This window comes from Butyrivibrio sp. FCS006, assembly GCF_000424525.1.
In the GTDB taxonomy this organism is placed as follows: domain Bacteria; phylum Bacillota; class Clostridia; order Lachnospirales; family Lachnospiraceae; genus Butyrivibrio.
Genome location: NZ_KE384204.1, coordinates 115,343 through 173,013, shown reverse-complemented (window position 1 = coordinate 173,013; position 57,671 = coordinate 115,343). Strand labels below are relative to the sequence as shown.

General features: G+C 44.5%; 58 protein-coding genes and 1 tRNA gene (1 of these 59 cut by a window edge). 6 read left to right on the top strand and 53 right to left on the bottom strand.

Going from position 1 to position 57,671, the window contains the following annotated elements; all coding sequences use genetic code 11:
• The 16 genes from G633_RS18270 to G633_RS0112015 all read right to left on the bottom strand — a co-directional run.
• Positions 1-75: the beginning of a glycosyltransferase gene (locus tag G633_RS18270; RefSeq protein WP_242838865.1), read on the bottom strand. It extends 1,077 nt beyond the left edge of the window; only the first 75 of its 1,152 coding nucleotides appear in the window; the start codon lies at positions 73-75; its stop codon lies beyond the left edge, outside the window.
• A gap of 489 nt (positions 76-564) precedes the next feature.
• A complete protein-coding gene (locus G633_RS0112090) occupies positions 565-1,263 on the bottom strand; it encodes an RloB family protein (RefSeq protein WP_026520066.1) in 699 nt (232 codons plus the stop codon).
• Positions 1,263-2,483, bottom strand: coding sequence for an AAA family ATPase (locus G633_RS0112085; RefSeq protein WP_026520065.1), 1,221 nt, complete (start codon positions 2,481-2,483; stop codon positions 1,263-1,265). The genes G633_RS0112090 and G633_RS0112085 overlap by 1 nt, the downstream gene beginning before the upstream one ends.
• A gap of 200 nt (positions 2,484-2,683) precedes the next feature.
• Positions 2,684-2,914 carry a recombinase family protein gene (locus tag G633_RS0112080; RefSeq protein WP_330363358.1) on the bottom strand — a complete coding sequence of 77 codons (231 nt, stop codon included), beginning with the start codon at positions 2,912-2,914 and terminating at the stop codon, positions 2,684-2,686.
• Between the two features lie 108 nt (positions 2,915-3,022).
• A complete protein-coding gene (locus G633_RS18265; protein ID WP_035771355.1) occupies positions 3,023-3,964 on the bottom strand; it encodes a hypothetical protein in 942 nt (313 codons plus the stop codon).
• Between the two features lie 341 nt (positions 3,965-4,305).
• Positions 4,306-4,590 carry a hypothetical protein gene (locus tag G633_RS0112070; protein ID WP_026520063.1) on the bottom strand — a complete coding sequence of 95 codons (285 nt, stop codon included), beginning with the start codon at positions 4,588-4,590 and terminating at the stop codon, positions 4,306-4,308.
• Positions 4,591-4,875: 285 nt separating this feature from the next.
• Complete coding sequence (locus G633_RS0112065; protein WP_026520062.1) at positions 4,876-5,886, bottom strand: type II TA system antitoxin MqsA family protein; 1,011 nt, start codon at positions 5,884-5,886, stop codon at positions 4,876-4,878.
• 23 nt (positions 5,887-5,909) lie between these two features.
• Positions 5,910-6,275, bottom strand: coding sequence for a type II toxin-antitoxin system MqsR family toxin (locus G633_RS18260; protein WP_051200173.1), 366 nt, complete (start codon positions 6,273-6,275; stop codon positions 5,910-5,912).
• A 252-nt stretch (positions 6,276-6,527) separates the two neighbouring features.
• Positions 6,528-6,767: a hypothetical protein gene (locus G633_RS0112050; protein ID WP_026520061.1), complete on the bottom strand. Its 240-nt coding sequence runs from the start codon at positions 6,765-6,767 to the stop codon at positions 6,528-6,530.
• Complete coding sequence (locus G633_RS18255) at positions 6,764-7,738, bottom strand: serine/threonine protein kinase (RefSeq protein ID WP_051200171.1); 975 nt, start codon at positions 7,736-7,738, stop codon at positions 6,764-6,766. The genes G633_RS0112050 and G633_RS18255 overlap by 4 nt, the downstream gene beginning before the upstream one ends.
• A gap of 13 nt (positions 7,739-7,751) precedes the next feature.
• A complete protein-coding gene (locus G633_RS18250; protein ID WP_051200169.1) occupies positions 7,752-8,534 on the bottom strand; it encodes a PP2C family protein-serine/threonine phosphatase in 783 nt (260 codons plus the stop codon).
• Between the two features lie 115 nt (positions 8,535-8,649).
• On the bottom strand, positions 8,650-9,933 hold the full coding sequence (locus G633_RS18245) for a S41 family peptidase (protein ID WP_242838864.1): 1,284 nt from the start codon (positions 9,931-9,933) through the stop codon (positions 8,650-8,652).
• A gap of 17 nt (positions 9,934-9,950) precedes the next feature.
• Complete coding sequence (locus tag G633_RS0112030) at positions 9,951-11,174, bottom strand: murein hydrolase activator EnvC family protein (protein WP_035771352.1); 1,224 nt, start codon at positions 11,172-11,174, stop codon at positions 9,951-9,953.
• A gap of 25 nt (positions 11,175-11,199) precedes the next feature.
• Positions 11,200-12,096, bottom strand: a complete 897-nt coding sequence (gene ftsX, locus G633_RS0112025; protein WP_026520059.1) for a permease-like cell division protein FtsX — start codon at positions 12,094-12,096, stop codon at positions 11,200-11,202.
• Positions 12,086-12,772 (bottom strand): cell division ATP-binding protein FtsE, encoded by a 687-nt coding sequence (gene ftsE, locus G633_RS0112020; RefSeq protein WP_026520058.1) that lies wholly within the window; start codon positions 12,770-12,772, stop codon positions 12,086-12,088. Before ftsE ends, ftsX begins: the two co-directional genes overlap by 11 nt.
• Before the next feature lie 100 nt (positions 12,773-12,872).
• Positions 12,873-13,955, bottom strand: coding sequence for a PucR family transcriptional regulator (locus tag G633_RS0112015; protein WP_026520057.1), 1,083 nt, complete (start codon positions 13,953-13,955; stop codon positions 12,873-12,875).
• Between the two features lie 270 nt (positions 13,956-14,225).
• On the opposite strand from G633_RS0112015, the gene G633_RS0112010 reads away from it, so the two are divergent.
• Positions 14,226-14,414, top strand: coding sequence for a YjfB family protein (locus G633_RS0112010; protein WP_022768052.1), 189 nt, complete (start codon positions 14,226-14,228; stop codon positions 14,412-14,414).
• Between the two features lie 66 nt (positions 14,415-14,480).
• Here G633_RS0112010 and G633_RS18240 read toward each other — a convergent pair whose 3' ends face one another.
• The 13 genes from G633_RS18240 to mtaB all read right to left on the bottom strand — a co-directional run bounded on the left by G633_RS18240 (position 14,481) and on the right by mtaB (position 26,028).
• Positions 14,481-15,404: a CPBP family intramembrane glutamic endopeptidase gene (locus tag G633_RS18240; RefSeq protein WP_051200165.1), complete on the bottom strand. Its 924-nt coding sequence runs from the start codon at positions 15,402-15,404 to the stop codon at positions 14,481-14,483.
• Positions 15,405-15,412: 8 nt separating this feature from the next.
• Entirely contained in the window at positions 15,413-16,243 is an 831-nt protein-coding gene (locus G633_RS0112000; RefSeq protein WP_035771349.1) for a CvfB family protein, read from the bottom strand.
• A gap of 39 nt (positions 16,244-16,282) precedes the next feature.
• Positions 16,283-17,011 carry an acyl-[acyl-carrier-protein] thioesterase gene (locus tag G633_RS0111995; protein ID WP_022768049.1) on the bottom strand — a complete coding sequence of 243 codons (729 nt, stop codon included), beginning with the start codon at positions 17,009-17,011 and terminating at the stop codon, positions 16,283-16,285.
• 72 nt (positions 17,012-17,083) lie between these two features.
• Positions 17,084-17,156 (bottom strand) — tRNA-Gln (locus G633_RS0111990).
• A gap of 156 nt (positions 17,157-17,312) precedes the next feature.
• Positions 17,313-19,424 (bottom strand): glutamine synthetase III family protein, encoded by a 2,112-nt coding sequence (locus G633_RS0111985; RefSeq protein ID WP_022768048.1) that lies wholly within the window; start codon positions 19,422-19,424, stop codon positions 17,313-17,315.
• Positions 19,425-19,492: 68 nt separating this feature from the next.
• A complete protein-coding gene (locus G633_RS0111980; RefSeq protein ID WP_026520055.1) occupies positions 19,493-20,737 on the bottom strand; it encodes a peptidase U32 family protein in 1,245 nt (414 codons plus the stop codon).
• A 13-nt stretch (positions 20,738-20,750) separates the two neighbouring features.
• Positions 20,751-21,395, bottom strand: a complete 645-nt coding sequence (locus tag G633_RS0111975) for an O-methyltransferase (protein ID WP_026520054.1) — start codon at positions 21,393-21,395, stop codon at positions 20,751-20,753.
• Positions 21,385-21,813, bottom strand: a complete 429-nt coding sequence (locus G633_RS18235; RefSeq protein WP_051200163.1) for an endolytic transglycosylase MltG — start codon at positions 21,811-21,813, stop codon at positions 21,385-21,387. The genes G633_RS0111975 and G633_RS18235 overlap by 11 nt, the downstream gene beginning before the upstream one ends.
• A gap of 18 nt (positions 21,814-21,831) precedes the next feature.
• Entirely contained in the window at positions 21,832-23,511 is a 1,680-nt protein-coding gene (locus tag G633_RS0111965; protein ID WP_022768044.1) for a ribonuclease J, read from the bottom strand.
• 59 nt (positions 23,512-23,570) lie between these two features.
• Entirely contained in the window at positions 23,571-23,834 is a 264-nt protein-coding gene (locus G633_RS0111960) for a DUF1292 domain-containing protein (RefSeq protein WP_022768043.1), read from the bottom strand.
• Positions 23,835-23,840: 6 nt separating this feature from the next.
• Positions 23,841-24,266, bottom strand: coding sequence for a Holliday junction resolvase RuvX (ruvX, locus tag G633_RS0111955; protein ID WP_026520053.1), 426 nt, complete (start codon positions 24,264-24,266; stop codon positions 23,841-23,843).
• Positions 24,266-24,541 carry an IreB family regulatory phosphoprotein gene (locus G633_RS0111950; protein ID WP_022768041.1) on the bottom strand — a complete coding sequence of 92 codons (276 nt, stop codon included), beginning with the start codon at positions 24,539-24,541 and terminating at the stop codon, positions 24,266-24,268. The genes ruvX and G633_RS0111950 overlap by 1 nt, the downstream gene beginning before the upstream one ends.
• A 137-nt stretch (positions 24,542-24,678) precedes the next feature.
• Positions 24,679-26,028, bottom strand: a complete 1,350-nt coding sequence (gene mtaB / locus G633_RS0111945; protein ID WP_035771346.1) for a tRNA (N(6)-L-threonylcarbamoyladenosine(37)-C(2))-methylthiotransferase MtaB — start codon at positions 26,026-26,028, stop codon at positions 24,679-24,681.
• A gap of 74 nt (positions 26,029-26,102) precedes the next feature.
• On the opposite strand from mtaB, the gene G633_RS0111940 reads away from it, so the two are divergent.
• Positions 26,103-26,333: an HPr family phosphocarrier protein gene (locus G633_RS0111940; RefSeq protein ID WP_022766493.1), complete on the top strand. Its 231-nt coding sequence runs from the start codon at positions 26,103-26,105 to the stop codon at positions 26,331-26,333.
• A gap of 82 nt (positions 26,334-26,415) precedes the next feature.
• On the opposite strand, the gene thiI is transcribed toward G633_RS0111940, so the two are convergent.
• The 18 genes from thiI to G633_RS0111850 form a co-directional block, all read right to left on the bottom strand.
• Positions 26,416-27,618, bottom strand: a complete 1,203-nt coding sequence (gene thiI, locus G633_RS0111935) for a tRNA uracil 4-sulfurtransferase ThiI (protein WP_026520051.1) — start codon at positions 27,616-27,618, stop codon at positions 26,416-26,418.
• Between the two features lie 10 nt (positions 27,619-27,628).
• Positions 27,629-28,786: a cysteine desulfurase family protein gene (locus tag G633_RS0111930; RefSeq protein WP_026520050.1), complete on the bottom strand. Its 1,158-nt coding sequence runs from the start codon at positions 28,784-28,786 to the stop codon at positions 27,629-27,631.
• Positions 28,787-28,794: 8 nt separating this feature from the next.
• Positions 28,795-29,553 (bottom strand): RsmE family RNA methyltransferase, encoded by a 759-nt coding sequence (locus G633_RS0111925; RefSeq protein ID WP_026520049.1) that lies wholly within the window; start codon positions 29,551-29,553, stop codon positions 28,795-28,797.
• The gene (prmA, locus tag G633_RS0111920; RefSeq protein WP_026520048.1) at positions 29,553-30,590 is read right to left on the bottom strand and encodes a 50S ribosomal protein L11 methyltransferase; all 1,038 of its coding nucleotides are present in this window, start codon (positions 30,588-30,590) and stop codon (positions 29,553-29,555) included. Before prmA ends, G633_RS0111925 begins: the two co-directional genes overlap by 1 nt.
• Before the next feature lie 73 nt (positions 30,591-30,663).
• Positions 30,664-31,845, bottom strand: coding sequence for a molecular chaperone DnaJ (gene dnaJ, locus G633_RS0111915; RefSeq protein WP_026520047.1), 1,182 nt, complete (start codon positions 31,843-31,845; stop codon positions 30,664-30,666).
• Positions 31,846-31,850: 5 nt separating this feature from the next.
• A complete protein-coding gene (gene dnaK, locus G633_RS0111910; RefSeq protein ID WP_022768034.1) occupies positions 31,851-33,737 on the bottom strand; it encodes a molecular chaperone DnaK in 1,887 nt (628 codons plus the stop codon).
• Between the two features lie 45 nt (positions 33,738-33,782).
• Complete coding sequence (gene grpE, locus G633_RS0111905; protein WP_026520046.1) at positions 33,783-34,427, bottom strand: nucleotide exchange factor GrpE; 645 nt, start codon at positions 34,425-34,427, stop codon at positions 33,783-33,785.
• Between the two features lie 30 nt (positions 34,428-34,457).
• Complete coding sequence (gene hrcA / locus G633_RS0111900) at positions 34,458-35,522, bottom strand: heat-inducible transcriptional repressor HrcA (protein ID WP_026520045.1); 1,065 nt, start codon at positions 35,520-35,522, stop codon at positions 34,458-34,460.
• 180 nt (positions 35,523-35,702) lie between these two features.
• The gene (locus G633_RS19970; RefSeq protein ID WP_026520044.1) at positions 35,703-36,254 is read right to left on the bottom strand and encodes a DUF6465 family protein; all 552 of its coding nucleotides are present in this window, start codon (positions 36,252-36,254) and stop codon (positions 35,703-35,705) included.
• 128 nt (positions 36,255-36,382) lie between these two features.
• Complete coding sequence (locus tag G633_RS0111890) at positions 36,383-37,030, bottom strand: phosphatase PAP2 family protein (RefSeq protein ID WP_026520043.1); 648 nt, start codon at positions 37,028-37,030, stop codon at positions 36,383-36,385.
• 21 nt (positions 37,031-37,051) lie between these two features.
• Positions 37,052-38,242 carry a pyridoxal phosphate-dependent aminotransferase gene (locus G633_RS0111885; RefSeq protein WP_026520042.1) on the bottom strand — a complete coding sequence of 397 codons (1,191 nt, stop codon included), beginning with the start codon at positions 38,240-38,242 and terminating at the stop codon, positions 37,052-37,054.
• Between the two features lie 126 nt (positions 38,243-38,368).
• A complete protein-coding gene (locus G633_RS0111880; RefSeq protein ID WP_026520041.1) occupies positions 38,369-39,214 on the bottom strand; it encodes a hypothetical protein in 846 nt (281 codons plus the stop codon).
• 166 nt (positions 39,215-39,380) lie between these two features.
• On the bottom strand, positions 39,381-39,551 hold the full coding sequence (locus G633_RS19965) for a hypothetical protein (protein WP_155834953.1): 171 nt from the start codon (positions 39,549-39,551) through the stop codon (positions 39,381-39,383).
• 284 nt (positions 39,552-39,835) lie between these two features.
• A complete protein-coding gene (gene mfd, locus G633_RS0111870; RefSeq protein ID WP_026520040.1) occupies positions 39,836-43,393 on the bottom strand; it encodes a transcription-repair coupling factor in 3,558 nt (1,185 codons plus the stop codon).
• On the bottom strand, positions 43,390-44,019 hold the full coding sequence (gene pth / locus G633_RS0111865; RefSeq protein ID WP_304412525.1) for an aminoacyl-tRNA hydrolase: 630 nt from the start codon (positions 44,017-44,019) through the stop codon (positions 43,390-43,392). Before pth ends, mfd begins: the two co-directional genes overlap by 4 nt.
• An 83-nt stretch (positions 44,020-44,102) precedes the next feature.
• A complete protein-coding gene (gene spoVG / locus G633_RS0111860) occupies positions 44,103-44,396 on the bottom strand; it encodes a septation regulator SpoVG (protein WP_022768026.1) in 294 nt (97 codons plus the stop codon).
• Positions 44,397-44,438: 42 nt separating this feature from the next.
• Positions 44,439-45,557 carry a glucose-1-phosphate adenylyltransferase subunit GlgD gene (glgD, locus tag G633_RS0111855; protein WP_026520038.1) on the bottom strand — a complete coding sequence of 373 codons (1,119 nt, stop codon included), beginning with the start codon at positions 45,555-45,557 and terminating at the stop codon, positions 44,439-44,441.
• A 2-nt stretch (positions 45,558-45,559) separates the two neighbouring features.
• The gene (locus G633_RS0111850) at positions 45,560-46,828 is read right to left on the bottom strand and encodes a glucose-1-phosphate adenylyltransferase (RefSeq protein ID WP_022768024.1); all 1,269 of its coding nucleotides are present in this window, start codon (positions 46,826-46,828) and stop codon (positions 45,560-45,562) included.
• A 212-nt stretch (positions 46,829-47,040) separates the two neighbouring features.
• Between G633_RS0111850 and murC the strand changes: the two genes are divergently transcribed.
• The 4 genes from murC (at position 47,041) to G633_RS0111830 (ending at position 52,470) form a co-directional block, all read left to right on the top strand.
• Positions 47,041-48,435: a UDP-N-acetylmuramate--L-alanine ligase gene (gene murC / locus G633_RS0111845; RefSeq protein WP_026520037.1), complete on the top strand. Its 1,395-nt coding sequence runs from the start codon at positions 47,041-47,043 to the stop codon at positions 48,433-48,435.
• A gap of 369 nt (positions 48,436-48,804) precedes the next feature.
• Positions 48,805-49,821 carry a DnaD domain protein gene (locus tag G633_RS0111840; RefSeq protein ID WP_242838863.1) on the top strand — a complete coding sequence of 339 codons (1,017 nt, stop codon included), beginning with the start codon at positions 48,805-48,807 and terminating at the stop codon, positions 49,819-49,821.
• Positions 49,822-50,272: 451 nt separating this feature from the next.
• Complete coding sequence (locus G633_RS0111835) at positions 50,273-51,256, top strand: ATP-binding protein (protein WP_026520035.1); 984 nt, start codon at positions 50,273-50,275, stop codon at positions 51,254-51,256.
• Positions 51,256-52,470 carry a ribose-phosphate pyrophosphokinase gene (locus G633_RS0111830; RefSeq protein ID WP_026520034.1) on the top strand — a complete coding sequence of 405 codons (1,215 nt, stop codon included), beginning with the start codon at positions 51,256-51,258 and terminating at the stop codon, positions 52,468-52,470. Before G633_RS0111835 ends, G633_RS0111830 begins: the two co-directional genes overlap by 1 nt.
• A 25-nt stretch (positions 52,471-52,495) precedes the next feature.
• Here G633_RS0111830 and G633_RS0111825 read toward each other — a convergent pair whose 3' ends face one another.
• The 6 genes from G633_RS0111825 to galE all read right to left on the bottom strand — a co-directional run bounded on the left by G633_RS0111825 (position 52,496) and on the right by galE (position 57,553).
• On the bottom strand, positions 52,496-53,149 hold the full coding sequence (locus G633_RS0111825) for an HAD family hydrolase (protein ID WP_026520033.1): 654 nt from the start codon (positions 53,147-53,149) through the stop codon (positions 52,496-52,498).
• Between the two features lie 3 nt (positions 53,150-53,152).
• Positions 53,153-53,782 (bottom strand): lactate utilization protein, encoded by a 630-nt coding sequence (locus G633_RS0111820; RefSeq protein WP_022768018.1) that lies wholly within the window; start codon positions 53,780-53,782, stop codon positions 53,153-53,155.
• 23 nt (positions 53,783-53,805) lie between these two features.
• Positions 53,806-54,297, bottom strand: a complete 492-nt coding sequence (locus G633_RS0111815) for a hypothetical protein (RefSeq protein WP_022768017.1) — start codon at positions 54,295-54,297, stop codon at positions 53,806-53,808.
• Between the two features lie 135 nt (positions 54,298-54,432).
• Positions 54,433-56,097, bottom strand: a complete 1,665-nt coding sequence (locus G633_RS19770) for a S1C family serine protease (RefSeq protein ID WP_081664772.1) — start codon at positions 56,095-56,097, stop codon at positions 54,433-54,435.
• 82 nt (positions 56,098-56,179) lie between these two features.
• On the bottom strand, positions 56,180-56,449 hold the full coding sequence (locus G633_RS0111805) for a hypothetical protein (RefSeq protein ID WP_022768015.1): 270 nt from the start codon (positions 56,447-56,449) through the stop codon (positions 56,180-56,182).
• An 87-nt stretch (positions 56,450-56,536) separates the two neighbouring features.
• On the bottom strand, positions 56,537-57,553 hold the full coding sequence (gene galE / locus G633_RS0111800; RefSeq protein WP_026520032.1) for a UDP-glucose 4-epimerase GalE: 1,017 nt from the start codon (positions 57,551-57,553) through the stop codon (positions 56,537-56,539).
• Between the last annotated feature and the right edge of the window lie 118 nt (positions 57,554-57,671).

Here is a 57,671-nt window from a genome sequence, read left to right as displayed (position 1 = left end):
TGTATAATGCGATATTCCGCCCTTATATGGGTAGACCGGACCTATCAATACTATTTTCCCAGATTTCTCTTCCAACAACGCCTCCCATGTCCGCAAAAAGTGTACTTTTTCGAAATGATGAATTGTAGTATGCAGCCTAACCTTAAAGCACACTGATAATACTTATTGTATAACAGTTTGTTGTACCATATCAATAATTTGCATCAATTTAGCAATTATTTGTAGGCTATGTATTCTTTAGTTCCTCAGCTTTTTGTGCAAACTTCAAGCTCTTTTCCATCTCATCACTACCTTCATATATTGTTAATTACAGCCGTTTTACATAAATCACGTTAACAAAACAAGGCACAAAAACTAATTCCTTAGTCTCCGTGCCCCTTAATTACATATTATAATGGTATTAATAGATTTTAACCAGCCGACTCACTATTCCTTTTCAGTCTTTCTTTTTTAGATCAGCTTCTTCTCTTTTCTTGTTTCCAGTAGGGGCATATCTAGGACGACGATGTCTGCCTTTAGCTCTTTTGTTATATAATTCCACTGCTCTATCATCTCTTCATATTGTTACAGAAAAAACTGTTTAACCTCTTCTGGAAGATACTTCACCAACTCTTCCACAAGATCATATACTTTTGTTCCAGGAGCAATCATCGATGGTGTCATTCCTTGGTGTTCGCGGATGATTCGCTTTGCATATCTGATTGCAAGCCTTGGATTACCATGTTCTAACAAAATATCAAATATGTTTTCCATGTTCTTTGCATATTTGCCAAGATTTAGTTCCGAGAACTTACTATTCAAAAACTCAATATACTCCGTTCTATGATTGTTTGAAGTATAGTACGAAAAATGTAACAAGAACCAAAATTCAATGCATTCATTGCTCCAAGCTGCGTGATACTGTACATCTTGATTCTGAGAATTTAGTACCTCTGCTCTCTCAAGAACACCATTAAATCTTTCAGCCGGAAAGCTGTCTTTATCATAAACGCACCATATCTGCCCTTTGGTTATTCCATTTTTCCTAACATAATCCTCCGCTTGACCTATGACACGCATGGTTTCTGCACCGCATGGCTCAATCTCAATCAACACCATGTCTTTGTATATAGGGTTGGATTCAATATACCTTTTAAAGCCGTTAAAATACTGCGGTTCTGTTTGTTGCCCTTCGCAGAAAATATAATATCGAAATTCTTTCTGCTCCAGATACTCTGTCCGCCTCTTCTTTTTCCAGGCCTCCATTCCTGCTTTCTTTGGCATTAAATCACGCTCCAATCTATAATTTTCTTTAGATATGGATCAGCGCCATATTTCCCCTCAAGATACTGTTTATCAAATTTAGCATCTTTTCTAACTGATGTTCCATCAGGATTCTTAAACTCAACAAGTGAATACAGCTTTGAATTCTGCTCATTTCCCTTTGCAACAAACCATATTTCATCTCTTCTGAACACTTCACTGTTCATGGTCGATAAATCATGTGAAGTAAAGATAAGCTGAGCCCCATGCTTGTTTACTTCGAAATTGTTGTATAGCATTATTATATGTTTCAGCAAAACAGGGTGTATTTTGGCATCAAGTTCATCAATAACAAGCGTAGTTCCCTTTGTCAGACTATCAGCAATAAATGGCAATAGTCCAAATAGCTTTTTTGTACCACTAGATTCCTCTTCAAGATTTATTTCATAAACATTGCCAGTCACATTATGCTTTGTATATACCTGAATATCACCATTTTCACGTTTCTCAACTTTAAAGTCTTCAATATCTAAATCCATCTCACGTATCATGTTAAGAATCAGTTCTTTAATGTCTGCAGAATTAGCTATTGCAAGTCTCAACTCCTGCATAGGGCTTCCATAATTCAAGAAACGAATTCCATTCTCAAACCAACTTATACAGTCATCCACTACTTCGTTCTTCCTATAAGTAATACCAAGATACGATAAAAGAGGTAATGTATCTGATATGTCCTGGCTTACTTTTAATCTGGCAAATCCATCTCCCATGGATATTTTCCCATCTTCTCTTTCGAAAATCTCAGTAGTTCGGTTTGTTTCTACTTTACGCATAGAAAGACTTTCGTATACTATCGTTTCTCCCAATACATGAATAATATACCGATACTCTGCTTTCTCTGTCAGAAAAAACACTTCAAATTCAGTAGGGCTATTCTTGCTTTCTTCATTAAATGCAAATGGTACTATCTCGTAATTCCTAACACGTAGTCTATTTTGTGCATCAGCCTCAGTAGCATACAGTGGTCGAAGTACTTTTAATTCCAATGAGTGTAATGCCTGTAATACATTAGATTTTCCTCCACCATTCGGGCCATATATAGCCGCGACAGGCAAAATACTTTCATTATTGCTCGCCTTTATCACACGATCAGCGTGCTCAGTTATAGCTGTCGCCTGCATATCAAAAGTCATTTCATCCTTTATACTTTTATAATTTTTTACAGAAAACTGGCTTAACATAACAAACCCTCCAATCTAAGAATAGTATATTCCTAGATTGGAGGGTTTGTAAATATAATATGAGATTTTTTCTCATATATTGCATCACAACCCTTGTTTTGGTTCATTTTGGTGCGCTTTGACTTGACGCTTTTGCTAGATTTCTAGATTCATAGATAAAATCAGAAAAAAGCTCTTTTCATGTATCCAGTAAAGGCATGTCAAGAACGACGATGTATGCGGAGGCAGTCTATACTCAGGATGAAGATTGCATCACCTCCCTGGAGACTCTGTAACATTTTACGGTACTGTGGTCGGTTGAAATCCTTGCCCGACTGTTTGTCCAGGTAGATATTGTTCTCTTCGATGCCTTCTTTTCTGAGAGCGACCATCTGTCTCGCCTCGTTCTGCTCCCTGTGACTGACACGTGCATAGCCAACTAATCTTGCCATAATGATAAGCTCCTTTCCTTTTGAAAACATGTTGTTTCATAAGGGATATCGGAAGGGAGACGGGCAAAAAGAAAACCACCTGTCGATGGGACAGGTGGGGTGAGAGTGTTATTTGTTCTTGGAGTATTCCTCGAAGAGTTTGTTCAGGAATTCAGGGTCATTGGTTGCTCTTTCTACGTCTTTGGCTCGTCCGTTTTTGAACAGCCACGAGAAGAGATCGGTGGTATTCTTGATGCCGGAATTGAGACCAGAGTCATACCCGGAGTTATAGCTTTCTTCTTTTTCATACTGGATGTGCCTTTCAGATGAGTATTCAATTATAGCCACTTCGGTAACCTCCTCTCTGTACTCAATAAAGAAGCTCTTTAGGATGTCTTCTTTGATGCACTCGTCAATAGCAGTATTGATCGCAGCTGCTAAGATTCCTTTCATCACTTCGCTGTTATCAGCTAAAAGCTTTACAGGGGTTGAGTGAGTTTCATCATATTTTGTGATGCTTTTCTCCCTATATTTTCTCACTTTTGAGACAAATTTGGAATACCCGTTTAAGGTCTGGCAGGCCTTCATTAGTTCTTTATTGTGGCCTTCATTTACGTTCAGACAGGTGACCACAAGTTCAATCGAAGGGTCCTCTACAGGGCGCTGGAATAGTTCTGATAATCTGTAGGTAACAGTGTCCTCCAGATCCGACATTCCATTGTAGAACATGTAAAACCTTGGAGCCGGGATACGCACCGGATTTGAGCTATAGGTCTTTTCCTGTGGGATAATATCCTTGTATGTTGCAGCCACGTAGTAAAGGTCTCGCAGGGGTATATTGGGGCACTTGCTGGCTTGGTGCTCAAACAGGTTCAGTTCAAAGTCGATGATGAAAGACAGGTCGTTCTTCATTTTTAGATAGGTTTCGCCCTCGAGCGTAGTGATCTCCAGATCATCCGGATTTGTGTAGGATGTCCCGTTGATGGCGTTGTATAGTTCTAGAAGATACAGCTTGTTATTAAACAGCATCTTGAAAACTGTATCCTTATAGTTTCTGCTTTCAATTGGCATATAATCTTGTTTCTCCTTATTGTAATGAATGAATGATCTACTGCTTGCAAGCTTGTAGGAAATAATGGCGACAGGCCATGATATGAGGTCTCAGGAAGTGGTGCCAGCGAAATTGGCACCGAAAGTTCCTGACCAAAAGATATGATATAACAAAAATCTTAAGAAATACCGTCGAAATTTCTTAAGATTTCTTAAGAATTATATGGAGTTTTCGATAAAGTGTGGACGTTTGACCGATATTTCTTTTCCCGTTCGGGGGATGATATTAGCTGCCAAAAAGAACCCACCTGCCGATGATGGGACAGGTGGGTTGAGAATTCAAGTATAGCTATTTCCAAGGATTATGCTCGTTGATCTATTTCCATTCGTCTTACTCCTATTTGTTCATTCAGCTTTTCCTGTTTTGCCATAATTCCATGATACATGTTCTTTAGATATTCTTTGTGCCATGAAGGAAGATTAGAATTATTTAACATGCACAAGACATCAATGCTATGTTCCATAGTTTCTAAGGCTTGCGTCACCATACGTGCTTCATGCTCTTCCTGAAGTCTATTGTCATTTCTTATCTGTGTTCCTGCATTAACAAGATGTTCAATAAAAGCTCCAACACCGCCCAATCCCATATCTATAGGTGAATGATATGAAATGTCTCTTACTTTTATTCCTACTATATTTTTTCTTACGTAATTAAGTTCTCACTTCCTCAATAGTTCTAAAAAAAATTATCTTGGCATGTCCTCAAAACGTTCAACAAAATTGTTCTCTTCATTCATTTCAAATACCACGCTGTGTTTTTGAACACTCTGTACATAACGTGACTATCAATTTCCGGTACTATCAAACGTAATCTACTCTGCTGAGAAGACATTTTTGTATTTAGATAATTTCCAAAAATCCCCTGTTTAAACTCATACCATATCCATAGCATACTTATATGAGATCAATTCCATTTCAGACGTCTCATAGTATCCCTTTTCCTGGTGGGATTGCTCTGAGATTTCCTTCGCTGTCATTGATCCAAATTGATTCAGAACATTCTGCAGTATTTCTTTTTCTTCCGGAAGAAGTGTGCAACTGGGAACAAAGTCTGTCGATGCACTTATCACCTCAGCATTGCTATTGCTATACTGATTGCTTACATCCACAATGGATATTGCCCCTATGCGCTCCATCAGCCCCAAAAGAAAACTATACTCTCTGGGCACAGGCCCAAATTTGTAATGAAGGTAATTCATTCCTGACATAGACTTAGTGTATTCCCTGAAATAATACATATCCGAATACCACAGCAGTTTGAAAAGCTTGGTCTTATATAACCTTCCTTCAAGATTAGTAGCGAAGTACCGGATCATTTCAATATATTTTCCAAAGTCAAACTCTCTGAAACCACTATACTGATTGGGCTGAACATACAGATATTCACTGAAGTTCTCCAGCATATAACTGGTCTTTGATTCAGAAGAATTTAAATCTGACAAAGCTTTTCTGATAGACGAAACCTCTTTTTCAGTCAGTTCTTCCTCTTTAATTTCCAGCATTTCAGCCATGTTCTCAGGTTTCTGAAGCATCCGCATTATATTATTATGAGTATTGTCCTGAATGTTGCCATTTTCATATCTCACTATAGTTGCCTGGGAACAGCCAATAAGCGTTGCCAGTGTACGCTGACTGATATTGTATTTCTTTCGAAGGTCACAGATCTCTTCAGCAGTCATAAGTGCATGATTACGTTTATATTTTGTGAAAGCTCTTTTTAAATTATCCTCATCCAGTTGAAAATCAAAAATATCTGCGCCACAATCACAGCAAACCTTTACGTTTGCCACAATCGTAGTATCTTCTCCTAAAACCGGATATGTTTCTTCTCTCTGCTCAACTTTGAAGTTCTTGTGTTTACAAGCTACTTCTTTTTTACCCATCAAAATCACCTCTTATACCTCTGTTAATAACGAAAAACAAATTCTTTCTCTTTCTCATGGAAAGATATCGCAAGCAAATCATCTATCGGAATATGCTTAATCTTAATATATACATCCATTTCCTGTATTGTCATTCCAAACTCCCATACACAGGCTTTATCCCCTGTATCTCTGTCGTCCGATGGACCACTTAGGTAGTTCTTGTATGTCAATTCATTTATATATGAAATACATCCTGCCGGCGTAATTCCGAGTCTTGCCAAAGTATCCATGTTCTTCTTGCGCTTAGCAAAATGAAACTTATTATGATCCTCCAATATTAGCTTTATACGTACTAATTCCAGCTTGACAGTATTTATGTCGGCAGGAGGTGAAAATTTGTCACCCATGAAATTCCTCCTGTATTTTTGTACATTAATGATATCATATGATAGCAAAAATATCAAACCATTTGCTATCATATGATATCAAATTTTGAGACAAATTTGGAATACCCGTTTAAGGTCTGGCAAGCTTCCATTAGCTCTTTATTGTGGCCTTCATTTACGTTCAGGCAGGTGACCATCCATAACATTTTTGACCATTGATGGGTGGAATTCATTTTTTCATTTGCCCCCTGTTGGCCGTTGGCCGCCGGTTTACTACAGGTTGATGGAATCGTAGGTATACACAAGATCCTGCTCTATCACAAAATCCTCATCGCACACAGATCCCGAATAATCTACGCGCCCCAACAGCTGTGTCGTGCACATGGCAGCTGTTGCTGCTCCTTCCGGGATTATCTCAGGCGTCTCATTTCCTCTTGTCAGAAGGCTTCCCAGCCCCAGTATCACCACCAGAGCCACAAAGACCACCAGAAATGTATAAGCAAAAATCATCATTCATCTTCCTCCCCCGGCAGTTTAAGCCAGTCGATATCATCGCCGTATTTCTCACTCAGTATCTCTCTTATCCGGATACCGGCCCTTCCAAGTCTCTCCTTTACCGCAGGAACTCTCATCTGAGCATCATAAGCTGCGTAGCTCACAAATGTGTCGTAGTGGGTCAGTCCCAAAGAAATGATCATGGCCAGCACTGCTGCCACTGCTACATACCTGAAATTTGCCTTCACCCTGTTTCTTGCTGCGACCCTTGGATATTTCTTCAGTGCCGCCCTGATCTCTTTGGTGCTTCCGAACCTGTCTTCTCTGTCAGGCCTTGTGCACTTATCGATTATCGCCATCAGTTCCGGAGAGCACTTGCCACCCATGATCTGCAAAAGAGTCCGTCCAAAGCAGTAAATATCTGTCCTCGGATCTGTCTGTCCAAGATTTCCGTACTGCTCAGGTGCTGCAAAACCGCCGGTTCCCAAGTTCCTTGTATCCGACTTTGCACCTCCCTCATAGTATCTGGCTGCGCCGAAATCAATGAGTGATATATGTCCGTCGGGTCGCACCATGATATTGGCTGGCTTTAAGTCGCGGTAGACGACAGGTCTTTTGCCGCCATGCAGATATGAGAGGATATCCAATAGCTCAAGCCCCATGGCCACAGCCTCTTTCTCCCCAAGAAAACCCTTGTGCTTAATAAACTTCTCGAGGCTGTTTCCGGGAACATACTCAAGGACAAATGCATCGTCATAAACATCTATGAGTTTCGGAATCGCCGGATGGCTCAGCGCCCTAAGAAGTCCCACTTCTTCCTCTACAGCGCAGGCTATATTCCCGGATCCGTACACATCTTTCTTTATCTGCTTGATGGTTACAGCACTGCCCTTAACTTCATCGATTCCCATGAGCACTACGCTGCTTCCGCCCTCACCGAGTTTTCTTTTTATCCTGTATTTGTCCCTGTATAAAATTCCTGTATCCATCCCATTTACTCCTTTAAAACTCCAGACACATGGCTGCTGCCGAAATGTTATCCTTCTCTTTCCTGCTCCAGGCGAGCTCCGACAGCTTCCTGCACTCCTGCAGCATATCCATATCCGTCACGCACATCTGAGGACACAGCTTTTTATGCATCTCCTCAGGATGCAGCGTTCTCCAGAAGCCGTCGCTGCAGGCCAGGACAGTCGTACTTCCCGAAAAATTTCCGTGACCCACTTCAATCTCCGGAGTCATGGTGGTTCCCACAGACCAGAGAAGCACGTTTCTCTCAGGGTCCGTCTCCATCTCCCCGGCAGTTATAAGGCCCTTGTCCAGCTTGTCCTGCACAAGGCTCTGGTCCTTTGTTATGGCCCTGGCTCTTGCGCTGTCTATCAGATATATCCGGGAGTCGCCTACATTCATGGTCATGTACCTTGTACCTATCTGCAAAAGAGCTGTCATAGTGGTTCCAAGTTTTATCCCCCTGTGCTTGCCGTATCTCTTAAGTTCTCCGCAAACCTTCACGATAAGCCTCTTTAGTGACGTCTCAGCAGTCTTAAACAGCTCATCCTCGCTCATGCCCTGCATAAGAGACAGCTCCTCGTTAAACCACCTCTCAAGAGCCCTTATCACTTTGCAGCTTGCAACTTCGCCTTTAGACAGGCCTCCCATTCCATCGCATACTGCGGCAAAAGAGATCCTTCCGTACCTTCTCGTATTGGCTACCTTGATCATAGCCGCGTCCTGATTTACCTTGCGCACTTTGCCGGCATCGGTAAAAATACATGCCTTTACTTCCATAAAACTTTTTACTCCTGAAAAAATGTTTGAACCAAACAATGATGTGCTATGCACAAATTGAAAAAGACTGTGCCGAAGATGTTCGACACAGTCTCTGATATTACACTTATACAATTTAATTGTCAAGAAGTTTTTCCATGACCTCGATACCCTTTTCGAGCTGATTGTCCGTTTTGTCCTCAGCGTAGGCATCTGCGTCAAATTCAATCTCTACATCCGGCTCTATTCCTATGCCGTGGATGTTGTTGCCGTTAGGAGTGTAGTAATCACTTACTGTAAGCTTAACGGCTGTTCCGTCCTTAAGATCAAATATCCTCTGTACGATTCCCTTACCGAAGGTCGTTGTTCCGACCAAAGTTCCGATCTTGTAATCCTTGATGGCTCCTGAGAGGATCTCGGAAGCGCTGGCTGAGTACTGGTTTACAAGAACAACCACCGGAATATCAATCTCGTGCTCTCCGTCGCACGTATAGTCATCTCTGTTTCCGTCTCTGTCGACAGTATAAACGATAAGGCCCTTGGGAAGGAGCTGTCTTGCGATCTCGCACACGGCCTGAAGACTTCCACCCGGATTACTTCTAAGGTCGATGATAAGGCCCTGCATATCCTTCTCGCGAAGCTCTGCCATTCCCTCAGCGAACTGGTCGGGAGTAATGTCGTCAAACTCAGTGATCTGAAGGTATCCGATGTTCTCTTTTTCCCCGACCATCTTGGTTGTAACTGTGGGGACCTCTACTGCGCTTCTCTCAACATCAACCTCGATCTGCTCTCTCTTAGAGCCTCTTAAGATTGTGAGATGTACCGTTGTTCCCTCCGGTCCCTTGATCAGTGAAACAACTTCATCCAGCTCGAGGCCGCTTGTAGACTCTTTATTCACCTCGGAAATGATATCATCTGTCTGAAGCTCTGCTCTCTCAGCGGGAGTTCCGGGCATTACGCCTGAAATCCTGGGAAGGCCCATATCTTCATCTATGCTTACATAAGCACCGATACCATAGTAAACACCTGCAGTGTCGGACAAAAGATCATTGAGCTCCTCCTCTGTGTAGTAGACAGAGTAGGGATCACCCAGCGAGTCCATAAGTCCTTTATAAATTCCGTCTGCTTCAACCTCATCGCTGACATCGGGCTTGTAGTAATACTCATCGATAACGTCATCGAGAGCCTCAATCTTTTTTGCAATGTCTTCTGTAAGAAGGTCGCCTCCGCCGAGCTTACCTGCTATCTGGGAAGAACCGCCAAAAAATCCCGCAAAAGGATTTGCAAATAAGAAAACATATATTCCTGCCACTATGAACAGGGCAATGAAGCATCCCACCAATATTCCGGCTATGAACCTTCTGGTGAGTTTACCCTTATCCTCAGGTATCTGAGGTATAAAATTATTATTAGTATCCACTTTTACTCCTATCCGGCTTACTTAAGATAATTCCATGGGCTTACGTAATTGCCGTTAAGTCTCACACCAAAATGAAGGTGAGGACCTGTAGATCTTCCGGTTGAACCTACTGCTCCGATCTTGGTTCCCGAGGTGACATCCTGTCCCTTTGAAACATAGAGTGCCGAGCAGTGCATGTAAATGGTATAAAGACCTCCTCCATGGTTGATCATGATGTAGTTACCCATGGATGAGTTGTAATCAGCTGCTACTACCGTTCCGTTGTAGGCTGCAAGTACAGGTGATCCTGACGGAGCAGCCAGATCTATACCGTTATGCATCTTCTCAACTCCGAGAGTCGGATGCATTCTCATGCCGTAGTTATCGGAAATTCTGGTGTAGCTGGGAGCAGGCCAGGTGAACATTCCGCCGTCATACATGTATCTGCTGTAGAGCGACGCCTTGTCTGCCGCAACCTCTCTCTCCAGAGCAGCGATTGCTGCGTTCTCAGCCTTGATCTCGTCCTCGTAGGCCTTGATGGCTGCTTCCTTCTGGGAGATATCCATTTTAACAGCTGAAAGCTCATTGGCCTTGGTGTCCATCAGCGCCTGAAGAGAAGCTTCCTCATCTTCCTTAGCAGCTTTGGCCTCATCAAGGGTAGCCTTTTCTTCCTCAAGAGCCTCTTTGGTAAGCCTTATCAGCTCTGTTGTCTGTATGTATTCATTGAGCTTCTGCCTGTCGTAGGAGGAGAGCATCTCAATGTACTCCGCCTTGTTCAGCATGTCGGCAAAGGTTCCTGACTGTATGAGGAGTTCAAGATAGAGCGTATCTCCGCGTTCGTACATGAACTTGATTCGCTTCTTCATGGCCTCGTACTGGGCCTTCTGAATAGCTTCCGCCTCTATTAGCTCCTGCGTTGTTGTCTCGATCTCCTGCTCTTTTTCTGTTATCTCGTTATTAAGGGAATCAATCTTTTCCTGGATATCAGTAAGCTGTCCGTCCAGCTGAGTGATATAGTTGTTGAGGTTAGACTTACTGGTCTCCAGTTCCTTCTTGACCTTCTCAAGATCCGTCTTGGCATTCTTAAGAGAGTCCCTCTCTTTTTTGGCCTCGCTGATCTGATTCTCCTTGGCCTTGATTGACTCCTCGGTAACCTCAGCATAACTGGTAACAGCAGATGTCATAAAGACAAAGACAGCCATCAAAAGGCACAGGATAACGCCCGATATTCTTTTTGTGCTTCGTTTAAAAAATCTAATCACCTATGGGTCGTCCTTATCCTGATCTTTATACGTGCAAGTGCTTTCTTACTGTGATGAAACTTCCGAAGAAACCGATACCGATACCGATGAGAAGTGATATTGGAATCAGGCTGTTGAACACTGTCTCAACAGGCAGGAAGTTCAGGAGTGAACTTAGCATTGTAAATCTTGATACAACGTAGGTGATAACGTGTGTGTATACGAAATAGATGATGATCAGAGGTATAACGGATCCGATAAGACCGATAAGAATACCCTCAACAACGAAGGGTGCTCTTACAAAGAAGTCTGTGGCACCGATATACTTCATGATGTTGATCTCGTCTTTTCTGACTGCAATACCCATAGTTACCGTGTTGCTGATAAGGAATATTGATACCAGCAAAAGAACTATGATAATACCCGCAGACACATATGCAATAAGGAGATTGAGTCCGCTGAGTGTAGTTGCTGTAACCTCAGACCTGTTGACCTCTCTTACAGATGTGATTGACTCAATATATGTTACAAGAGCCGGCTGCATGGATACGTCGTTAAGATAAATCTGAAGGTTGGCTGAATCTGCAAGAGGATTCTCTGTGAAACCGTCAGCATACTCTCCAAGGTACTCCTCCTTGAAGCCTTCCCACGCCTCATCAGCTGAAACGTACTGAATCTCACGGACCTCTGTCCTCTTCTCCAGATCACTCTTTATCGCAAGGATCTCATCCTCAGTTGTTCCCTCGTTGAAGAACACTGTTACAGAGACTCCTTCCTCCGCTGTCTTAACCACGTTCTGGAAGTTAGTGATTATGGCATAAAACAGACCAAACAGGAAAAGACATGCTGTAATGGTGGCAATTGATGCCAGTGTGTACCATTTATTACGTCCCAGGTTCTTAAAGCCCTGGCCTATTGTGTAAAAGAAACTATTAATCCTCATCGATGTACATACCCTCTTCCTCGTCCTCTATAATGACGCCCTTCTTCATGGTAATAACTCGCTTCTTCATAGCATTTACTATCTCTCTGTTGTGAGTAACTACGATGACGGTTGTACCATTCTCGTTGATCTGTTCCATGAGTTTCATAATTTCCCAGGAATTATTGGGATCCAGGTTACCGGTAGGCTCGTCAGCAAGAAGAATGGCCGGCTTGTTTACAAGGGCCCTTGCAAGAGCAACTCTCTGCTGCTCACCACCTGAAAGCTGATTGATCTTGTTTTTGTATTTTCCTGCCAGATTGACTGTGGCTAGTATTGACGGAACGTTTCGCTTTATGTCCCTTGTGGGAGTCTGAACAATCCTCTGGGCAAAAGCGACGTTTTCATAAACGTTTCTGTCCTTTAAGAGACGGAAATCCTGGAAGACAATTCCAAGGTTTCTTCTGAACTTCGGAATCTTGCTGTGCTTGATCCTCCTTAAATTATAGCCGAGAACTGTGATCTCGCCGTCAGTGGGAACAAGCTCTCTGAGCAGGAGCTTGATAAGAGTAGACTTACCCGATCCGCTGTCGCCCACTATAAAAACAAATTCACCCCTCTTGATGTGAAGGGTGACTCCGTTTAAGGCCGGTGCACCCGTAGAATAAGATTTAGTCACGTTTTCAAGCGTGATAATCTCATCCTCGGGGATCTGCCTGTTTGTCCTTCTTTTTCTGTATCCTCTTTCCATAATTCTCCTCTTTGTTAAAACGTAATATGCCTACCTGACATATCAATTACGTGAACCTCTCCATATACTTCATATATCTTACAACCATTAATGCAATTTTGAAAGCAATGGCGTCATCAAAGACTCTCAGATCAAGGCCGGTGCTCTTCTGGAGCTTGTCCAGTCTGTAAACAAGAGTGTTTCTGTGTATGAAGAGCTGTCTTGAGGTCTCGGATACATTGAGACTGTTCTCAAAGAACTTATCAATGGTGGTGAGGGTTTCCTGATCAAATTCATCAGGGTTCCTTCCTCCGAAGATCTCTTTTATAAACATCTTGCAGAGCGGAATAGGAAGCTGATAGATAAGTCTTCCGATACCCAGTTCGCTGTAGCAGATGACCTTGCGCTCGTCAAAGAAGATCTTGCCTACATCAAGAGCCATCTTGGCTTCCTTGTAGGAACGGCTCACTTCCTTGATCTCTCCAACAACTGTACCATAGGCGATCCTTACGCCTGAAAGTCCCTCTTTTTCAAGTGAGGATAAGATATCCTCAGCTGATCTTGCAATCTCGTAAGGCTTAGCCATCTCGCTGACATCCTTGACTACGATGACATTGTCCTCATCTACCTCTGTAACAAAATCAGTTCCGCTGCCCACACAGGTTCTTGTGAGCTCAAGTATATTGCTGTCTCTTCCGCCGGCGCACTCAACGATCATGGCAACTCTCTTGGCGTCGCTCTGGATGTGAAGCTTCTTGGCTCTGCTGTAGATATCAACCAGAAGAAGGTTGTCAAGGAGCAGGTTCTTGATAAAGTTGTCCTTATCAAAGCGCTCTTTGTAAGCAACCAAAAGGCTCTGGATCTGATATGCGATCATCTTGCCCAGCATATATATATTGTCACCGCTTCCGGTGCATATGAGCAGATACTCAAGCTGCTGCTCGTCATATATCTTGAAATACTGATAGCCCTGTATTTCCTGCGAATCTGCAGGCGACTCAACAAAGTCCCTGGCCACTGCCGAAACGTTGCCGATTTCATTGGTGGTGGATGCAACCTCCTTACCGTCAATATCAAGCACACAAAGGTCTACATGCGCTATGTTCTTGAGTCCGTCGATTGTGTTCTGCAAAATCTGATTGGATATCATGTATCACTCTTTCTTGCACCTTAGTGCAGATTAAATTATTACAATATTTGTAATGAAAAAACATTACTTATCCATTTTAATATAAATGTACAAAAAAATCTATACGAACCGAGGTGTTTTTTGTCTATTTTTTTATTTTTGTAGTCAAAAGTCACAAAAACATCTCTTGTTTTTTGCCATCCGACTTTCTACCTGCCGATAATATTTTTGTTTTTCCAAGCCGATATAACAGATAAGGGAAAGTATATTCATACACAAGGAGGTGGCCTTATGGATATTCCTGCTTTATCGATGGCCCTTGCTCAGAACAATATCAAGAATGATTATGGCGTTGCTATGCTCGCAAAGAGTCTCGACAACCTCGAGGCAAACGGCGCAGCCATGGTTTCGGCCATGAATTCAATGCCCTCGCCATCTCTTGATCCCAATGTCGGTCAAAATATCGACATAAGTATCTGAGGCCATCAAAATCGTGCAGTATTGCACAAGAAAAGACCCGCTGAACGCATCAGTGGGTCTTTTTGATTATATAAAGGTATTTAGAATTTCCAGTCCGATCATATAAACTGCAGCGATGACTATGGCCAAAACAAGCGGAACAGTGATGAGTTTGTAGCCCTGCTTGCGACATTTCGGAATGCTGACAAAGAACTCTTTTCTCTTCTCGATATCAGATATCTTTATCACCACACAGAACGCGATTGCCGTGAAGATGACCGCTGCCACGAAGTAGATTCCAATGGTTAAAAGAATCTGTCCCGTAGCCTCCATATCTGTGAGCATACTCTCTGCATTATCCAGAACATCCGAAGTTGCATACATCAGCACCACCTCAATAGAGTTGAAGGTTGCGTGGGCGATAAACGAGGTCAACACACTTCCCGTAGCCTCCACCAGGAGTGCTAGCATAAGTCCCATGGCTGCGCCATAAGCAAACTGGTTGAAGTTCATGTGCGTCAGTCCAAAAAGGATTGACGAGAGGATCATGGAACCAATGATCCTGCCGGTTCTCTGATAACTCTGAAGGAAAAAGCCTCTAAACACGACCTCTTCTACCAGTGGTCCGAAGATTCCTATCAGCAGAAACATCTCCCACATGGGCATTACGGTGATCTCATCTGATAGTCCCACAATTGTGTTATCAACAAAGAGCATCGAAACCGAATTGATAAAGGTCACCAGCGGAAAAAGAAGCACCACATACAGCATCGTAAGAAGCGCTGAAGATATCTTTATCCTCTTAAAGGGAATCAGCACCCCCAGCCTGTCTCCATGATAAAGGATCGTAGCAATGGCCGGAACCAGTATCATAAGCTCGCTTAAGATGTTACTGGCAATAATGGAGAGCGAACCTCCTGTGGTAAATACCCAAGCTGTAAGTAAAAGTACCAGCGCCAGTGTGGATAGAATCATATAAAGATAAGCTCTGTTGGCTCTTTTATAGTCCATTTAAGTCCTCACTTTTTGACAATTGAATCGGGTTTTATTTCGATCTTGCCTTCCTTGAGAAGTCTTCCGACAGCTCTTTTGAACTCATTCTTACTCATGCCTGCCTTATCTCTGATAAGTTCAGGTGAAGCCTTATCCGTAAAGGGCAGCTTTCCGCCGCACTGCTCTATCATGGAAAAGACCTTCTGGGCATCTGTATCCATCTGAAGATATGCCTTTTCTCTGATGCTCAGATTGAGCTTGCCATCATCCTTAACAGACACAACTCTTGCTGTTACCTGATCGCCAATCTGAATGTTTCCATAGAGCTCTTTCTTGGGGATCAGACCTGAATATATATCGTCAACGGCTACAAAGGCACCGAAGTTGTCACTCATCTCATAAACAGTGCCCTTAACCTTGTCATCCTTGCCATAGGGCGAGTTTGTAAGCAGATACTGGTAAACGTTCATGGTCACACAGAGTCTGTTGCTCTTGTCGATGTACATGGCACAGAGCACCTCTTCGCCGGGTTTAACCTTTCTGGTCTGCTCCTTGAAAGGAAGAAGTACGTCTTTCTCAAGGCCCCAGTCCATGAAGGCTCCGATCCTTGCAACATCCTTGACCTTAAGCATTCTCACATCGCCCAGCATGATCTTTGGCTCATTGGTCGTTGCGATCAGCCTGTCGTCTGAGTCTCTATAGATAAAGACCTCTATCTTGCTGCCGACTTCTGTTCCTTCCGGAACCTGCTTATTTGGTAAAAGAACTTTCTCCTCCGGGTCGGTATCTGCAAGATACACACCGAAGTCCACCTTCTTAACTACCTTTAAAACCTGCTTTTCTCCTAATTTGATCATAAGTCCTCCGTTTCTCTCTACCGAGATTTCGCAATTGCTTCATTGCGCAATAAACTCAACCTTGCAGACACTATGTCCGTCTGCATCCTTTAAATTAATAGTATAAGACATATTGCCATTTTGCAAAGATTTATAAACATCGGGGTACAATATATCCCCAAGTCTTGCCTGTTTCCTGTATTCAGCCCTTATTCTCTTGATATTGATGCTCTCATTATCAAGTCTTCCAAGAGCCATTCTCACGTACTGTCCATTGTTTACGTGATTGTTCGTATCAAGATGGTGCTCCCTTACCACGATCTCATCCGCTGCCACAGGAGTAATATCTCTGGGAATAACAATCTTTCTTGGTAAGTATTCCATATCAAGGCGCTCCTCCACAGGATAAGCCTCAATGATCTCAGGAGTCACCTTGGCAGGAATCCCTTTTTCAAAGTTAAACAGTATCCACTCGGAATTGGCAATAGCAAGCCTCTCACCCTCTCTGGTGTCCATAAAGAAGTTACGAAGGCCAAAATAGCCCTTGATCTCGTAGGGCACAGTTCCTATTGTCACTTCCTCGCAAAGCTTTGGGAGCCTGTTTATCTCAATCTGCCAGGAACTCAAAACCCAAGCCAGTCCATTACTTTTAAGATACTCCATGGAAGCCGGTCCGTCCTGTGTCTGGAACGTAGAACAATCCTGAAAATAGTTGATCAGGGATTCTATTGTCAGTTCCGCATTGGTATCTGTTTCGCTGTATCTGATTCGTGAATTGAAGCTGTACATTGTTTTCCCCCGTGTGTTATTGCAGACGCACAAAAAAGCTCCTCAAAGCTAACGCTTTGAAGAGCTTGATAGCTGGGCTAGTAGGATTCGAACCTACGTAATGACGGAGTCAGAGTCCGTTGCCTTACCGCTTGGCGATAGCCCATCGGACAAGAAGTAATTATACGTGGTCTTTTTATTAATTGCAAGTACTTTTTTGATTTTTTTTAAAAAGTTTTGGTGAGTCAGTGGGGACGTTTCAGTTTGACTCATTTTGCTTCACAAAATGAGTCAAACTGAAACGTCCCCACTGACTCACATATTAGCCCTCGAAGAGCAGATCTGCATATGTAGGGAAAGGCCAATCCTTCTTATCAACAAGCATCTCAAGCTTGTCGGCAGGCTCGCGGAGAGCCTCCATGGAAGGTCTTACCTTATCTTTATAGAAATAAGCAAGCTTTCTCTCATCTGTGATCTTGCCGGCCTTGGCCTCATTGGCCTTAAGCTGGTCAAGGGCCTTCTTCATCTTGTTGAGCTCTGTTGTGATCTCATTAAGCTCATCAGCCATAGCTGAAGCATCAGCGCCTGCTGCCTTTACTTCGTTGACATCCTTGGCAAGACGTCCTGCGTACTTCATAACTGCAGGAATGATCTGCTTGGAAGCCATGTCGATCATTGTGAGAGCTTCGATGTTAATGGTCTTGGCGTAGTTCTCGAATATGATCTCTTTTCTTGATTCAAGCTCAACCTTGGTGTATACACCGAAGTCTTCAAAGAGCTTGATCGCCTTCTTGGTAGTAAGTGTATCTGCTGCCTCGATCGTGGACTTGATGTTTGGAAGTCCGCGTCTCTCAGCCTCTTTTACCCATGCGTCTGAATATCCGTCGCCGTTGAAGATGATCCTCTGGTGCTTGGTCAGGTATTCCTTCATAAGGTCATGAACTGCAACATCAAAGTCCTTGGCCTTCTCAAGAATGTCTGCTGCCTCGCAGAAAGCCTCGGCAACGATGGTGTTAAGCGTTGTATTTGAGCTGGCCATTGAATCTGATGAGCCAACCATTCTGAACTCGAACTTATTACCTGTAAAGGCAAAAGGTGATGTACGGTTTCTGTCTGTTGCATCCTTCTCAAACTGAGGAAGAGTTGAAACACCGGTCTTAAGCTTGCCTCCGCGCTTGCTGGACTTGGCAACGCCGGTCTCGATTAGCTGTCTTACAACGTCCTCGAGCTGCTCTCCGAGGAATACGGAAATGATTGCAGGAGGAGCCTCGTTGGCACCAAGTCTGTGGTCGTTTCCTACATCAGCTGCGCTCTGACGAAGAAGGTCAGCGTGTGTATCAACTGCCTTAAGTATGCATGCAAGCACGAAAAGGAACTGAACGTTCTTGTTAGGTGTATCACCGGGATCAAGAAGGTTCACGCCGTTATCTGTGCAAAGAGACCAGTTGTCGTGCTTACCTGAGCCGTTAACTCCGGCGAAGGGTTTCTCGTGAAGAAGGCATCTCATGTGATGATGCTCTGCAACTCTCTTCATGGTCTCCATAATGATCTGGTTGTGGTCTACTGCGATATTTGCAGTCTCGTAGATAGGAGCAAGCTCGTGCTGTCCGGGAGCAACCTCGTTGTGCTGAGTCTTGTCCGGAACGCCAAGCTTCCAGAGCTCTGTGTTGAGGTCCTTCATGTACTCTCCGACTCTCTCACGGATAACACCGAAGTAGTGATCCTCCATCTCCTGACCCTTTGGAGGCATTGCTCCAAAAAGTGTTCTTCCGGTAAAGATAAGATCCTCTCTCTTCATGGACTTATCCCAGTCAACAAGGAAGTATTCCTGCTCAGGTCCAACGGATACGTTGACTCTCTTGGCTGTAGTGTTGCCAAAGAGTCTTACGATTCGAAGAGCCTGCTTGTTAACTGCTTCCATGGATCTTAAAAGAGGAGTCTTTTTATCAAGAGCTTCTCCTGTATATGAACAAAATGCTGTAGGGATGCAGAGTGTAACACCTGCTCCGGACTCCTTAAGGAAAGCCGGTGATGTGATATCCCAGGTTGTATATCCTCTTGCTTCGAATGTAGCTCTAAGGCCGCCTGATGGGAATGATGATGCATCAGGTTCACCCTTTATAAGCTCTTTTCCTGAAAAAGAAGTGAGCATGTGGCCATCGGCGTCAGCGCTTCCAACAAATGAATCATGTTTCTCAGCTGTAATGCCTGTAAGTGGCTGGAACCAGTGGGTGTAGTGTGTTGCTCCCCTCTCCATTGCCCAGCTCTTCATCTCGTTGGCAACAACATCAGCAGACTCCTTGGAGAGTTCTCCGCCGTTCTCGATGACGTTTATAACTTCCTTGAAGACAGACTTCGGAAGGCGCTCTCTCATCGTCGCGATGGTAAAGACGTTCTGACCAAAGATCTCTTCTACATTAACCACATTGCTCATCCTATGTTCCCCTTTAAACTGAATTTGTATTCAACTATACAATAATTCTTAGAAAACTCAAGTGTTTTTTACTGTTCCTTGGTGGAATCCTCTGCATCCACTCTGAGAATATCGTATTTTGAAGGCGTGACAGAAAGGTCAAGATAAATGACTTCCTTGGAGTGCGGACAGGACTCTACGGCTGTTCCGTCCTCTCTGTACATGCCTTTTACTGTAGTCTTTACATCAGTTCCGTCGGGTTTCATGATCTCAATCTCATCACCCACGGAGAACTTGTTTCGCTGTTCTATTCTTGCATACCCCCTCTCGTCAATGTCATAGACGATTCCGAGGTAGATATATTCATTTATGTAAGTGTTGTTGTCATAGATCTGAGTCTCATCACTGGGCTTGCCAAAATAAAAACCTGTGGTGAACTGACGGTAAGTACATCTTGAAATCTGATCAAGATACCACGGCATGTTCTGCCTGTATTTCTCCTCTGACTCAAAGTAGTCGTCGATGGCCTTTCTGTAAGTCCTTGCCACAGTTGCAACATAGAGGGCTGTCTTCATTCTTCCCTCGATCTTGCAGCTATCAACACCTGCATCCACCAGCTCCGGAATGTGCTCTATCATGCACAGATCCTTGGAGTTGAAGATATAGGTTCCACGCTCGTTCTCATAGACAGGAAGGTATTCACCGGGTCTTTTCTCCTCAACAACCGCATATTTCCATCTGCAGGGATGAGTGCATGCGCCGTGGTTGGCGTCACGCCCTGTGAAGTAATTGGACAAAAGACATCTTCCCGAATATGAAATGCACATAGCGCCATGGATGAAGCACTCCATCTCAAGGTCATCCGGAATCTTGGACGTTATCTCTTTTATCTCATTTATGGAAAGCTCTCTGGCTGCAACGACTCTCTTGGCTCCGAGGTCATGCCAGAAATTATAGGTCTCATAGTTGGTGTTGTTGGCCTGGGTTGAAACGTGGATATCAATCTCAGGGCATATCCTTCTGGCCTTCATGAAGATGCCGGGGTCGGCGATGATAAGAGCGTCCGGCTTTAGCTCTTTTAACTCATGAAGATAAGTCTCAACTCCGTCGAGATCGTAGTTGTGAGCCAGGATATTTACGGTGACATGGACCTTAACGCCATGGGCGTGGGCAAACTCTATGCCCTCCTTCATCTCGTCGTGGCTGAAATTCTTGGCCTTGGCACGAAGCCCGAAGGCATCTCCGCCGATATAAACCGCATCGGCGCCGAAGGTTACGGCTGTCTTAAGTACTTCAAGACTTGATGCAGGTATTAAAAGTTCAGGTTTTTTCATTGATTCATTCCTCTTATAACTTAACCGAAAGTGTCATTCCGTCGCCAACGGTCAGGATGACTGTGTTTAGCTGATCGTTGTGCTTAAGCTCATACAGATACTCGCGCATCCTTGCGTGGATGGTGCGATTTCTTCTTGTTACCGCAAACCTTGACTCAAACACGTCTCCGTCCTGGAGGACATTGTCTGAAACCAAAAGTCCGCCTTTATTAAGAATCCTCAGGCAGTCAGGCAAAAAGTTGATGTACTGCCCCTTGGCTGCGTCCATAAAAATAAAATCATACCCCGGATCAAGACCCTTTAAAATATCTGTGGCGTCCCCCTCCAACAGTGTGATTTTACCTTCAGTGTCGTATTTGGAAAAATTCTCCCTTGCTACGGGAATTCTTTTTTCAAACTTCTCTATAGTTGTAATTTTGGTATCTGCATCTGTATATGCTGCCATTAAAAGTGCAGAAAATCCCACAGCGCAGCCAACTTCCAAAATGTTCTTAGGCTTATTCTGGGCCATTAGAAATTTAAGAAGTGCCTGTGTATCCTTGCGGATAATGGGAACCTGATCCTCTAGCGCTGTTCTCTCCAGTTCATCAAGAAACGGGAGATTGCCGGGATCAAGAGAATTTATAAAGCTGCTGATCCTGTCGTTCTCACCCACCATCTGACTCGTCTCCGCTCTCCTGGCTCTGCTGGCCCTCTTCTCCTTCGGCTCCCTCCTGTCCGCCTGACATTATCGTCAGCATCTCTTCAGGAGTCATGGCTGTGCTAAGCTCATAGGTTCCGGGCTTTTCCTTTTCATGGTACTCCGAGAATCTCTCCTGGAGCTTAAAGAGTGTCTTGTCCTTGATAAGACCAAGGCCGGCAAGATTGTCAGCTATGGTATCCACATCATCTCCGCTCTTAACGGTAAAGCTCACAGTTCTTCCTGTTCCGGAGGAAACAGCTGACTGATTAAAGATCTGGTATCCATAGCTGTAAGCCAGCTTAGAATATTTTGAGATCAGCATGATCACAATGATGACAAAAGCTGCCTTAACAGCCAGGTCCAGAAATCCCAATGCAAATTTTTTTGCGTTCATAAAAACTCCCCGAAGGCCTTAGAAATGTGTATCCATAATGATCGGCATGATCATTGGCCTTCTCTTTGTCTTTTTCCATATGTAATCGCTAAGGGTATCCTTGACGATGTTCTTGAGCTTGGTCCAGTCGGTAATGCCCTTCTCAAGTGCCTCCGTAACGTCGTCGTAAACCATGTCCGTCGCATCCTCAATGAGTTTGTCGGACTCCCTTACATATACAAAACCTCTTGAAACAATGCTCGGGCCTGATACAAGCTGAGCACTGTCCTTGTCGATTCCAAACACAACAATTACAATACCATCTTCTGCAAGATGCTGTCTATCTCTGAGGACAACATTTCCTACATCGCCGACACCAAGGCCATCAACAAGGATAGCTCCCACAGGAACCTTGCCTGCCACTTTGGCGCTGTCCTCTGAAAGCTCAAGGATCTCGCCTGAGTGAAGGATAAAGATATTCTCCTTGGGGATTCCAAGGTCTTTTGCAATCCTTCTCTGAGCGATGAGATGTCTGTACTCACCGTGAACAGGCACGGAATATTTAGGCTTAACCAGTGTGTAGATGAGCTTGATATCCTCCTGACATGCGTGTCCTGAAACGTGCACATCCTGGAAAATAACCTCTGCTCCCTTCATCTGAAGTTCGTTGATGATGTTGGTTACCGCCTTCTCATTACCCGGAATCGGATGAGATGAGAAGATAACTGTATCTCCGGCACCTATAGTGATCTTTCTGTGCTGACCGTTGGCCATACGGCTAAGGGCAGCCATACTCTCTCCCTGACTTCCTGTTGTGATGATGGTAGTCTTGCTGTCAGGGAAGTTCTTGATCTGATCAATATCTACAAGAGTGTTCTCAGGAATCTTGATGCACTCAAGCTTCTGGGCAATATCAATGATGCTGACCATACTCCTGCCTTCTACCGCAACCTTACGGCCGCACTTGTGGGCGGTGTTTATGATCTGCTGAACTCTGTCAACGTTGGATGCAAAGGTAGCAACGATGATCCTTGAGTTCTCGTGATCCGCAAACAGGTTATCAAGGGCCCTTCCTACAGTCTTCTCAGAAGCTGTAAATCCGGGACGCTCTGCATTTGTCGAATCACACATAAGGGCGAGAACGCCTTTTTTACCAATCTCAGCGAAGCGCTGAAGATCGATGGGATCTCCGTATACAGGTGTATAGTCAACCTTAAAGTCTCCTGTGTGCACAACGGTTCCTGCCGGTGAATAAATCGCAAGAGCTGCTGCATCAACGATGGAGTGGTTTGTTCGTATGAACTCAACCCTGAACTGTCCAAGGTTTATGGACTGTCCAAACTTTACAACCTTTCTGCGGGTCTTTTTAAGAAGGCCGTGCTCCTCGAGCTTGTGCTCGATAATGCCCATGGTAAGGCGTGTAGCGTAAACCGGCACGTTGAGCTCATGAAGAACATAAGGAAGCGCACCGATGTGATCCTCATGTCCGTGGGTAATTACAAAGCCCTTTACCTTGTCAATATTCTCCTGCAGATATGTGATGTCAGGGATTACAAGGTCGATTCCCAGCATGTCATCGTCGGGAAAAGACAATCCGCAATCCACTACAATAATACTGTCTTCGTATCTGAAGGCAGTGATGTTCATTCCAATCTGCTCAAGTCCACCCAACGGTATAACCTGCAGCTTGGACGTGTTTTCAGTTTTCTTTTTGCTCAATATAATTCCTCCATATAAATTTGGCGGACGCACAGAATAGGATATAAACCTCTTGCCCGTTAAATATCCAGATCTATGCCATCCTCAGAAAGCAGCTTACTAAATACACCTGCAACTGCTTCAAGCTCCAGGTCGTCATCCACGATAACATAAACTGCCTCTTCATCTTTTAAATCGGAGTCGTCGCGCAGTATAAGCGCCTCTCCGTCACCATCTTCTTCATCTGTGACCAGTAGATATGTCTTGCCACCTATTGTGGTCTGTTCAAGACAGTAAAACTCTACCGCATCTTCGCCATCGGGGCTAAATAAAATCTTTTCCAAAATAAATCACCTTTTCAATCTGTTGTCCAGATAGTCCTGAAGAATTATCTGGGCTGCAATCATATCAACGTACTCTTTTCTGTCTTTCCCCTTGATGCCGGCTTCATCCATTATCTCATCCGCCTCAACTGTTGTAAGGCGCTCATCAAGCATCTCCACAGGAAGTCCTGTTCTTCTCTCAATCCTGTCTGCAAATTCCAGGCATAACTTAGAGCGCTCAGAGACCGACTCATCCATATTCAGGGGCAGTCCCACAACAACCTTCTCCACCCCGTACTCCTGAATGAGTTCTTCTATGCGCGCAAGAGTTCTTCTAAGTTTATTTTCTTCTTTTCTACGGATAATTTCTTTGCCCTGGGCAGTGAGCAAAAGCTCGTCGCTGATCGCCACTCCCACAGTCCTGGACCCGTAATCAAGTCCCATGATCCTCATTACTTCTTAGCCCAATCGTTGCTCTTTATGTACTCTGTGAGCATCTCCTCAACGAGTTCGTCTCTCTCAACCTTCATGATAAGGCTTCTTGCACCCTTGTGGCTTGTGATGTATGTAGGGTCTCCGGACATGATGTAACCAACGATCTGGTTTACAGGGTTGTAGCCCTTCTCAAGAAGTGCATCATAAACTACTGAAAGTACCTTTTTAACGCCTGTCTCAGGTTCTACTTCAACTTTGAAAAATTGGGTATTTCCTAAATCCTGATCTGCCATTATTTTTTCTCCATTCTTATATTTTGTGAGGGAGCCTCCCCTCTTATAATCCTTCAATTAAACAATATACCAATATAATGATACCAAACCATTTGCATTTGTTCAAATTTGAGTCAAACTGAAACGTCCCCACTGACTCAAACCAGAAGCGTCTCGTCGTTTAGCATTCCGGTTGGCACAACGCTTGTGATCTCGCCGGATACAGCCTCTTTGTAAGCGTCTGTCCCCTCTTTTACAGCAACTCTGACATATCTGTCTGTGTGCCCTATCATGTATTTAGCGCCGCCGTGCTCCTCTTCATCCTCCCAGAGGACCTTAAGCTCTTCGCCGATAAAAGACTCCCTGTAGGCCTTTGAATCTCTCTCTGTAAGTTCGATCAGCACATCGCTTCTTGCAGACTTCTGTCTGTCGGTGAGCTGGTCGGGAAGACCTGCTGCCACGGTGCCCTTTCTTGGTGAATACTTAAAGACATGCATCTCGTAGAATGCAATGTCCTCCGCAAATTTCCTGCACTCCTCAAACTCTTCCTCAGTCTCGCCCGGGAAGCCAACGATAACGTCAGTGGTTATAGCCGGCCTGTCAAATGCCTTGCGCAAAAGACCCACCGACTCCATATACTCTTCGGCGGTGTAATGTCTGTTCATTCTCTTAAGCACTGAGTTGCATCCGCTCTGGAGAGATAAGTGGAAATGAGGACAGAGCTTACTGATCTTTGCAAGCCTCTCAACATTTTCAGCGGACATGAGCCTTGGCTCAATTGAGCCCATACGTATCCTCTCTATACCTTCAATTTCGTTAACTTTCTCAAGAAGGTCTATAAGCTGAGGCTCGCCCTTATCAACACCATAAGACCCTACATGGATACCTGTTATTACTACCTCTTTCAGGCCTTTTGCCGAAAGGTCTCTTACCTCAGAGAGAACATCCTCCATATCACGGCTTCTGACCCTTCCTCTCGCGTAAGGAATTACGCAGTAGCTGCAGAACTGATTGCAGCCGTCCTGAACCTTGATGTAGGCCCTTGTGTGCTCGGGAAGTTCCGATAGTCTCATGTTCTCATATTCGTGTGTAGCATTTATGTCTATGACGCTCTTTCCGCCCATGGTCTTGTCAAAAGAGCCTTCTCTTGCCGACACGAATTCCTCAAGAATATCAACGATCTCTGACTTTTTGTTATTGCCGATTGCAAGATCTATGCATTCATCCTTCTTGACGCCGTCCATTCCTGTCTCTACATAGCATCCGACAGCCACAACCACAGCGCCAGGATTTTCTTTTTTTGCCTTGTGGAGCATCTGTCTTGATTTTCTGTCGGCGATGTTGGTAACGGTGCAGGTGTTTATGATATAAACATCCGCAACATCAGTAAATGGCACGATTTCACAGCCTGCAGCAGACAGCTTTTGCCCCATTACATCCATCTCATAACTATTAACTTTGCAACCAAGGTTGTGCATTGCAACCTTCAAACCACTAATCTTATTCATTTTTATGTTGAAAACCTCATTGACTTTTGACAATCATACGTTTACTATAAAGAAAAGAAGGAGGTACTTGACCAATGAAGACAGTTAAGATTTCTTTAAATTCCATCGATAAGGTTAAATCTTTCGTAAACGATATTACGAAGTTCGATTATGACTTCGACCTTGTATCAGGAAGATATGTTATCGATGCCAAGTCTATTATGGGTATTTTCTCACTCGATCTTTCAAAGCCGATCGACCTTAATATCCATGCAGAAGACGGCGCTGAAGAGATCCTTGAGGTTCTCAAGCCCTACATGGTCTAATCAATTTTTGATTAGATCTTCTTAAGAAGATTATTACAGACCATCCCAATTTGGGATGGTCTTTTTTTGCATAAATACCGCTTTATTTCTTTATCTCAATTACTTCGTCTGTATCAAGCGCTATCTGAACCAGCTCATCGATCTTCTCTGCGAGGTCCTCCTCGTGTCTTTCAATAATATCGAGCCTTGGCTTTGTTACAGGGTGCTTGGCAACGAAGATAGTGCAGCAGTCCTCGTAAGGAAGGATAGATGTCTCATAGGCATCAATCTTAACCGAGATATCTACAATGTCCTGTTTATCAAAGGCAATAAGTGGCCTGTAAACCGGCATGTCTTTTACCACCTCACCTGTACACATAAGGCTCTGCATAGTCTGGGATGCTACCTGTCCGATGCTCTCACCGGTTACGAGTCCCATGCATCCGGATCTTGCTGCCAGGATATCTGCGATCTTCATCATGTATCTTCTCATGATGATGGTAAGCTCGTCGTGTGGGCACTTTTCATATATGTACATCTGAATATCTGTAAAGTTGATAACGTGAAGCTTGATGTTACCTGTGTACTTGGCGATAACACCTGCCAGGTCGACAACCTTCTGCTTGGCCATCTCACTGGTGTATGGAGGAGCATTGAAGTAAACAGCCTCCATATCAACACCTCTCTTGGCGATCATGTAGCCTGCAACAGGTGAATCAATTCCGCCGGAAAGAAGAAGCATTGCCTTTCCTGCTGTACCGATGGGCATTCCTCCGGGTCCGGGGATGATCTCAGAGAAGATGTTTAGTTTCTCACGGATCTCAACATTTATAAGGATCTGAGGATCATGCACGTCAACCTTCATCTCTGGGTAAGCATCAAGGATTCTGCCGCCGATCTCAGCTGCCATCTCCATTGAGTCCATAGGATAGCTCTTATCAACTCTTCTGCACTTAACCTTGAAGGTACGATTCTTGTCCGGGTATACTCCGTCAACAAAGTCAACAACCGCCTTGCACACTCCGTCTACATCCGGAAGGTTGTTCTCTCCGTCTCTTTCAATTGTAACAGCAGGACAGATTCCGGTTATTCCAAAGACTCTCTGAAGTGCGGAAACAGTCTCATCAAAATCAAAGCCTGTGGCCTCGACGTATACTCTTCCTGCAACCTTGGAGATCCTGAACTCTCCGTCGCACTTTGCAAGAACTCTTTTGATCTGCTTAACAAGTGCATCCTCAAAGATGTATCTGTTCTTGCCCTTAACTCCTATCTCTGCGTATTTGATAACAAAAGCATGGTACTGCATATTTTTCTCCTTAATGCCTGTAAAACTTTCTCATGGTTTCTACCTGTGAAGAGAGGACGTCCAGAAGGTAGTCGATCTCCTCTTTGGTTGTCTGGGTGGACATACTGATACGGATGGTTGATTCCAAAAGACTCTTATCAAGCCCGATAGCCTTTAGTGTGTCCGAAACATGTGGATTGTTGGAAGTACATGCACTTCCGGCTGAGACGTAGATCTCCTTGCTACTTAGCATGTTAAGGATGGTCTCCGCCGCCAGTCCCTTGATTGAGACGCTCACAATGTGCGGAGCTCCCTTCTCGCACTCAGGGCCGTTAAGCCTTATGTCGGAAATCCTCTCAGTAAGGCTCTCCATCAGGTATTTCTTGAGCTCGTAGAGAGCACTTATCTTTGTATCAAAATCATCGTAGCACATCTGCGCAGCCAGGGCCATTCCTGCGATTCCCGGGACGTTCTCTGTTCCGGATCTCATGCCCTTTTGCTGGCCTCCGCCGTAGCAGATGGGAACGATCTTTGTGCCCTTTTTGATGTACAAGAATCCAACTCCTTTTGGTCCGTGGATCTTGTGCGCGCTGACAGCCAAAAGATCGATGTTCATGGACTTTGGTCTTATCCTGAACTTACCGTAGGCCTGCACAGCATCTACGTGAAATACTATCTGTTCATTTATAGATTTAATGAGCTTGCCGGCTTCAGCGATTGGCTCAACTGCACCGATCTCATTGTTTACAAACATCATGGACACCAGAATGGTATCCTCTCTTATAGCGTTCTTAAGGTCATCGAGCCTTACAACTCCGGTCTCATCAACAGGAAGATAGGTTACCTCGAACCCTTCCTTAACAAGCTCCTGGCAGCTCTCCAATACAGCCGGATGCTCAATTGAAGTTGTTATGATGTGCTTGCCTCTCCAGGCATTGGCCCTGGCAGCACCGATTATTGCCGTGTTGTCTGACTCTGTTCCTCCGGAGGTAAATACTATCTCCGCAGGATCAACCTTCAAAGTATCCGCTATAGTCTCTCTTGCACTAAAGAGTCTGTTGCTTGAAACCACGCCCATGTGATGGACACTTGAAGCGTTTCCGTATTCTTCTGTCATTATCCTGGCCACCAGCTGTGCTACTTCGTCGTAAGCTCTTGTGGTGGCTGAATTATCTAAATATGCTCTCATTTTATTTCTCAGCTTTCAAGGTGATACATAAGCCATGCTATTGCTGTAAATCCGGCTGTCTCAGTTCTCAGAATCCTCTTGCCCAGTGTGATGGGCTTTATGTTATTCTCTGAGCACAGCGCTATCTCTTCCTCGGAAAATCCCCCTTCGGGGCCGATGAAAAGAGCTATGTTCTGCCCGGGTTTAATATCCTCAATTATCTGCCTGGTCACCGATATGTCTTTTGCATTCTCGTAGGGAATAAGGCGCACTTCAATGCCTTCGCTCCCGCAGTACTCTATGGCCTGCTTCATGGTCATAGGCATTAAAACTTCAGGAATTATGCCACGCTTGCTCTGCTTGGCAGCAGCCTCTGAAATTGCCTGCCATCTCTTTATCTTGGCAGGAGCCTTCTTCTCATCGATCTTAACAACGCACCTCTTGGTCTTCATGGGTACGATCTTAAAGGCTCCAAGTTCAACCGCCTTCTGGATGATGAGCTCCATCTTATCAACCTTGGGAAGTCCCTGGAAAAGATATATCTTAGAGGGCAGCTCGTTCCCAAGCTCTTCAATAAAGCACAGATTGCCGATGACGGATGAATCCCTTATCTCTTCTATCTCGTAAAAGAGCTCTCGCCCTTCATCCTCTTCTCTGATGCTTACAGAGAACTGCTCTCCTACCTTCATGCGAAGGACGTTTACTATGTGGTTGTAATCGCTGCCTGTTATCTCAACCTTCTTGAGGTCAGAACTCACCTGACAGCTGTCTACAAAGAAATGAAACATCAGTTTTTCCTCGATGTGATTGAAACCCAGTCTCCCTGATGATGGATCTCGAGGATCTCAAGACCTGCATCAAGATGTGCCTTCTTTACTTCCTCTTCCTTGGTGTTAATGATACCTGAAGTGATGTAGATTCCACCGCTCTTAAGCTGGTTAAGGATGACAGGTGTCAAAGGAACCAGTACGTTTGCCAGAATGTTTGCGACAACAATGTCATACTTGTCGTATCCAACCTTGTCCTGGACTTCTTTATCGTCAATGATATTGCCGATCATCATGTCAAACTTATCGGCAGAAATACCATTGTTCTCCATATTTTCTTTTACCGCAGGAACTGCGCATTTATCAAGGTCTGTTCCCACAGCATGCTTTGCTCCGAACATAAGGGCAAGGATTGAAAGAACTCCGCTTCCTGTTCCAACGTCCAAAAGCTCTGTGTCCGCTGTTACATATTTCTTGAGCATCCTGATGCAGAGCTGTGTTGTCTCGTGCATACCTGTACCGAAAGCTGTTCCGGGATCGATGTGAAGGACCATGTTAGCCTTTCCCTCGTCCTCTGCGCTCTCTTTCTCCCAGGATGGAATAACAAGTATATCATCAATATAGAATTTATGAAAGTACTGTTTCCAGTTATTGATCCAGTCTATATCCTCGGTGACATCAACGGATATTGTGCCGTCGCCTATATCAGAAAAAGACTTAAGTTCATCAAGCTTCTCTCTTATGGCCGCCTGCATCTCTTCAGGAGTCTTTTTTACTTTCTCTATCTCTCCCTCGTCATTTGGAAGTTCAACCGTGAGCATGTTGTCATCATCTATCTCTACAAAAAAGCTAAGATAAGCAACTCCGCTCTCAATGCCGTTTTCTGTCTCGTCCGGCTCAAGCTCAGGCGCATCGATGAACATCTGCTCCTTGTCTGCTGCAGATAAAGGTGCATTATCTTCGATCTGTGCTCCCTCAAGGCCGATGTCCTCAAGGTAACTTACAATAATATCTTCTGACTCTTCATTTGTTCTAACACGGAAACGCATCCATTTCATAATAAAATTCCTCTTTTGCACTAAAAAACTACCGTAGTTAATGCTTCTAACTACGGTAGTATATCACACTTATTTACGATTCCCAAAATTTCTTTTTCTTTTTGCCGCCTGAGCCTCCGGAGTTACTATCTTCATTACCCATGAGTCTCTCAGCTGCTGTAAGAGAATCGCCTGTCTTTTCATCGAACTTCTTAAGAAGGTCCTTAGCTTCCTTGGAGAGTTTCTCAGGAACCTGTACCACAAGTGTTACATAGTGGTCACCTCTCTGCTCCTTGTCTCTAAGGGATGGGATACCCTTTCCGCGAAGTCTTACTCTTGTGTCTGTCTGGGTTCCGGCCTTAACATCATAAGCCACCTTACCGTCGACAGTATCTATAAGAACTGTTCCGCCCAGTGCTGCAATAGCAAAGGATACAGGAACCATTGAATAAACGTTGTAACCGTCTCTCTGGAAAATAGGATGCTCAGATACAACAACCTCAACAAGAAGGTCTCCTCTTGGTCCGCCGTTGACTCCGGGTTCACCCTTTTCTCTTATTCTTACACTCTGGCCGCTATCAATGCCGGCAGGAATTGTAACCTTGATCTTCTTGCGACTTGCAATGTATCCGGTTCCGTGACAGTCGGCACACTTCTCTTTGATGACCTTACCTGTACCGCCACATTCAGGACATGTCTGAACGTTTCTTACAGTGCCAAAGAAGGACTGCTGTGTATATACAATCTGTCCCTTACCACCGCACTTGGTACATGTCTGTGGTGATGTTCCGGGTTTAGCTCCGGTTCCATGACATGTTGGGCATGGATCCTTAATGGTGAGCTCAAGCTCTTTCTCGCAGCCAAATACAGCCTCAAGGAAGGTTATGCGCACGCTTGCACGAAGATTGGCACCCTTTGAAGGGCCACTTCTTGCGCCGCCTCTTGCACGTCCGCCTCCGAAGAAGTCACCGAATATATCACCAAAGATGTCGCCAAAGTCTGCACCGTTAAAGTCGAATCCACCACTGAAGGGATTACCGCCGCCCTCAAAGGCCGCATGTCCGAACTGGTCATACTGACGCTTCTTCTCAGGGTCAGAAAGTACCGCATAAGCTTCGGATGCTTCCTTGAACTTATCGGCTGCAGTCGCATCACCCGGATTCATATCCGGGTGATACTTCTTGGCAAGCACTCTGTATGCTTTCTTTATTTCGTCCTCAGTGGCATTCTTACCAACGCCCAGGACCTCATAATAGTCGCGTTTCTGTTCCGCCATTTAACTCAGACCTCTCTGTAATCTCCGTCAACTACATTGTCATCATTTGAAGATGTGCTTCCTGCGTTCATATCAGGACCTGCGCCGGCACCCATATCAGGGCCTGCACCTGCAGCACCTGCTGCTCCCTGAACGTTCTCATACATCTTAGCAAAGAGTGCCTGAGCATCGTTCATGAGCTTCTCCTTCTGGCTCTTAAGAGAATCGATCTCTGAGTCTGAAAGCTCTTTATCCTTGGTCTGCTCAAGTGTTTCCTTGAGAGCCTTGATGTCATCCTCAACTACCTGCTTCTGAGAAGCGTCGATCTTGTCGCCAACTTCCTGAAGAGCCTTCTCTGTCTGGAATACGAAGGAGTCAGCGTCGTTTCTTGCATCGATGCCTTCCTTACGCTTCTTGTCCTGAGCCTCGTACTCCTGAGCCTCTTTAACTGCCTTATCGATATCCTCATCAGACATGTTAGAACCGGCTGTGATTGTGATGTGCTGCTCCTTGCCTGTTCCAAGGTCCTTAGCTGATACGTTAACGATACCGTTAGCATCGATATCGAATGTAACCTCGATCTGAGGAACACCTCTCATTGCCGGAGGGATTCCATCAAGTCTGAACTGTCCAAGTGACTTGTTATCCTTAGCGAACTGTCTCTCACCCTGAAGTACGTTGATATCTACGGCTGTCTGGTTATCAGCAGCTGTTGAGAATACCTGGCTCTTCTTGGTAGGAATTGTTGTGTTACGCTCGATAAGTCTTGTAGCAACACCACCCATTGTCTCGATTGAAAGTGAAAGAGGTGTTACATCAAGAAGAAGGATATCGCCTGCGCCCTCATCACCTGCAAGCTTACCACCCTGGATACCTGCACCGATTGCTACGCACTCATCAGGGTTGAGGTTCTTGGAAGGCTCCTGGCCTGTGAGCTGTTTAACCTTCTCTACTACGCAAGGAACACGAGTTGATCCACCAACAAGGAGAACCTTACCGATATCTGCGTTTGTAAGTCCTGCATCCTTCATAGCGTTCTGAACAGGGATAGCTGTTCTCTCTACAAGATCGTGAATGAGCTCTTCGAATTTAGCTCTTGTAAGATCTACATCGAAGTGCTTAGGGCCATCAGCGCCTGCTGAGATGAAAGGAAGGTTGATGTTGGTTGTTGTTGAAGAAGAGAGCTCCTTCTTAGCCTTCTCTGCAGCTTCCTTAAGTCTCTGCATAGCCATCTTATCGCCTGAGAGGTCAACGCCCTCTTTGTTCTTGAAATCCTGAACCATCCAGTTGATGATCGCCTGGTCGAAGTCATCACCACCGAGGTGTGTATCACCGTTTGTTGAAAGAACTTCGATAACGCCGTCACCGATATCGATGATTGATACATCGAATGTACCACCACCAAGGTCGTAAACCATGATCTTCTGCTCTTTCTCGTTATCAAGACCGTAAGCCAGAGCTGCTGCTGTAGGCTCGTTGATGATTCTCTTTACCTCAAGACCTGCAATCTTACCTGCGTCCTTAGTAGCCTGACGCTGAGCATCATTGAAGTAAGCAGGAACTGTGATAACTGCCTCTGTAACCTTTTCGCCGAGATACTGTTCTGCATCAGCCTTCAGCTTCTGAAGGATCATAGCTGAAATCTGCTGAGGTGAATACTTCTTGCCGTCGATTGTACGGCCGTGATCTGTACCCATATCTCTCTTGATTGATGAGATTGTGTTCTCAGCATTTGTTACTGCCTGACGCTTAGCAGGCTCGCCGACGATTCTCTCGCCGTTCTTTGTGAAAGCAACGATTGAAGGTGTTGTTCTAGCGCCTTCTGCGTTAGCGATAACGGTGGGCTTACCACCTTCCATAACTGCTACGCAGCTATTAGTTGTACCAAGGTCGATACCAATAATCTTACTCATTTCTTTTTCCTCCGTTTATAATAATAAGATTCTGTATTTACTAAGTTATTGTGCTACAGCCACCATGCTGTGTCTGAGCACTGTATCATGGAACATGTATCCCTTCTGAAGCTCCTGGGCAACGATTCCGGATTCGTATTCCTGGGATTCCACCTGCATTACTGCATTGTGGAGGTTTGGATCAAACTCTTTTCCAACCGCTTCTATGGGGGTTACTCCTAGATCTTCAAGCTGCTTGATGAGCTGCTTGTAAATCTTGTTCATGCCGTCTGCAAAAGCTCCGTCTTTCTCAGCCTCGGGAACTGCTGCAAGACCTCTCTCAAAGTTATCTACTACAGGAAGGAGCTTCTCAAGGACATTGCCCTGTCCAAGTTCGAACTGCTGTGATTTCTCTTTGTCGGTTCTCTTCCTGAAGTTCTCAAATTCCGCCATCTGTCTCAGGACTTTATCATTAAGTTCATCAATCTTTTCCTGAAGCGGATTCTTCTTTTCTTTTTTATTTTCTTCTTTTTCTACAGTAGCCTCTTTTTCAGCATCATCTTTTTCCTCCTGTGAATCAGGTGTCTGTGCTGTTTCTTTCTCTTTGGCTTCCTCTTCAAGTTCTTCCATGATGTTCTCAAGAACTTCTTCTTTTTTCTTTTCCTCAGCTGATTTAGCCTTGGAAGAAGCCTTCTTCTTATCCTCGCTCAATTCCAATTGCCTCCTTAAAGCTTATGGGATCTAATCCCTTTTATATAGATCATCAAGTGCATGACGCATGTTCTTAAGCGTCGTTATAACCTTGTCGTAATCCATTCTCTTGGGTCCGATGATTCCTACGGTGCCCTTCATGCCATCACCAAGCTCGTACGTTGCGGTAACAACGCTGCAATCCTTCATGGACTGGATCGGTGTCTCGTTTCCGATGTAGACCTGGATTCCGGTCTCTTCATGGTCAGAGGAGAGTGTATCCTCAACGATACTCGAAAGGTCTTTGGTATCCTCAAAGGTGCTGATGAGCTCGCTGGCCTTGGCCGAATCCGTAAGCTCAGGATACTTAAAGAAGTTCATCGTACCGCTGGTATATATCTGAAGGTCGTCATCTGCTGTTATTGATTCTGCAGCCGCATCGATGACGTTTCCGATGATCTCACTGTGAATTCCGGCTTCCTGCTTGACTGCTGCGATAAGTCCTAAGTTGATGTCCTCTACAGCAAGTCCGTCCAGCCTTGTATTCATGAGAATGTTAAGCTTGAGCATTGTTGCGTCATCAAGTTCCTCTTCAACGGGAATGATCTTGTTCTTAATGACGTTTCCTTCTATGACGATGGTCGCCAGAAGGTGCTCTGCATCAACCTTGGAAATCTGGATGAACTTGAGCTTGTTCTTGCGGATCTGAGGTGCTGAGATCATTGTGGCGTAGTTGGTATCAACCGCAAGTGTCTTGGCCACCTGCTTAAGGAGGTTCTCAAGCTTCTCTTCCTTATCAAGAAGCATCTCCTTCATGTTCTCAACTTCCTGTTCCTTGTCCCTGAGCATCTCGTCTACATAGACTCTGTAACCCTGGTCGGAAGGAATTCTTCCCGCAGAAGTGTGGGGCTGAATTATAAGTCCCATCTCCTCAAGGTCTGCCATCTCATTTCTGATGGTGGCTGAACTCAAGTTAAGATCAGTATCCTTGGAAATAGTCCTTGATCCGACAGGCTCTCCTGTCTCAAGGTAGTTCCTTACTATTGCATGTAGTATGGTTCTCTTTCTCTCATCAAGTTCCAAGTCTGTACCCCTTCCTCTGTCTCCGGATTTCATTGAAAGGCTTTTATTTTGAGTTGTTAGCACTCAACTCATTTGAGTGCTAACATCTTCTCTGTAACATAAAATATCACTCGCGAGAACTAATGTCAACCTTCTAAATGTTAAATATGGATAAAAAAAACAGCAGGCACTGAAAGTGTCTGCTGTCTGTAGTCTCATTATATAAGAGAATGATCAAAGATCGATTCTGCCCTGTACCTTGTCATCAACAACGTAGTAAGCTGCATTCTCTTCAGGCTTTACATAAACGCTGAGCTTCTTCATAGCGTCTACATCTCCGCCCATATCGTACTTGTAGTTGTTCTTAGCGTTTGTAACGATTGTATCGTATGTAACGCTTCTGTCACCATACTGAAGAACGATGTTAGTCTTAACTTCTGTTGTAGCTGCTGCCTTCTTAGCTGCAAGCTTCTTAGCTGCTGTAGCTTTCTTAGCAGGAGCTGCCTTCTTAGCAGGTGCTGCCTTCTTAGGTTCAGCCTTCTTGGTTGTAGTAGCTTTCTTAGCTGCAGGCTTCTTAGCCTCAGTCTTCTCAGCTGCCTTCTTAGGCTCAGCCTTCTTTGCAGGTGCTGCCTTCTTAGCAGGAGCTGCCTTCTTTGCAGGTGCCTTCTTCTCTTCTGCCTTTGCAGGAGCTGCCTTAACTTCTGCTGCCTTAACTTCTGCAGCTACAGGTGTCTTGATTGTTGCAACAGGCTTCTCAGCTGCATCAGTCTTCTTGATCTCTGCCATTTTTACATTTCCTCCTCAAAATCATTGTCTGATTTGTTGTAGCTCGTTAAAACAATAAAGCGATTACGAAATAGAGTTTACACTCATTATTTTGCCTTGTCAACGCATTTTCAAAGTTTTAAGGACTTTTAATCCTTGATATATGCGGCATAAACAGAAACCAGTGTCAGGGAAAACAGTATTCCCGCGAGTATGTCGGTGGCCCAATGCACTCCGGCCAGCATTCTTGCGCATACTCCGACTACCATCAGCACCGCAGCAGCAACAGTCAGTATTCTGACATAGCTCTTTTCGGAAAAGAGTCTTTTCCATGCGATTATGGCACTTCCGAAGACGCTGCAGATAATCAGTACGTGGCTTGAAGGGTACGAGGTCTCAAGCTCAGTCTCTCCGGGCGGAATGATCGGTCTGTAGTTGATCGGGATCTTACCGAAAGCAACATAGATGATCGCAACCACCAGATACAGCATTCCAAGTCCAAGTATGGTCTTTCCGACTTTGGAAATACTCTTTGTCTGTACAAGTTTTACAACGCCCATAAAAGCGAAGAATGCAACTACCAGAAACGCCAGCACCATCACCAGATCAGATATTTTGTCAAACATTTCGTTATATCCCAGAAGATTTGCAACAGCTCCGTTCAATGAAGAAAAACCAACGGATGTGCCTTCCGGACCTATGGCCGCTCTGTCCACAAATGCTGTGAGAAACGAGAAGATCACAGTGATCAGCAAAAGACATATCGGCTTTGTCGATGTATTTTTCTCAAACTTCAATTTAAACATCCCCTTTCGGCATTACTTGCCATATTCCTCTTTAACGAATTTCTTAAGGGCAACCATTGCTCTCTCAACCTTTTCGGTATCGATGCAGTAAGCCATTCTGAAGAACCCGGGTGCTCCGAAACCGTCAGCCGGAACAAATACCAGATCGTACTTTAAAGCTTTTTTACAAAATGCTACTGAATCCTCCTCCAGTGCCTTGGGCATTATATAGAAGGTTCCGCCGGGCTTAACTACTGTAAAGCCAAGCTCAACCAGTGTGTCGTAGATGATGTTCATGTTGGTCTCATAAACTGAGAGATCCGCTGTAAGTGAACATACCTTGGCAACAGCCTGCTGAATAATAGAAGGAGGACAGTTGTGTCCTGTGCCTCTTGAAATCTGTCCGCACATGGGAACGATGATATCAGCACCCTCGCAGGCAGGATTTACAGCCACGTAACCGATTCGCTCTCCGGGAAGTGAGAGTGACTTGGAGAATGAATAACAGCTTAAGGTGTGATCGTAGAACTTTGAAACATAAGGTGAATCTGCACCCTTGAACACGATCTCTCTGTAAGGCTCGTCTGAGAGAAGGAAAATGTTGTGACCATACTCTTTTGACTTCTCTCTTAAGATATCAGCAAGTCTCTGAAGTGTAGCAGTTGAATATGCAATACCTGACGGATTGTTAGGTGTGTTTACAAGAACTGCTGCCACGTTCTCATTTATCATCTCCAAGAACTTATCGAAGTTGATCTGAAAAGAGCTTGTATCCGCCGGAACTACACTAAGCTTACAGCCGGCGCCTGTGATGTATGGACCGTACTCAGGGAAGTATGGTGCAAAAGCGATCATCTCATCGCCGGGCTTAGTCACTGCTCTTACTGCATGCGCAACAGCACCTGCTGCTCCGGTTGTAGGGAAGATGTGCTCCGGACCATAATTCATTCCGAATCTCTCATTCAAAGATTTTGCTATCTCTTCTTTATATAGAGGGTTTCCAAGGCTTGGTGTATAGCCATGAAGTGTCATGGTATCCTCTTCCTGAAGGAGCCTTATCATCTCATCCGTAAACTCCTTGGGAACTTCCACACTCGGATTTCCCAGACTGAAATCAAATACATTCTCGTATCCTACTTCTTTTCCCCTGGCAGTTGCATACTCTGAAAGCTCTCTTATTACCGACTTGGCACCGAGCATGCTCTTGTATTGTTCGTTAATCATAGCCGTTCCTCCTAAATATATATATGGCTGTTCGTATATCTATGCCGTGATATTTGTATGATTATAGCATAATACCTGTTTGATTATATCATATTGTTTAGCAGTTTACATTATTAAAGTATTCGCCTATTTAAGGAGGAGTTCTTCGATGGCACACTTGTAGTTTGCAAAGTTAAAAGTATGCTCGTCGTCTTCAAATGTCATAATAAAGTTTTTCCCTTGGATGATCCCTGCATTTTCATAGTTCCTGATTTTCCAGAAGAACTCTTTATCACGATAATCAGGGCTATCCATTATTCCAAAATGTTCAATATAAACAAGCTTGCGACGTCTGACATTAAGACATGTGAAGTCAGGATATATTATGGACGATGGAGATTCCACCATCGCATGGTAGGCATCCCCCTCTGAAGTTCCGGGAATCTTTACAGGAGCTTCATATTTATATGGTATGCCAAGCATTTTAAGATTGTCTGCAATAATAACTTCAGATTTAGAGCGAACCCACTCACCATTTGCAGTTTTCTGATCTTTCTTCTCCGGATATTTAGGGTTCGGTTCATAAGGAATTTCCAGCCATCTTTTTGCAAACTCGGTATCTTCGATTAAATATGGCTTTATAAGACGCTGTCTTATCTCAGTCTGCCTGCCATAAATCTCCTTCGCTTGATTAGTCTCATATTCATGAATAATTGAATCAATAAGATCAAGCTTTGGGTTCAGTGATTTAATAAATCTATCTGCATAGGTCTTTTGCGCTAACGCTTGTGCAATATCTATCCTGTCTTTATGTATATAGCAGCCAAGACGATCTTCTTTTGATGCTCTGTGATAAAACTCCGGATGATCCCCTTTTCTTGCAACTCTAAGACATCCTTCCGGCGCACGCTCTTTGTCCTGTATTGCAGATTGAAGCAATTTCTCCAGGCGTTGTTTCTCTTCCTGAAGGTAATCGATTATAATGTCTTTCATTCTTCTCCTATCTTTATTGCTATTTAGATTTGATGTTTTGCTTTTCTGTTATATCTCTTCCGGAAAATATGCGCATTGAAATCCGAGAACCGGTACGCACTTCTCTTAGAATGTATTAGATAATTGTGGATTATAATGAATTATAGTAACAACTGTCAAGATGCTTCTATTTCAATGGATATTTTCGCTGTATCCATAACATACTTCCAGCCATGTTTTCCACTGCATTTCCGATATTTGCTTCTTTGCATAGGGCCATGAGTAGGCTAAATTCCTCGCTCATCCTCTGCAAATTATGATTTTTGCATTTTGCAGTGGAGAATTTTGTCTTTTCCATCTGCGCTTTTCCACTGCAATAACTGATTTATTAAAAATGCAGTGGAACAAACCTTCAATTTCTTCTAAATTCCTCCACTGCAATAACTGAAAAATCAAAAATGCAGTGGAGCTTGTCTACTATTCCTTCAAATTATCTCCACTGCAATACTTAGATAATTAAAAATGCAGTGGAGCATGCCATCAATTACCCCAGCATTTCTCCACTGCATTTATAGTTTTAATACAATTGCGTAGGAAATTCTTCCTACCCACGTCGCATTACACATCGCACTATTCACCACATCACGCCCGCAGCTCTCCAAGCTTCTCAATAAGCGTCTCGGCATCTTCAAGAAGTTGCTTCTCGGCCTTGGTTGGGTTTGTATCCTTCTTGTACTTGTAGACAAATACAGGAATGCCGGTGCTGTGGAAAGCCATATTCCCCTTGTAGGAGGCGATAAAGCCCGGGATCTTGCCGGGATCTATCTTGGCGCTGGGGCTGATCTTGATCTCGATGCTGCCGTTTCCGCCCTTTACTTCCATGATGTAGAGCTCGTGTGCCCTTGCACGCAAAAGAGATATACGAAGAAGGTTAAGTGCTGTCTCGGGAACTTCTCCGAATCTGTCTATGAGCTCGTCCTTCATCTCATCACATTCTGTCTGATTCTCTATGCTTGCGATCCTCTTGTAGATCTCAAGCTTCTGATCCTCGTTTAAGATATAGTTGTCAGGAATAAAGGCACTGACATCAAGGTCAATACTTGTTCCGGGCATATCCAGGACTTCCTCGGTATCCTCGCCCTTTCTGATCTTGACCGCTTCACCGAGCATCTTGCAGTAGAGATCGTATCCTACTGCTGCCATGTGTCCGCTCTGCTTTTTGCCAAGGAGATTTCCTGCACCTCTGATCTCAAGGTCCCTCATGGCGATCTTGAATCCGCTGCCCAGGTCGGTAAACTCCTTGATGGCTGCAAGTCTCTTTTCCGCAACTTCCTTGAGCATCTTGTCTCTCTTATACATAAGGAAGGCATAGGCTGTCTTGTTGGATCTGCCGACACGGCCCCTTAACTGATAGAGCTGGGAAAGTCCCATCTTATCCGAGTCATGGATGATCATGGTGTTAACGTTAGGGATATCAAGTCCTGTCTCAATAATAGTAGTAGAGACAAGAACATCTATGGTTCCGTCGATGAAGTCGTACATGATTCTCTCAAGCTCCGACTCCTTCATCTGGCCATGGGCAAAGGCAACATTGGCTTCAGGCACAAGCTTCTGAATTCTGGCAGCTGTGTCAGCTATGGTGTTGACTCTGTTGTAAACATAGTAAACCTGTCCGTTTCTCGAAAGCTCTCTGACAATGGCCTCTCTGACCAGCTCGTCGTTGTACTCCATAACGTAGGTCTGGATCGGAAGTCTGTCGTTGGGCGCTTCCTCAAGAACGCTCATGTCTCTGATGCCAACCAGTGACATGTGAAGAGTTCTTGGGATAGGAGTTGCTGTCAGCGTCAGAACGTCAACATTCTCCTTCATGGTCTTTATCTTTTCCTTGTGGGTTACGCCAAAGCGCTGTTCCTCATCAACAATCAGAAGACCAAGGTCCTTGTATTCAATATCCTTAGACAAGAGCCTATGGGTTCCGATGACAACGTCAACAAGGCCTTTCTTAAGATCTGTAACTGTCTTCTTCTGCTCGGCCGGTGTCCTGAATCTGGACATGAGATCAACCCTCACCGGGAATGCACGCATTCTCTCGGAGAAGGTGTTGTAGTGCTGCTGAGCAAGGATGGTTGTGGGAACCAAAACCGCCACCTGCTTGCCGTCCTGTACCGCCTTGAAAGCCGCGCGGATAGCCACCTCTGTCTTTCCAAAGCCAACGTCTCCGCAGACAAGTCTGTCCATGATACGGCTTGATTCCATATCTTTCTTGGTATCGTCGATGGCAGTGAGCTGATCCTCCGTCTCCTGATAAGGGAAGGCGTCCTCAAACTCCTGCTGCCATACTGTGTCTTTTCCGAACTCAAAGCCCACAGCCTGCTGCCTCTTGGCATAGAGCTCCACAAGGTCCTGAGCCACCTCTTCAACTGCAGCTCTGACCTTATTCTTGGTATGGCTCCAGTCGCCGCTTCCAAGCTTGTTGAGCCTTGGCTTGTGAGCGTTTTCATCATCGCCTCCGGATGCGTACTTCTGAATAACAGAAAGACCTGTAGCCAGAACATAGAGATTTCCGCCACCGCCGTATTCGATCTTGATGTAATCCTTGACCACATGGTCGGTCTCAATCTTCTCGATACCTCTGTAGATACCAAGACCGTGATCCTCGTGAACTACGTAATCACCTATCTTAAGGTCAGCAAAGTCGGAGATCTTCTCGCCACTGTACTGGCTCTTTTTCTTTTTCTTCTTCCTTGTGTGCTCGGTGAAGATATCACTCTCCGCAATGACTGCGAACTTGATGTCAGGATACTCAAAGCCCTTCATTATCCTGCCGTAATAGGTCATGATCTCGCCGGGCTGCAAGACCCTACCCGGATCCTCGCTGTAAAAGGCGCTGACAAGGTTGTCACGAAGGTCCTCAACTATTCTCTTTGCCCTTGTTCTTGAGCCGGAGAGAATGAGAACCTTGTAGCCTCGCTTTGCGTAATTCTTAAGGTCACTGACCAGAGAATCGAAGCTGTTGTTGTAGGCTGCGATACTTCTTGCCTTAATGTCCCAGCTCTTTTCCGGGGAAAAGAGATTTAGAGAAGCCGGCATTGAAAGAGCAGACACCAGGACTCTCCTGCCGTTACCCATTCTTGCTATGCAGTTGTCTATGGGGTAAAGAATGTCCATCTGTCCCGGAAGCACATATCCCTTTTCTGCTCTGTGGGTCATGCTCTCACGGAACTCTGCTTCAACAGCCATGGCGTGTTCCTGTACGCGCTGTGGCTCGTCGATAAAGATACAGCTCCTACCCTTGGGGAACATCTCCTGGATGGTGACTGTATCTTCATAGAAATATCTGATATAGCTCTCGAGATTGACTGCTGCCTTTAGTTCAAAGAGCTGCTCCTTGAGCTCCTCAGTCTGCTTCTTAAGCTGATGGGCTTCTGCAGTCTTAAACTCATCTCTTAAAGCCTTTACGACTTTATCTGTATCTTCCTGAATCTTCTCAAAGCCCTTTTCAAGCTCCTCATCCTCAAGGATGATCTCGGAGGCCGGGTAGATATCCACGGACTCCAGCTTTTCAAGGGATCTCTGGGAGAGAATGTCAAAGCTTCTTATGGAGTCGATCTCATCGCCCCAGAGCTCGATTCTGAAAGGATTTTCCTCTGTCAGGTCAAAGACATCCACGATATCTCCGCGGATTGAGAACTCACCGGGAGCTTCTACCTGATAGTTTCTGGTATAGCCCATGGTGACAAGCTTTTTGCCGATCTCAACAACGTCTATCGCGCTGTGTCTGTCCAGGGAAAGAATGTGATTCTTGATGACTTCGGGCTTAATCTGCGGAGTCATCAGGGCAGCAAAAGTAGTGACCACCGTTACGGGTCTTCCCTCGATGAGCCTTCTCATGCACCTGATCCTCTGCCTTGCGATCTCGTTGCTGTGAACGTCGGCCTGGTAGAAGATCAGATCCTTGGCGGGATATACTGTGACATTTCTGTCGTAAAACTTGTAGTCCTCATAGATCTCTTTTGCCCGAAGGTCAGAGTAGGTCACGATGATCCTGTACTTGAAATCAGCGCCAAGTCCGTCGATGAAGTGGAGCTTCTGCGAGTCAACGCAGCCTGTTACCTCAGCGCAGGCGAAGGGCTTTTCAAGATACTCATTTATTTCATTAAATTCCTTCAGCTCAGAAAGGGGTGTGGTGATTGCTCTCATTTAACTTTTCCGTTGAATTTGTTCATGGCGCTGTCGGTGCCTTCTTCTATGATGCAGGCGACAGCTTCGGCTGCTCTTTCAATACTTTCCTTAATAAGAGTGGCATCTTCTCCCTCAAAGTGTCCCAGGACCCAGTCCACCATATCCCACTGTTTGGGCTTCTTGCCAACTCCGATGCGGACTCTTGAGAATTCGTCATGTCCAAGCTGGGCTATGATATTCTTAAGTCCGTTGTGTCCTCCGGCGCTTCCCTTGGGGCGAACTCTGAGGTTCCCCACATCAAGCTCAACGTCATCGGAGATCACTATAAGATTTGTCTTTGAATCTATTTTGAAATAATTACAGATAGGAGCCACTGCCTCACCACTGAGGTTCATGTAAGTCAGGGGCTTAACGAGGATAACTCTCTCGTTTCCTATTCTGCCCTTACCGTAGGCTGCCTTAAACTTGGTCTCTGTAAGACCTATGTTATATTTATCGGACAGGTAGTCAATGGTAGCAAAGCCCACGTTGTGCCTGGTTCCGAAATATTTTTTCTCCGGGTTTCCAAGTCCCACTATAACGAACATATTGCCGTCTTCCTCTTTATTCTTCCCTGAAAATAATGCCTTTAAAAATTCAAACATCCCATCCCCCAGCATAAATCAGGGGACCTAGTAATCTAAGTCCCCTGTTATTATACCCATTATTCACTTTAAGCTATTGTCTGTCAAGCCTCTGCAGGCGCTTCCTCGCCCTCCGGCTCCTCAAGAGATGCCTTGTCGTAAGCCTCAAGAATCTGGCTCTGAAGTACGCCTCTCATGTCTGAGTTGATGGGATGCGCGATGTCACGATACTCTCCATCAGCTGATTTCTTGCTGGGCATTGCAATAAAGAGTCCTCTCTCGCCCTCGATCACTTTGATGTCGTGTACAACGAACTCGTTGTCAAAAGTAACCGAAACCACTGCACGCATCTTGCCCTGCTTTGTAACCTTTCTAACACGAATATCTGTAATCTTCATAGTGTAACCCCCTCTTGATTACAACTCTGTTGCCGAATAACCTTAGATTACGTACCTCTCGTTATTCTCTACGACTACCTTTATTCCATTTTCTTCTTTATAATATGAGTTTGCCTGTATTGTGCCGTGGCTCTCTACAATGCAATTCTCAATATGTGAGTTGTCTCCGATGTATACATCATTCAGGATGATTGAATTCTTGATGTAACAGTTGTTTCCGATGAAGGCGCCCTTGAAGATTACTGAATCCTCAATGGTTCCGTTTATGATACAACCGCTGGAGATAAGGCCGTTCTTAACGTTTACCCCTACGTTATACTTAGCCGGCGGAAGGTCGGAAACCTTGGTGTAGATACCCGGATACTCACGGAAGAAGTACTGACGGATCTCAGGCTTTAAGAAGTCCATGTTGGTCCTGTAGTAATCTTCTACGGAAGCGATGTTGCTCCAGTAATCCTTGATCTTGTATCCGTATATTCTCTTCATATCCTTGTATCTTACAAGGATGTCTCTAACAAAGTCGTATCTCTCTTCCTCTTCAGCTCTCTCAATGAGCTCGATGAGCTGTCTTCTTCTGATGACGTAGATACCACAGGAGATGGTGTTGGATCTTGATACAACGGGCTTCTCCTCGAACTCCTCGATACGGCTCTCCTCGTTCATACGAACGGTTCCGAATCTCTCAGTGTCGATTGTTGCCGGCATATCCTTGCATACAACTGTGATGTCAGCCTGCTTCTGAATGTGGTACTCAAGAAGCTTGCCGTAGTCCATCTTATATACGTAGTCTCCTGAAGTAATAACCACATACGGCTCGTGGCAGCTTCTAAGGAAATCAAGATTCTGTGCAATCGCATCTGCTGTACCTCTGTACCAGAGATTACCTGATGCCTTAACTGCGGGAGTGAATACGTAAAGTCCTCCCTGCTTACGTCCGAAGTCCCACCACTTTGATGAACTTAAGTGTGTGTTAAGACTTCCTGCATTGTACTGTGTAAATACGGCTACTGTCTGGATGTGAGAGTTGGTCATGTTGCTGAGTGCAAAGTCGATACTTCTGTAAAAACCAGCCACCGGCATTGCGCAAACCGCTCTTCTCTTGGACAGTTCCTGCATCCTGCTACTGCTGCCGCCTGCTAAAATAATACCAATCGCCCTCATACTTAATCACCTGCCTTATCTAATGTTCTTCCGCTGTCCAGGACTCCGTCCACGTAGTCGTCAGCAGTTGTAACTCCGGAGATCATAGTGTTCTTACCAACCTTTACACCGTCTGGTATAACTGATCTCTCTCCGATAGTGCAGAGACCTTCACAATAAATTCCGGGCTTTGTCTCATTCTCTTTTTCCTCGAAGGTTCCCAGTATAACGCCGTTTCCAATCTGTGCCCTCTCAGCAATGATAGCTTTCTCAATGCTGCAGTTCTCACCGATCTGAGTCTCGTTCATGATGATGGAATGGCTGACAACCGTTCCCTTACCAATCTTGACGCCGGGTCCTATAACTGAGTTGTAAACCTTACCTTCTATATCGCAGCCTTCGCCGACAATACTTCTCTCAATGGCACTCTCCGGGCCAAGGTACTGTGGGGGCTGAACTCCGCTTGATGTGTAGATCTTCCAATACTCTTCATAGAGATTGAACTCAGGCACGATGTCGATGAGCTCCATATTGGCTTCCCAGTAAGATGTAAGAGTTCCTACATCCTTCCAGTATCCGTCGAACTCATAAGCAAATAATGACTGTCCCTGTTCCTTGCAGTAAGGAATGATATGTTTACCAAAGTCCAGTCCTGCCTGATCTTTATTCTTGATAAGCGCATCCCTGAGGGCCTTCCATGAGAAGATGTAGATACCCATCGAAGCAAGATTGCTGCGTGGATGCTCAGGCTTCTCCTCGAAGTCCACAATACGCTTGTTCTCGTCTGTTATCATGATACCGAATCTGCTGGCCTCTTCCATAGGAACAGGCATAACAGCAATGGTAACGTCAGCACCGCTTGACTTATGGAAATCAAGCATTGTCTCGTAGTCCATCTTATAAATATGGTCACCGGAAAGAATCAGGACATAGTCCGGGTTATAGTTTTCCATGTACTCCATATTCTGATAGATTGCGTTTGCAGTTCCTGTGTACCACTCACTGTTCGCACTCTTTTCATACGGAGGAAGAACTGTAACTCCACCGAAGTTACGGTCCAGATCCCACGGTATTCCAATTCCGATATGGGAATTAAGTCTGAGCGGACGATACTGTGTCAGAACGCCGACAGTGTCCACTCCCGAATTGATGCAGTTACTGAGCGGAAAGTCGATGATTCGATATTTTCCCCCAAATGAAACTGCAGGCTTTGCCATCTTAGATGTCAGAACGCCCAGTCTGCTACCTTGCCCACCTGCTAAAAGCATGGCGATCATTTCTTTTTTTATCATGCTCCACCTCGTTGCTAAAAGATCTTTGTGACTCACCAAATTGCCTTTTTTTCTATATTTTAGTATAGCACAAGAATGCCGTAAAAAAACACGAAAAAGTCTAAATATGATATATAATTAACGTAAACGTTTTCGAATTTTCTGATTTTTGACTTTGCATGAATAAGTGCTAGAATAAAGTAGTTTCTTATTTAATAAAGAAGAGGAAAACTATGTATAAAATTGATTTCAAAAATCCTGAACATATCTATTTTATCGGTATCGGTGGAATCTCAATGAGCGGTCTTGCACAGATCCTTGTGGAGGAAGGCTTTAAGATTTCAGGTTCCGATATGAAAGAGTCCGCTATGACAAGAGCTCTTGAGGACAAGGGCATCCGAATCTTCTACGGACAAAAGGCCGAGAACATCACATCTCTCGGAACCATAAACGCCGTTGTTTACACAGCAGCTGTTCGTCCCGACAATCCGGAATTCGTAGCTGCCAAGAACGCCGGCATTCCAATGCTTACAAGAGCAGAGCTCCTCGGACAGATCATGAAAGAGTATGATCTTCCCGTGGCTGTATCAGGAACTCATGGCAAGACTACAACAACTTCAATGCTTTCCAAGATCCTTTTGGAGGCAGAGACAGATCCCACCCTCTCAATCGGCGGAATCTTCAGTGACATAGGCGGAAACATCCGCGTTGGTAAGTCCGAGTACTTCGTAACCGAAGCCTGCGAATACACCAACAGCTTCCTTAGCTTCTTCCCCAAGATCAGCATCATTTCAAACATCGACGCCGATCATCTGGATTTCTTTAAAGACCTTGATGACATCAGACACTCTTTCAGAAAGTTTGCCGAGCTCCTTCCAGAGGACGGAACTCTTGTTATCAACGGCGAGATCGACAACGTTGAAGAGATCACAGGCGGCCTTAAATGCGACATCATAACTTACGGCTCAACCGATTCCTTCGACTACTACCCGACAGATATTACCTATGACGATCACGGTAATCCATCCTTCACAGCTCATCTTCCGGGAGGAAAAGAGCTTGCGATCTCCCTTTCTGTTCCGGGAATCCACAACGTTTACAACGCACTTTCAGCAATCGCTGTTGCAAACATTCTAAATATAGAAAAAAGCAAAATTGTGTCTGCGCTGGATGCATTTCACGGAACCGGCAGACGATTTGAATACAAGGGTGAGATCGGCGGAGTTACCATAATCGATGACTACGCTCACCATCCAACAGAGATCCGTGCCACATTAACTGCTGCACAGAATTACCCTCACAGCAAGATCTGGTGCGTATTCCAGCCACATACCTACACCAGGACCAAAGCTCTTATGAACGAATTTGCCGAGGCACTTTCACTGGCAGATCATGTCATCCTTGCCGACATTTATGCAGCAAGAGAAAAAGACAACCTTGGAATAAGCTCACGTACTCTCAGGGACAAGATCGTTGAACTCGGCCACGAATGCAATTATTTCCCCACTACGGAAAACTTTAATGAGATAGAAAAATTTCTTTTGCAAAATTGCACTAAGGGAGATTTGTTGATAACCATGGGAGCGGGAGATGTTGTAAAAATCGGCGATGAGCTCCTTGGAAGGTAAAACTTATCCACATTTCCACCCGGAATTATATTTTATGTAAACTTAATTCGGTGGATAAAGGTCTGGTCTAGAAACCCTATGCCAGACCTTTTTAATTAGATTTGTAATAAATAATCCACGTTATCCACATTGTCCACAAAACTTCTTCAAATTAGAAACCATTGATGTTTACTGGATTTCTTCGTCACTTTTTCCATATCATTTTAAAAATCCCCATGCTATAATCTGAATTGTTCCGAAGAACCAAACAATTCTTTTTCGGATATTTTATGAAGTAGGTGATGAAAGTTTATGATGGGGCGTGTGACGATCAGTTCTAATTGTGGGGAGGATTCTACTTATGTTTCCAACATCTTTATTGACGAATATATGCAGGACGCAAACGATGCGCAGATTAAGATCTACCTCTTTTTACTGCGTATGATGAGTGCGAATTTACCTACCAGTGTTGAAGCTCTGGCAGATAAATTCAACCATACGGAATCGGATGTGATCCGTGCACTTAAATATTGGGAGAAAAAGGGACTTATCAGTCTCGAATACGACACCTCCCAGAACCTTACCGGAATTCATATGGAAGATATCGTAGCTCAGCAGCACAGACGCTACGGCAGAAGAAGGGGCGACAGTGTTCAGAATCAGGCAGCAGCACAGGTTGTAGCACCTGCTGCTCCTGCTCCTGCTCCGGCACCGGCTAAGACCGCTAAGGCAGCTACTACAGATGTATCCAATCTTCTGTTCATTGCAGAGCAGTATTTCGGAAGGACACTTACAAGCACTGAGATGCAGACCATCTGCTACATTCACGATGATCTGGCTTTCTCAGACGACCTTTTGGACTATCTGATGCAGTATTGCGTCGATAATCATAAGAAAGATTTCAGGTACATGGAGAAGGTGGCCATTAACTGGAATCAGCAAGGCATCAAAACGCCAAAACAGGCCCGCGCGGAAATCTTTAAACATGACAGCGACTTCATCGCTATCATGAAGGCACTCGGTATGGAAAACTCACCTACTGAGAAGGAGACAAACTTCATTCTCAAGTGGCGTGGGGAGTTGGGATTTTCGATGGATATTATCCTGGAAGCCTGCGACCGCACTGTTATGGCGACACAAAAAGGACGTCTTAAATATTGCGACGCCATTTTACGCAGCTGGCACGAGAAAAAGGTTAAAACAAGGGAGGATATTGCCAAGCTTGATGCCAACTTTACCGCAGATCTTGCCAAGAAGAGATCTAAGGCTTCCATATCATCCATCGATACCAAACTTCGTCTAAGCGAATCATCTATTCGTTCAGGCGTATCCCAGAATCGCTTTAATCAGTTCCAGCAAAACACTTATGATTTTGCCGAGCTCGAGAAAAAGCTTCTGGACAACTAAAGCTCCGACAGATTGGGGAATCAGGTCGGACGACGGTTCATAAGCTCGGCCCTGTACCTTGGCCCGGCGGTGGCACTTAGCCTTCCCTGGAGCACGTACAGGGCCATACTTATGTGTCAGGCATGAATAGTCTACGTTATTGGAAAAATACGGTCTGAGCAGTGTACTATATACTCTTTTCTCGGCAAACCGGGCGACTCCGATGAGCCCAGGGCATCAATATCTGCGTGCATTGGCACTTGATATTGATTGGTCTCATCTCCGTGGTTTGAAATCGAAAAGAGTATATAGTACACTGCTCCGACCTTACACATCGAATAAGAGTGATACATTTCAGATATATGTTGCATGTTGATTGAGTACATTCAGATATATTGAGTGTTGATTGAGTAGGGTTCAAAGGTATTTCGAATATAAAATAGATACATATCAAATTATGAGGAGTTAGTGTATGGCGTTAACTAATGCGCAGTATGATGCGATAATGCATGAGTATGAGGAGAGAAGGTATCTTCATAGACAGGAACAGGAGGAAAGGCTTCAGAGTGTTTATGAGGCTGTTCCCGGGTATAAGGAGCTGGATGATGAGACGGCTACTGCTTCTGCGGATTTTGGCAGAAGAATGCTTTCTGGAGAGAAGCTTGATAGAAGCGATCTCAGAAGACAGCTTGATGAGATTGCAAGACAAAAGCAGATTTTGCTCAGAGAGGCTGGTTACTCTCCTGATTTCCTGGATATGGGTTATACATGCCCTGACTGTAAGGACACAGGATATGTAGGCAATGAGAAGTGCCATTGCTTCAAGCAGAAGATCATTGATACTCTCTATGATAAATCCAACCTGAGAATGCTTGTAAAGAAGGCAAATTTCAGGAATATGAAGGATTCTTATTATCAGGGAGAGGATCTGGTTAAATTTCTGGGGGCGAAAAAAACTGCTGAAGAATTTGTGAATAATTTTGGCACCGACTACCAAAATTTATTTATTTATGGTACAGTTGGTACGGGTAAAAGCTTCTTGTCCATTTGTGTGGCAGACGAAGTACTTAAAAAAGGCTATTCTGTAATATACTTCAGTTCAATCGGACTGTTTGAGATGATCGCAGAAAACACCTTTGATTACAAGGCCAAGGATGAACTCAGAGCCCTTTATGATGATATCTATAACTGCGAACTACTGGTTATAGACGATCTTGGTTCCGAGAGGATTACTAACCTGGTTACTTCAGAGCTCTTTGCACTTTTGAACGAGAGGGATAATCGCAAAAAATCAACTATAATTACATCTAATTTATCGCTAGAGGGATTACAACAAGCCTATCAGGATCGAATTTTTTCGAGGGTCACAAGCAATTTCAAATTGCTTAAATTATCAGGTCCTGACATTCGAAACCAAAAGAAGATTGCCCAAAAAGAAAGCGAGGATTTTCACTAATGCCAAGAAAAGAGGAGAAGCGTAATCTGGAGACCATTCCTGTAGGTTCCCTTGGAATGATACCCCTAAAAGGTACAAGGCCACTTGCAGAGAAGGTTGATTACTATCTCGTTAAGTGGAGAGCAGAAAGAGAGAATGAGCACAAAGGCAGCCTGGCATTTACCGGCTATGAGCGTCCTTCCTACATTCTTGAAGCTGAGATTCCCAGATTTGGAACCGGTGAGGCTAAGGGTGTTATCAAGACATCCGTACGTGGAGATGACCTGTATCTCCTGGTAGATGTATGTAACTATAACGAAACATACAAGTTATTCGGACAGGAAAATCACATGTCCCCTGATGATCACTATCAGGATCTTAAGAGAATCATTGCTGCCGTAGGTGGTAAGGCAAGAAGAATTACAGTTATCATGCCTTTCCTTTACGAGTCAAGACAGCACAAGAGAAGTTCAAGAGAGTCACTTGACTGTGCTATCGCACTTCAGGAACTTGTAAACATGGGTGTTGATAACATTATCACCTTTGATGCACATGATGCCCGTGTTCAGAATGCTATTCCTTTAAATGGTTTTGAAACTGTAAGAACAACATATCAGTTCATCAAGGCTCTGCTCAGAAGCGAGTGGGATCTCAAGATTGACTCCGAACACATGATGGTAATAAGCCCGGATGAAGGTGGTATGAGTCGTGCAATTTATCTTGCCAGCGTCCTCGGTCTTGATGTTGGTATGTTCTATAAAAGACGTGACTACACTCAGGTTGTTGACGGAAGAAATCCTATCGTTTCTCACGAATTCCTGGGTACCAGCGTAGAAGGTAAGTCAGTTATCATCGTCGATGACATGATCTCCTCCGGCGAGAGCATGCTGGATGTAGCAAGAGCCCTCAAGGACAGAAAGGCTTCAAGAATCTATGCATTCTCAACCTTCGGTCTGTTCACCTCAGGTCTTGATGCATTTGACAAGGCTCACGAGGAAGGCCTTATCGACAAGGTATTTACAACAAACCTCATCTATCAGTCACCTGAGCTTCTTTCTAGAGACTGGTATGTAAGCTGTGATATGAGTAAGTACATCGCATACCTCATTGATACACTTAACCATGACGCTTCAATCAGCGATCTTCTTAATCCTGTTGAGCGTATCAACAACATCATTGAGAGATATAACAGCGGAGAACTTATCGCTTCCATGAAAGCTGAAAAAGCTCAATAATAAAGTCAAAAGAAAAGCCTGATCGTCAGATCAGGCTTTTTATATCCAGTAATTTATCAACTTTTCTATAGAGCTTTTTTGACAGCTCCTCATCGGGCTGGGTTAGGTCCGGAACCATTATGACCTTGCACCCTGCCAGATATGCACTGGTTACTCCGTTTGGAGAATCTTCAACCGCGAAGGTTTCAGACGGGTCAAGCGAAAGCTCCTTGCAGGCATATGCATATATATCAGGTGCCGGTTTACCAAGCTTAACCATGTTGGAGCAGATGATCTTATCAAAGTAATCAAACAGATCTATCTTTTTTAGGTATCTCTCTGCCCTTGGATATTCGTTGGCAGTTACAAGAGCTGTCAGGACTCCGTTTTCCCGAAGCCAGGTCAGTATCTCTTTTGCCCCGGGCTTAAGTGGGATTCCGCCTTCCCTGATCATCTCTTCCACAATCCCTTTTCTGTATTCCCTCACCATCTGATAGTCGAAGTCCTGCCCGAACCACTGCTTAAATCTCTCAGGAGCAAAGGGCCTTCCCAGTGAGCGAAGCTCAAGTGGCATCCAGTCCTCCGTCTTGTAGCCAAAGTGCGCAAGAGCCTTTGGCCAGGCTATCTGATAGTATTTCTCTGTATCGGTAAGTGTTCCGTCCAGGTCAAAAAGAACGGCTTTTACAGTCTCTTTTCCCATGGCTTAGAATCCTACATTCTCTCCTACCAAGATTACCTGAATCCTTCCCTCGTGCTTGGAGAAACGAGTGATAAGGAACTGGCAGCAGATGGTATCCGGAGACTTGCAGTCCATGCATGCGCCGGTCTTGGCACACGGAGTAGAAAGGCCAAAGCGCTGAGCATTTACAGGCGCTGCCACATTTCTTGCTCTCTTCATGGCACTGTCGAGATCAGGGCAGATCTTGTTCATGCTGATTATGAAAAGAACGTGCTTCGGACCCTGAGCGATCGCTGAAACTCTGTTGGCGTTACCATCGATGTTGACAAGGATTCCGTCGTCAGTCATGGCATTGGCACTGGAGATAAAGAAATCTGCGTCATAGGTATCGAGCATTGCCTGCCTCTTATCCTCCATGGCATCTCTGTCAATAAATCTGTAATCTCCTGCTTTAAGAGCATCAACCAGTCCGATCTCATGGGCACTCATTGCACCGCCCATTCCAACACTGCACCCTTCGGGGATGAGTTCAAGTGCCTTCTGAAGCGCCTCTCCCTTGGTTGCTGCATAATATGCCTTCATATTCCTTGACTCAAGTCCTTTGATGACTTTCTGAGCAAAGAGTTCATTTCTTTTCCTGATCATCTCGTGCATAAGAATTCCTCCGTCAGCTCTTTTTACTTAGAGCCATACTCGCCTTCGACACCATACTTCTTCATCAGCCTCTTGATAAAGAACGGCTGTAAAAAGAACACCAGAATATATCCGACAACAAATGTTATTGCCAGAGAATGGAAAAACATAGGGCCAAACTCAAGACCGGCCATTCCGTTACTCTGCTTCATAGCTACGCTGTAAGCAAGTGTTACCATAAGGAAGGTGATTATCGGAGTGTAGATCAGGTTTGAAACAAGGCTCTCAACAAGTCTTGCCTTCATGGTTCCGCGAATTAGGTTAAAGCTCTTGGAAACATCGCCGGCTACTTTTCCTACCGGGATCACAAAACCGATGATAAGGCTTATGATAAGGCTCACCACAAAACTCATGATCCACCCCGGAACAGTGAAGTGTCCTGAGGTTGCTGTTCCTACAATTGACAGGAAAAAGCTCATGGTAAATCCCATTAAAAGGCTCATATCTCTGTAGATCTTTTTAATCTTATCACGCATTGATCGTGCTCCTTAAACAGTATTTTTAATGGTTCACTTAAGAGAATTCTACCACGTAACCGTACATACTAACAACAAAAATCCGCAGACAATAAGCTTTGTCTGCGGATTTGATAAGACATATTTTTTTATTTATCAGCCACCGTTACTGTTGCTGCCGCCCTGACCGTTCTGACCATTCTTGCCACCAGGCATAGCCGGGTACTGGTGTGTAGATCCGTCATACTGATCAGAGGTCTCTCCCTCTTCACCGGCATTTGAATCCTGTCCGCCATGTGTTGATGCTGCGTGTCCGAGAGTTACATCGTACTGCTCTTCTATATATTCTGCGCCATTCTGTCTCATTACCTTGATGGTTACTGTAGTACCTGCAGCATAGAACTGAAGTCTTGTCTGAAGGTCATCCATTGATGTGATCTCTTCACCGTCAAACTCAGTAATAACATCACCCTTCTCAATTCCTGCCGCCTCAGCACCGCCGTCTCTTGAAACCTCAGCTACATATACGCCGCGAGGGATTCCGTAAGCTGCCTCAACTTCTGCTGTAACACTGACACCTGAGATACCGATGTATCCTCTGTCCTCATCTGAAACCTTGATCTTGGTCTCTTCGTTCATGAGCTTATCAATGATAGGCTGTGCATCTGAAATAGGAATAGCATATCCCATGTCATCTACGTACTGTCCGCCGAGCTTGTTAGAGTTGATACCGATAACTTCGCCCTTAAGGTTGATAAGTGCTCCGCCTGAGTTACCGGGGTTGATGGCTGCATCTGTCTGGATGAATGTTCCTGTAACGCCCTCTTCAACCTCGATCTCACGATTAACCGCTGAGATTACACCTGTTGTAACTGACTGACCATAGCCAAGTGCATTACCGATTGCAATTGCCGGCTCGCCGAGCTTAAGTGAATTGCTGTCACCAAGAGTTGCGATCTTGATTGCATCTTTTGTATCTGAGCTGATGTCTTCAAGCATTACTGCGATAACCGCAAGGTCTTTATCTGAGTCGGTTCCTTTTACAACTGCCTCTACTGTTGAGTCATCTGCAAAGATTACTTCCAGGCTGTCAGCACCTTCGATAACGTGGTAGTTGGTTGCGATAAGGAGCTCTGTGTCATTCTCTCCAACAATGAATCCACTACCTGATGCAGTTGCTTCTTCTGTCTGAACGTATCCGAAGTAGCTTGCTGATGCTGTGTAGTTGTTGTGGATCATAACCATTGCAGGCATTACTTCTTCTACTACTGCTGTTACATCTGTTACAACACCAAGTGATGTCTCGGAAACGGTTGTTGTTGAAATTGAGTTGTCAGAATCAGATGCTGCTGAAGTCTTATCTGTTTCAGTCTCTTCCTTCTGAGCCTCTGCAACCTCCTCTTTAACTTCCTCTTCAGTATTCTCTACCAAAGCCTCTTTTCCCGGAACCGGTAGTCCAAATCTGTCTGCTACCTGTGTGTAAGCAAAGCCCACACCACCGACTATAAGTGCAAGTATGCAGACTGCTGCGATAACCTTAGCCGCTGTATGCTTCTTCTTGCCACCGTTTGCAGGAGGTGTTACAGGGGGCTGGCTATTTGCATTGTACTGGTAAGTACCGTAGGTTGGATGCCCGTTCTGATTGTAGTTATAGCTGCTCTGTCCATAAGAATAATTGCTGCTGTAACCATTGTTGTAGCCATTATTGTTGTTGTAATTACTGTAAGGACCATTGTTTGTTGCTTGGGATGTATTAGCATTCCACTGGCTGTAGCTTGAAGAGCCTGTGGACTGTTGACCATTCTTGTCATCTTCGTACATATTGGTGAACCTTCCTTTCTTTTGATGGCTTTAGTATAGATTCAATCTGTGACAAAAATGTGTTTTATTTCTTATATAAAAATTAATAATCTTCTTCCAAAATTTGAATTTCCATATAGTCAAAAGAGACTTCTTCAATGAAAGAATCCGCAGTAAATCTGCATTTGTCGTGGATCTGGAAGTCCTTGATGGTGTTATCAAGCCATATAGGTTTAGAGAGATCCATTTCATAACATGCCTTCTCCAAAGAGTTCATTACCTTATGAGTTCTTGTGTCAACCGTGTCGTCACATATTGTTGTATCTCTCAGAAGATGGTTGTCTTTAAAAAGCTTTACCCAAAGTCTAAACATAAATTACTCCCACAATGTCTTTTTTCTTACATTATAAAAGCCGGCAGTCATTTTGACTACCGGCTCCTTAATTGCGATAAGTACTTATCAGTCTTCGTATCCGTTTGGATTCTGGCTCTGCCATCTCCAGGAATCAGCACACATCTCTTTGATTCCGTTCTCTGCCTTCCAGCCGAGCTCCTTTTCAGCCTTTTCAGCCTTAGCATAGCAGGTTGCGATATCGCCGGGACGTCTGTCCTTGATCTCATAAGGGATCTTAACTCCTGTTGCCTCTTCGAAGTTCTTGACGATGTCTAAAACGCTGTAACCAACGCCTGTTCCGAGGTTGTAGATATTAAGTCCGCTTCCGGGTGCAAGCTTTGCAAGTGCCTTAACATGGCCCTTTGCAAGGTCAACTACGTGGATGTAGTCACGCACGCCTGTGCCGTCGGGAGTGTCATAGTCATTGCCGAAAATTCCAAGCTTAGGAAGCTTACCAACTGCAACCTGTGTGATATATGGCATGAGGTTGTTAGGAATTCCGTTGGGGTTCTCCCCGATGGTTCCGCTCTTGTGAGCTCCGATAGGATTGAAGTATCTGAGAAGAACTACATTCCACTCGTTGTCAGCCTTCTGGATATCGGAAAGGATCTGCTCGAGCATTGACTTGGTCCATCCGTAAGGATTGGTGCACTGTCCCTTAGGGCAGTCCTCTGTGATTGGCACGAATGCCGGATTTCCATATACTGTAGCAGATGATGAGAAGATGATGTTCTTGCAGTTATGCTTTCTCATTACATCCACAAGTGTAAGTGTTCCTGTAATATTGTTATCGTAGTATTCCCATGGTTTCTGGACAGACTCTCCAACCGCCTTAAGTCCTGCGAAGTGGATTACGCTGTCAATCTTCTCTGCGGAAAAGATCTTTTCCAGAGCCTGTCTGTCTCTGATATCAGCCTCATAAAATGGAACCTTCTTGCCGGTAAGAGCTTCTACTCTATCAAGACTCTTTCTGCTTGCATTGGCAAGGTTGTCCATTACAACAACGTCTTCTCCTGCGTTCTGAAGTTCAACTACTGTGTGTGAACCGATATAGCCTGCGCCACCTGTTACAAGAATTGCCATACGTTACCTCTTTTCTAAGATGCTTATTTGTTTACTATGGTTGAATTGTAAGGCTCTGCGCCTTTTAAATCAATAAACTTATGTTGGGACAATCAGTCGAAATGTTAACTGGTCGAAA

What these genes read in the sequence shown, in the direction of transcription:
- hrcA (WP_026520045.1), bottom strand. Translation starts at nt 35,522, where the DNA reads ATGAAATCCGGAGACAGAGGAAGGGGTACAGACTTGGAACTTGATGAG.
- G633_RS0111885 (WP_026520042.1), bottom strand. Translation starts at nt 38,242, where the DNA reads ATGATTAACGAACAATACAAGAGCATGCTCGGTGCCAAGTCGGTAATA.
- dnaJ (WP_026520047.1), bottom strand. Translation starts at nt 31,845, where the DNA reads ATGGCGGAACAGAAACGCGACTATTATGAGGTCCTGGGCGTTGGTAAG.
- G633_RS0111840 (WP_242838863.1), top strand. Translation starts at nt 48,805, where the DNA reads ATGCAGGACGCAAACGATGCGCAGATTAAGATCTACCTCTTTTTACTG.
- G633_RS19970 (WP_026520044.1), bottom strand. Translation starts at nt 36,254, where the DNA reads ATGGCAGAGATCAAGAAGACTGATGCAGCTGAGAAGCCTGTTGCAACA.
- G633_RS0111975 (WP_026520054.1), bottom strand. Translation starts at nt 21,395, where the DNA reads ATGGTGGGTGAGAACGACAGGATCAGCAGCTTTATAAATTCTCTTGAT.
- G633_RS0111805 (WP_022768015.1), bottom strand. Translation starts at nt 56,449, where the DNA reads ATGTTTAGACTTTGGGTAAAGCTTTTTAAAGACAACCATCTTCTGAGA.
- glgD (WP_026520038.1), bottom strand. Translation starts at nt 45,557, where the DNA reads ATGAGGGCGATTGGTATTATTTTAGCAGGCGGCAGCAGTAGCAGGATG.
- G633_RS0111930 (WP_026520050.1), bottom strand. Translation starts at nt 28,786, where the DNA reads ATGAGAGCATATTTAGATAATTCAGCCACCACAAGAGCTTACGACGAA.
- G633_RS0111995 (WP_022768049.1), bottom strand. Translation starts at nt 17,011, where the DNA reads ATGTACAGCTTCAATTCACGAATCAGATACAGCGAAACAGATACCAAT.
- G633_RS0112000 (WP_035771349.1), bottom strand. Translation starts at nt 16,243, where the DNA reads ATGATCAAATTAGGAGAAAAGCAGGTTTTAAAGGTAGTTAAGAAGGTG.
- thiI (WP_026520051.1), bottom strand. Translation starts at nt 27,618, where the DNA reads ATGCAGTACCATGCTTTTGTTATCAAATACGCAGAGATAGGAGTTAAG.
- G633_RS18260 (WP_051200173.1), bottom strand. Translation starts at nt 6,275, where the DNA reads ATGGGTGACAAATTTTCACCTCCTGCCGACATAAATACTGTCAAGCTG.
- G633_RS0112085 (WP_026520065.1), bottom strand. Translation starts at nt 2,483, where the DNA reads ATGTTAAGCCAGTTTTCTGTAAAAAATTATAAAAGTATAAAGGATGAA.
- G633_RS0111880 (WP_026520041.1), bottom strand. Translation starts at nt 39,214, where the DNA reads ATGAAAGACATTATAATCGATTACCTTCAGGAAGAGAAACAACGCCTG.
- G633_RS18240 (WP_051200165.1), bottom strand. Translation starts at nt 15,404, where the DNA reads ATGGACTATAAAAGAGCCAACAGAGCTTATCTTTATATGATTCTATCC.
- G633_RS0111820 (WP_022768018.1), bottom strand. Translation starts at nt 53,782, where the DNA reads ATGCACGAGATGATCAGGAAAAGAAATGAACTCTTTGCTCAGAAAGTC.
- G633_RS0111980 (WP_026520055.1), bottom strand. Translation starts at nt 20,737, where the DNA reads ATGAAAAAACCTGAACTTTTAATACCTGCATCAAGTCTTGAAGTACTT.
- G633_RS18265 (WP_035771355.1), bottom strand. Translation starts at nt 3,964, where the DNA reads ATGCCAATTGAAAGCAGAAACTATAAGGATACAGTTTTCAAGATGCTG.
- G633_RS19770 (WP_081664772.1), bottom strand. Translation starts at nt 56,097, where the DNA reads ATGTACGAAGATGACAAGAATGGTCAACAGTCCACAGGCTCTTCAAGC.
- G633_RS18250 (WP_051200169.1), bottom strand. Translation starts at nt 8,534, where the DNA reads ATGGAAGTAAAGGCATGTATTTTTACCGATGCCGGCAAAGTGCGCAAG.
- pth (WP_304412525.1), bottom strand. Translation starts at nt 44,019, where the DNA reads ATGTTTGAATTTTTAAAGGCATTATTTTCAGGGAAGAATAAAGAGGAA.
- G633_RS0112015 (WP_026520057.1), bottom strand. Translation starts at nt 13,955, where the DNA reads ATGATATCCAATCAGATTTTGCAGAACACAATCGACGGACTCAAGAAC.
- mfd (WP_026520040.1), bottom strand. Translation starts at nt 43,393, where the DNA reads ATGAGAGCAATCACCACACCCCTTTCTGAGCTGAAGGAATTTAATGAA.
- dnaK (WP_022768034.1), bottom strand. Translation starts at nt 33,737, where the DNA reads ATGAGTAAGATTATTGGTATCGACCTTGGTACAACTAATAGCTGCGTA.
- G633_RS0112010 (WP_022768052.1), top strand. Translation starts at nt 14,226, where the DNA reads ATGGATATTCCTGCTTTATCGATGGCCCTTGCTCAGAACAATATCAAG.
- G633_RS0112050 (WP_026520061.1), bottom strand. Translation starts at nt 6,767, where the DNA reads ATGATGATTTTTGCTTATACATTTCTGGTGGTCTTTGTGGCTCTGGTG.
- ftsX (WP_026520059.1), bottom strand. Translation starts at nt 12,096, where the DNA reads ATGAGGATTAATAGTTTCTTTTACACAATAGGCCAGGGCTTTAAGAAC.
- G633_RS18255 (WP_051200171.1), bottom strand. Translation starts at nt 7,738, where the DNA reads ATGGATACAGGAATTTTATACAGGGACAAATACAGGATAAAAAGAAAA.
- G633_RS0111940 (WP_022766493.1), top strand. Translation starts at nt 26,103, where the DNA reads ATGAAGACAGTTAAGATTTCTTTAAATTCCATCGATAAGGTTAAATCT.
- spoVG (WP_022768026.1), bottom strand. Translation starts at nt 44,396, where the DNA reads ATGAAGATTACAGATATTCGTGTTAGAAAGGTTACAAAGCAGGGCAAG.
- G633_RS0111850 (WP_022768024.1), bottom strand. Translation starts at nt 46,828, where the DNA reads ATGATAAAAAAAGAAATGATCGCCATGCTTTTAGCAGGTGGGCAAGGT.
- mtaB (WP_035771346.1), bottom strand. Translation starts at nt 26,028, where the DNA reads ATGAATAAGATTAGTGGTTTGAAGGTTGCAATGCACAACCTTGGTTGC.
- murC (WP_026520037.1), top strand. Translation starts at nt 47,041, where the DNA reads ATGTATAAAATTGATTTCAAAAATCCTGAACATATCTATTTTATCGGT.
- G633_RS0112065 (WP_026520062.1), bottom strand. Translation starts at nt 5,886, where the DNA reads ATGGGTAAAAAAGAAGTAGCTTGTAAACACAAGAACTTCAAAGTTGAG.
- prmA (WP_026520048.1), bottom strand. Translation starts at nt 30,590, where the DNA reads ATGAAATGGATGCGTTTCCGTGTTAGAACAAATGAAGAGTCAGAAGAT.
- G633_RS0112090 (WP_026520066.1), bottom strand. Translation starts at nt 1,263, where the DNA reads ATGCCAAAGAAAGCAGGAATGGAGGCCTGGAAAAAGAAGAGGCGGACA.
- G633_RS0111835 (WP_026520035.1), top strand. Translation starts at nt 50,273, where the DNA reads ATGGCGTTAACTAATGCGCAGTATGATGCGATAATGCATGAGTATGAG.
- G633_RS0112080 (WP_330363358.1), bottom strand. Translation starts at nt 2,914, where the DNA reads ATGGCAAGATTAGTTGGCTATGCACGTGTCAGTCACAGGGAGCAGAAC.
- G633_RS0111950 (WP_022768041.1), bottom strand. Translation starts at nt 24,541, where the DNA reads ATGGCAGATCAGGATTTAGGAAATACCCAATTTTTCAAAGTTGAAGTA.
- G633_RS0111815 (WP_022768017.1), bottom strand. Translation starts at nt 54,297, where the DNA reads ATGCGTGATAAGATTAAAAAGATCTACAGAGATATGAGCCTTTTAATG.
- G633_RS0112070 (WP_026520063.1), bottom strand. Translation starts at nt 4,590, where the DNA reads ATGGGATTGGGCGGTGTTGGAGCTTTTATTGAACATCTTGTTAATGCA.
- G633_RS0111925 (WP_026520049.1), bottom strand. Translation starts at nt 29,553, where the DNA reads ATGTTTCATTTCTTTGTAGACAGCTGTCAGGTGAGTTCTGACCTCAAG.
- G633_RS0111830 (WP_026520034.1), top strand. Translation starts at nt 51,256, where the DNA reads ATGCCAAGAAAAGAGGAGAAGCGTAATCTGGAGACCATTCCTGTAGGT.
- ruvX (WP_026520053.1), bottom strand. Translation starts at nt 24,266, where the DNA reads ATGAGGATCATGGGACTTGATTACGGGTCCAGGACTGTGGGAGTGGCG.
- G633_RS18235 (WP_051200163.1), bottom strand. Translation starts at nt 21,813, where the DNA reads ATGAACGCAAAAAAATTTGCATTGGGATTTCTGGACCTGGCTGTTAAG.
- G633_RS0111825 (WP_026520033.1), bottom strand. Translation starts at nt 53,149, where the DNA reads ATGGGAAAAGAGACTGTAAAAGCCGTTCTTTTTGACCTGGACGGAACA.
- galE (WP_026520032.1), bottom strand. Translation starts at nt 57,553, where the DNA reads ATGGCAATTCTTGTAACAGGTGGCGCAGGCTATATCGGTTCACACACA.
- G633_RS0111985 (WP_022768048.1), bottom strand. Translation starts at nt 19,424, where the DNA reads ATGAGCAATGTGGTTAATGTAGAAGAGATCTTTGGTCAGAACGTCTTT.
- G633_RS19965 (WP_155834953.1), bottom strand. Translation starts at nt 39,551, where the DNA reads ATGGAAAAGACAAAATTCTCCACTGCAAAATGCAAAAATCATAATTTG.